Annotated in this window: 55 protein-coding genes, 1 tRNA gene and 2 riboswitches (2 of these 58 running past the window's edge); of the genes, 21 read left to right on the forward strand and 35 right to left on the reverse strand. The window is 63.9% G+C overall.

Annotated features, from left to right (window positions below):
- The 4 genes from WHT83_RS19005 to WHT83_RS19020 all read left to right on the forward strand — a co-directional run.
- Window positions 1-1,440: the end of a sarcosine oxidase subunit alpha family protein gene (locus tag WHT83_RS19005; protein ID WP_406872060.1), read on the forward strand. The gene continues 1,557 nt to the left of window position 1, outside the view; only the last 1,440 of its 2,997 coding nucleotides appear in the window; its start codon lies beyond the left edge, outside the window; its stop codon occupies window positions 1,438-1,440.
- Window positions 1,433-2,020, forward strand: coding sequence for a sarcosine oxidase subunit gamma family protein (gene soxG, locus WHT83_RS19010; protein WP_406872061.1), 588 nt, complete (start codon window positions 1,433-1,435; stop codon window positions 2,018-2,020). Before WHT83_RS19005 ends, soxG begins: the two co-directional genes overlap by 8 nt.
- Window positions 2,021-2,107: 87 nt before the next feature.
- A complete protein-coding gene (locus WHT83_RS19015; protein ID WP_406872062.1) occupies window positions 2,108-2,593 on the forward strand; it encodes an SRPBCC family protein in 486 nt (161 codons plus the stop codon).
- 48 nt (window positions 2,594-2,641) lie between these two features.
- Entirely contained in the window at window positions 2,642-3,037 is a 396-nt protein-coding gene (locus WHT83_RS19020) for a RidA family protein (RefSeq protein WP_406872063.1), read from the forward strand.
- Window position 3,038: 1 nt separating this feature from the next.
- On the opposite strand, the gene WHT83_RS19025 is transcribed toward WHT83_RS19020, so the two are convergent.
- Window positions 3,039-3,749: a nitroreductase gene (locus WHT83_RS19025; RefSeq protein ID WP_183260554.1), complete on the reverse strand. Its 711-nt coding sequence runs from the start codon at window positions 3,747-3,749 to the stop codon at window positions 3,039-3,041.
- A gap of 180 nt (window positions 3,750-3,929) precedes the next feature.
- Here WHT83_RS19025 and WHT83_RS19030 point away from each other — a divergent pair, with 180 nt between their 5' ends.
- The 6 genes from WHT83_RS19030 to WHT83_RS19055 all read left to right on the forward strand — a co-directional run bounded on the left by WHT83_RS19030 (window position 3,930) and on the right by WHT83_RS19055 (window position 12,184).
- On the forward strand, window positions 3,930-4,526 hold the full coding sequence (locus WHT83_RS19030; protein ID WP_406872064.1) for a helix-turn-helix domain-containing protein: 597 nt from the start codon (window positions 3,930-3,932) through the stop codon (window positions 4,524-4,526).
- Window positions 4,527-4,547: 21 nt separating this feature from the next.
- On the forward strand, window positions 4,548-7,001 hold the full coding sequence (locus tag WHT83_RS19035) for an FAD-dependent oxidoreductase (RefSeq protein ID WP_406872065.1): 2,454 nt from the start codon (window positions 4,548-4,550) through the stop codon (window positions 6,999-7,001).
- A complete protein-coding gene (locus WHT83_RS19040; protein WP_406872066.1) occupies window positions 7,001-7,687 on the forward strand; it encodes an HAD-IA family hydrolase in 687 nt (228 codons plus the stop codon). The genes WHT83_RS19035 and WHT83_RS19040 overlap by 1 nt, the downstream gene beginning before the upstream one ends.
- A 1-nt stretch (window position 7,688) precedes the next feature.
- On the forward strand, window positions 7,689-8,870 hold the full coding sequence (locus WHT83_RS19045; RefSeq protein WP_406872067.1) for a pyridoxal phosphate-dependent aminotransferase: 1,182 nt from the start codon (window positions 7,689-7,691) through the stop codon (window positions 8,868-8,870).
- Window positions 8,867-11,311, forward strand: coding sequence for an FAD-dependent oxidoreductase (locus tag WHT83_RS19050; RefSeq protein WP_406872068.1), 2,445 nt, complete (start codon window positions 8,867-8,869; stop codon window positions 11,309-11,311). The genes WHT83_RS19045 and WHT83_RS19050 overlap by 4 nt, the downstream gene beginning before the upstream one ends.
- A 69-nt stretch (window positions 11,312-11,380) precedes the next feature.
- Entirely contained in the window at window positions 11,381-12,184 is an 804-nt protein-coding gene (locus tag WHT83_RS19055) for a creatininase family protein (RefSeq protein ID WP_406874014.1), read from the forward strand.
- A gap of 148 nt (window positions 12,185-12,332) precedes the next feature.
- On the opposite strand, the gene WHT83_RS19060 is transcribed toward WHT83_RS19055, so the two are convergent.
- On the reverse strand, window positions 12,333-12,836 hold the full coding sequence (locus WHT83_RS19060) for a tyrosine phosphatase family protein (RefSeq protein ID WP_406872069.1): 504 nt from the start codon (window positions 12,834-12,836) through the stop codon (window positions 12,333-12,335).
- Entirely contained in the window at window positions 12,833-13,891 is a 1,059-nt protein-coding gene (cobD, locus tag WHT83_RS19065; RefSeq protein ID WP_406872070.1) for a threonine-phosphate decarboxylase CobD, read from the reverse strand. The genes WHT83_RS19060 and cobD overlap by 4 nt, the downstream gene beginning before the upstream one ends.
- On the opposite strand from cobD, the gene cbiB reads away from it, so the two are divergent.
- Window positions 13,890-14,855: an adenosylcobinamide-phosphate synthase CbiB gene (gene cbiB, locus WHT83_RS19070; RefSeq protein ID WP_406872071.1), complete on the forward strand. Its 966-nt coding sequence runs from the start codon at window positions 13,890-13,892 to the stop codon at window positions 14,853-14,855. The genes cobD and cbiB overlap by 2 nt on opposite strands.
- 13 nt (window positions 14,856-14,868) lie before the next feature.
- Here cbiB and cobO read toward each other — a convergent pair whose 3' ends face one another.
- From cobO to WHT83_RS19095, 5 genes are all read right to left on the reverse strand, one after another.
- A complete protein-coding gene (gene cobO / locus WHT83_RS19075; RefSeq protein WP_183262337.1) occupies window positions 14,869-15,486 on the reverse strand; it encodes a cob(I)yrinic acid a,c-diamide adenosyltransferase in 618 nt (205 codons plus the stop codon).
- Entirely contained in the window at window positions 15,486-15,995 is a 510-nt protein-coding gene (cobU, locus tag WHT83_RS19080) for a bifunctional adenosylcobinamide kinase/adenosylcobinamide-phosphate guanylyltransferase (protein WP_406872072.1), read from the reverse strand. Before cobU ends, cobO begins: the two co-directional genes overlap by 1 nt.
- Window positions 15,988-16,773 (reverse strand): CbtA family protein, encoded by a 786-nt coding sequence (locus WHT83_RS19085; RefSeq protein ID WP_406872073.1) that lies wholly within the window; start codon window positions 16,771-16,773, stop codon window positions 15,988-15,990. The genes cobU and WHT83_RS19085 overlap by 8 nt, the downstream gene beginning before the upstream one ends.
- Window positions 16,774-16,789: 16 nt before the next feature.
- Window positions 16,790-16,966 (reverse strand): CbtB-domain containing protein, encoded by a 177-nt coding sequence (locus WHT83_RS19090; protein WP_108607759.1) that lies wholly within the window; start codon window positions 16,964-16,966, stop codon window positions 16,790-16,792.
- A gap of 35 nt (window positions 16,967-17,001) precedes the next feature.
- Window positions 17,002-17,199: riboswitch (cobalamin riboswitch) on the reverse strand.
- Window positions 17,200-17,254: 55 nt separating this feature from the next.
- Window positions 17,255-17,944: a gamma-glutamylcyclotransferase gene (locus WHT83_RS19095; RefSeq protein WP_406872074.1), complete on the reverse strand. Its 690-nt coding sequence runs from the start codon at window positions 17,942-17,944 to the stop codon at window positions 17,255-17,257.
- Window positions 17,945-18,057: 113 nt separating this feature from the next.
- Here WHT83_RS19095 and WHT83_RS19100 point away from each other — a divergent pair, with 113 nt between their 5' ends.
- Both WHT83_RS19100 and WHT83_RS19105 read left to right on the forward strand, forming a co-directional pair.
- On the forward strand, window positions 18,058-19,056 hold the full coding sequence (locus WHT83_RS19100; RefSeq protein WP_406872075.1) for a DUF1624 domain-containing protein: 999 nt from the start codon (window positions 18,058-18,060) through the stop codon (window positions 19,054-19,056).
- A complete protein-coding gene (locus WHT83_RS19105) occupies window positions 19,053-19,529 on the forward strand; it encodes an isoprenylcysteine carboxylmethyltransferase family protein (protein ID WP_108607756.1) in 477 nt (158 codons plus the stop codon). Before WHT83_RS19100 ends, WHT83_RS19105 begins: the two co-directional genes overlap by 4 nt.
- Here the strand turns inward: WHT83_RS19105 and WHT83_RS19110 are convergent.
- From WHT83_RS19110 to WHT83_RS19125, 4 genes are all read right to left on the reverse strand, one after another.
- Complete coding sequence (locus WHT83_RS19110) at window positions 19,526-20,320, reverse strand: CPBP family intramembrane glutamic endopeptidase (protein WP_406872076.1); 795 nt, start codon at window positions 20,318-20,320, stop codon at window positions 19,526-19,528. The two genes, WHT83_RS19105 and WHT83_RS19110, sit on opposite strands and share 4 nt — an antisense overlap.
- Window positions 20,321-20,414: 94 nt before the next feature.
- On the reverse strand, window positions 20,415-20,801 hold the full coding sequence (locus tag WHT83_RS19115) for a MerR family DNA-binding transcriptional regulator (RefSeq protein WP_108607754.1): 387 nt from the start codon (window positions 20,799-20,801) through the stop codon (window positions 20,415-20,417).
- 260 nt (window positions 20,802-21,061) lie between these two features.
- On the reverse strand, window positions 21,062-22,486 hold the full coding sequence (gene mgtE / locus WHT83_RS19120) for a magnesium transporter (protein WP_108607753.1): 1,425 nt from the start codon (window positions 22,484-22,486) through the stop codon (window positions 21,062-21,064).
- 127 nt (window positions 22,487-22,613) lie between these two features.
- The gene (locus WHT83_RS19125; protein ID WP_108607752.1) at window positions 22,614-23,036 is read right to left on the reverse strand and encodes a helix-turn-helix domain-containing protein; all 423 of its coding nucleotides are present in this window, start codon (window positions 23,034-23,036) and stop codon (window positions 22,614-22,616) included.
- A 72-nt stretch (window positions 23,037-23,108) separates the two neighbouring features.
- On the opposite strand from WHT83_RS19125, the gene WHT83_RS19130 reads away from it, so the two are divergent.
- From WHT83_RS19130 to WHT83_RS19140, 3 genes are all read left to right on the forward strand, one after another.
- Entirely contained in the window at window positions 23,109-25,382 is a 2,274-nt protein-coding gene (locus tag WHT83_RS19130) for a heavy metal translocating P-type ATPase (protein ID WP_406872077.1), read from the forward strand.
- 299 nt (window positions 25,383-25,681) lie between these two features.
- Window positions 25,682-25,888 (forward strand): hypothetical protein, encoded by a 207-nt coding sequence (locus WHT83_RS19135; protein WP_183260528.1) that lies wholly within the window; start codon window positions 25,682-25,684, stop codon window positions 25,886-25,888.
- 252 nt (window positions 25,889-26,140) lie between these two features.
- On the forward strand, window positions 26,141-26,641 hold the full coding sequence (locus tag WHT83_RS19140) for a hypothetical protein (protein ID WP_406872078.1): 501 nt from the start codon (window positions 26,141-26,143) through the stop codon (window positions 26,639-26,641).
- A 134-nt stretch (window positions 26,642-26,775) separates the two neighbouring features.
- On the opposite strand, the gene WHT83_RS19145 is transcribed toward WHT83_RS19140, so the two are convergent.
- Window positions 26,776-26,860 (reverse strand) — tRNA-Leu (locus WHT83_RS19145).
- A 208-nt stretch (window positions 26,861-27,068) separates the two neighbouring features.
- Between WHT83_RS19145 and lipB the strand changes: the two genes are divergently transcribed.
- Entirely contained in the window at window positions 27,069-27,809 is a 741-nt protein-coding gene (lipB, locus tag WHT83_RS19150) for a lipoyl(octanoyl) transferase LipB (protein WP_406872079.1), read from the forward strand.
- Between the two features lie 493 nt (window positions 27,810-28,302).
- Here the strand turns inward: lipB and WHT83_RS19155 are convergent, their stop codons facing one another.
- From WHT83_RS19155 to WHT83_RS19260, 22 genes are all read right to left on the reverse strand, one after another.
- Window positions 28,303-28,989: an ABC transporter ATP-binding protein gene (locus WHT83_RS19155; RefSeq protein WP_108607747.1), complete on the reverse strand. Its 687-nt coding sequence runs from the start codon at window positions 28,987-28,989 to the stop codon at window positions 28,303-28,305.
- A complete protein-coding gene (locus WHT83_RS19160) occupies window positions 28,989-30,275 on the reverse strand; it encodes a lipoprotein-releasing ABC transporter permease subunit (RefSeq protein ID WP_108607746.1) in 1,287 nt (428 codons plus the stop codon). The genes WHT83_RS19155 and WHT83_RS19160 overlap by 1 nt, the downstream gene beginning before the upstream one ends.
- Entirely contained in the window at window positions 30,272-31,600 is a 1,329-nt protein-coding gene (proS, locus tag WHT83_RS19165; protein ID WP_406874015.1) for a proline--tRNA ligase, read from the reverse strand. Before proS ends, WHT83_RS19160 begins: the two co-directional genes overlap by 4 nt.
- 523 nt (window positions 31,601-32,123) lie before the next feature.
- Window positions 32,124-32,393, reverse strand: a complete 270-nt coding sequence (locus WHT83_RS19170) for a DUF1467 family protein (RefSeq protein ID WP_108607745.1) — start codon at window positions 32,391-32,393, stop codon at window positions 32,124-32,126.
- Window positions 32,390-32,794 carry a methylmalonyl-CoA epimerase gene (gene mce / locus WHT83_RS19175; RefSeq protein WP_406872080.1) on the reverse strand — a complete coding sequence of 135 codons (405 nt, stop codon included), beginning with the start codon at window positions 32,792-32,794 and terminating at the stop codon, window positions 32,390-32,392. Before mce ends, WHT83_RS19170 begins: the two co-directional genes overlap by 4 nt.
- A 14-nt stretch (window positions 32,795-32,808) precedes the next feature.
- On the reverse strand, window positions 32,809-34,479 hold the full coding sequence (locus tag WHT83_RS19180; RefSeq protein ID WP_406872081.1) for a ribonuclease J: 1,671 nt from the start codon (window positions 34,477-34,479) through the stop codon (window positions 32,809-32,811).
- A gap of 22 nt (window positions 34,480-34,501) precedes the next feature.
- A complete protein-coding gene (locus WHT83_RS19185) occupies window positions 34,502-35,329 on the reverse strand; it encodes a biotin--[acetyl-CoA-carboxylase] ligase (protein WP_318761322.1) in 828 nt (275 codons plus the stop codon).
- 4 nt (window positions 35,330-35,333) lie between these two features.
- The gene (gene nuoN / locus WHT83_RS19190; protein WP_318761321.1) at window positions 35,334-36,770 is read right to left on the reverse strand and encodes an NADH-quinone oxidoreductase subunit NuoN; all 1,437 of its coding nucleotides are present in this window, start codon (window positions 36,768-36,770) and stop codon (window positions 35,334-35,336) included.
- A 17-nt stretch (window positions 36,771-36,787) separates the two neighbouring features.
- Window positions 36,788-38,293, reverse strand: coding sequence for an NADH-quinone oxidoreductase subunit M (locus WHT83_RS19195; RefSeq protein WP_406872082.1), 1,506 nt, complete (start codon window positions 38,291-38,293; stop codon window positions 36,788-36,790).
- On the reverse strand, window positions 38,293-40,281 hold the full coding sequence (gene nuoL, locus WHT83_RS19200) for an NADH-quinone oxidoreductase subunit L (RefSeq protein ID WP_406872083.1): 1,989 nt from the start codon (window positions 40,279-40,281) through the stop codon (window positions 38,293-38,295). The genes WHT83_RS19195 and nuoL overlap by 1 nt, the downstream gene beginning before the upstream one ends.
- 10 nt (window positions 40,282-40,291) lie before the next feature.
- On the reverse strand, window positions 40,292-40,600 hold the full coding sequence (nuoK, locus tag WHT83_RS19205; RefSeq protein ID WP_108607738.1) for an NADH-quinone oxidoreductase subunit NuoK: 309 nt from the start codon (window positions 40,598-40,600) through the stop codon (window positions 40,292-40,294).
- A gap of 2 nt (window positions 40,601-40,602) precedes the next feature.
- Window positions 40,603-41,223, reverse strand: a complete 621-nt coding sequence (locus WHT83_RS19210) for an NADH-quinone oxidoreductase subunit J (protein WP_108607737.1) — start codon at window positions 41,221-41,223, stop codon at window positions 40,603-40,605.
- A 128-nt stretch (window positions 41,224-41,351) separates the two neighbouring features.
- On the reverse strand, window positions 41,352-41,843 hold the full coding sequence (nuoI, locus tag WHT83_RS19215) for an NADH-quinone oxidoreductase subunit NuoI (protein ID WP_108609847.1): 492 nt from the start codon (window positions 41,841-41,843) through the stop codon (window positions 41,352-41,354).
- On the reverse strand, window positions 41,843-42,886 hold the full coding sequence (nuoH, locus tag WHT83_RS19220) for an NADH-quinone oxidoreductase subunit NuoH (RefSeq protein ID WP_108607736.1): 1,044 nt from the start codon (window positions 42,884-42,886) through the stop codon (window positions 41,843-41,845). Before nuoH ends, nuoI begins: the two co-directional genes overlap by 1 nt.
- 8 nt (window positions 42,887-42,894) lie before the next feature.
- Window positions 42,895-44,976, reverse strand: coding sequence for an NADH-quinone oxidoreductase subunit NuoG (gene nuoG, locus WHT83_RS19225; RefSeq protein ID WP_406872084.1), 2,082 nt, complete (start codon window positions 44,974-44,976; stop codon window positions 42,895-42,897).
- Window positions 44,977-45,054: 78 nt separating this feature from the next.
- The gene (locus tag WHT83_RS19230; RefSeq protein ID WP_406872085.1) at window positions 45,055-45,762 is read right to left on the reverse strand and encodes an NADH-ubiquinone dehydrogenase; all 708 of its coding nucleotides are present in this window, start codon (window positions 45,760-45,762) and stop codon (window positions 45,055-45,057) included.
- Between the two features lie 86 nt (window positions 45,763-45,848).
- On the reverse strand, window positions 45,849-47,156 hold the full coding sequence (gene nuoF / locus WHT83_RS19235) for an NADH-quinone oxidoreductase subunit NuoF (protein ID WP_406872086.1): 1,308 nt from the start codon (window positions 47,154-47,156) through the stop codon (window positions 45,849-45,851).
- 11 nt (window positions 47,157-47,167) lie between these two features.
- Window positions 47,168-48,292 (reverse strand): NADH-quinone oxidoreductase subunit E, encoded by a 1,125-nt coding sequence (locus WHT83_RS19240; RefSeq protein WP_406872087.1) that lies wholly within the window; start codon window positions 48,290-48,292, stop codon window positions 47,168-47,170.
- The gene (locus tag WHT83_RS19245) at window positions 48,293-49,483 is read right to left on the reverse strand and encodes an NADH-quinone oxidoreductase subunit D (RefSeq protein ID WP_183260512.1); all 1,191 of its coding nucleotides are present in this window, start codon (window positions 49,481-49,483) and stop codon (window positions 48,293-48,295) included. It abuts the gene before it with no gap.
- A 9-nt stretch (window positions 49,484-49,492) separates the two neighbouring features.
- Window positions 49,493-50,098 (reverse strand): NADH-quinone oxidoreductase subunit C, encoded by a 606-nt coding sequence (locus WHT83_RS19250; RefSeq protein WP_108607730.1) that lies wholly within the window; start codon window positions 50,096-50,098, stop codon window positions 49,493-49,495.
- Between the two features lie 6 nt (window positions 50,099-50,104).
- Window positions 50,105-50,686, reverse strand: coding sequence for an NADH-quinone oxidoreductase subunit B family protein (locus WHT83_RS19255; protein WP_108607729.1), 582 nt, complete (start codon window positions 50,684-50,686; stop codon window positions 50,105-50,107).
- On the reverse strand, window positions 50,677-51,042 hold the full coding sequence (locus WHT83_RS19260) for an NADH-quinone oxidoreductase subunit A (protein ID WP_108607728.1): 366 nt from the start codon (window positions 51,040-51,042) through the stop codon (window positions 50,677-50,679). Before WHT83_RS19260 ends, WHT83_RS19255 begins: the two co-directional genes overlap by 10 nt.
- Window positions 51,043-51,384: 342 nt before the next feature.
- Between WHT83_RS19260 and WHT83_RS19265 the strand changes: the two genes are divergently transcribed.
- The 4 genes from WHT83_RS19265 to WHT83_RS19280 form a co-directional block, all read left to right on the forward strand.
- Entirely contained in the window at window positions 51,385-52,611 is a 1,227-nt protein-coding gene (locus WHT83_RS19265; RefSeq protein WP_406872088.1) for a winged helix-turn-helix domain-containing protein, read from the forward strand.
- Window positions 52,607-52,813, forward strand: a riboswitch (cobalamin riboswitch). Its footprint overlaps the gene before it by 5 nt.
- 68 nt (window positions 52,814-52,881) lie before the next feature.
- Entirely contained in the window at window positions 52,882-53,292 is a 411-nt protein-coding gene (locus WHT83_RS19270) for a DUF1636 family protein (protein ID WP_406874016.1), read from the forward strand.
- Complete coding sequence (gene cobW / locus WHT83_RS19275) at window positions 53,289-54,326, forward strand: cobalamin biosynthesis protein CobW (protein WP_406872089.1); 1,038 nt, start codon at window positions 53,289-53,291, stop codon at window positions 54,324-54,326. The genes WHT83_RS19270 and cobW overlap by 4 nt, the downstream gene beginning before the upstream one ends.
- A gap of 14 nt (window positions 54,327-54,340) precedes the next feature.
- Window positions 54,341-56,049: the start of a cobaltochelatase subunit CobN gene (locus tag WHT83_RS19280; protein ID WP_406872090.1), read on the forward strand. Its footprint extends 2,059 nt past the window's final position; 1,709 of the gene's 3,768 nt are visible here — the first part of the coding sequence; it begins with the start codon at window positions 54,341-54,343; the stop codon falls past the right edge of the window.

Raw genomic sequence — 56,049 nt, forward strand, 5'->3', positions numbered from 1 at the left:
TCCTTCGTCGACTTCCAGCACGACGTGACATCGGACGACGTGCGCCTTGCCCATCTCGAAGGCTTCGTCTCGGTCGAGCACCTCAAGCGCTACACCACACTCGGCATGGCAACCGACCAGGGCAAGGGCTCGAACGTTCCCGGACTGGCCATCATGGCCGAAGCCTTGGGCAAGCCGATCCCTGAGGTTGGCACCACGCGATTCCGGCCACCCTACACGCCGGTTTCGGTCGGAGCACTTGCCGCCGAGCGCTTCGGGGACCTCAAGCCCGAACGGCTGACGCCGATGCACGACTGGCACCTCGACAACGACGCCACCATGTATTCGGCCGGCCTTTGGTTTCGCCCGATGATCTATGGCGGGCCAGGCGAAACGATCGAGCAGGCCTATGTCAGGGAAGCGCAGGCGACCCGCGAAACAGCCGGCATCGTCGACGTCTCGACTTTGGGCAAGATCGCCGTGCAGGGTCCGGACGCAGCGGAACTTCTCGACCGCGTCTATTCCAACGTCTTTTCGACCCTGCCGGTCGGCAAGGCACGCTACGGCCTGATGCTGCGCGAGGATGGGCTCGTCTTCGACGACGGCACCACCTGGAGGCTTGGCGACAACGATTTCCTGATGACGACGACCACGGCCAATGCCGGCAAGGTCATGCAGCACCTCGAATACTTCCTCGATGTCGTCTGGCCGGACCTCAAGGTGCACCTGACATCGGTCACCGACCAGTGGGCGGGAGCGGCGATCGGCGGACCGAAGGCCAGGGAAATCCTGGCGGCCTGCGTCACAGGCACCAGGGTCGACAACGAGGCCCTGCCCTTCATGGGCATCGTCCACGGCGAAATCGCGGGCGCGCCCGTGATGATCTGCCGGCTGTCCTTCTCCGGCGAAATGGCCTTCGAGGTCTATAGCGGCGCCGGCCACGGCACGCATGTCTGGGAAGCGCTGATCGAGGCCGGAAGGCCTTTCGGCATGGTGCCGTACGGGCTTGAGGCGCTGGGCACGATGCGCATCGAAAAGGGCCATGTCACCGGCGCCGAAATCGATGGCCGCACCTCGGCCCGCGACCTGCATCTCGGCTGGATGCTGTCCAAGAAAAAGCCCTTCATCGGCTCGGCCATGATGGACCGCGAAGGCTTGGTCGCCTCGGGCAGGCTCGAACTTGTCGGCCTGGTTTCGCTCGACAATCGCCCGCTCAGTGGCGGCGCTCACATCGTCGAGGAAGTCGACACAGACAACCCGCATGGCTCGCTCGGCCACATCACCGCCGCCTGCTTCTCGCCGGCGCTGGAAAAGTACATCGCCTTGGCGCTCGTCGCGGACGGCAAGTCCCGGCACGGCACGCGCGCCCATGTTTCCGACCCGCTGCGCGACCGGTTCGGCCCGGTCGAGATCGTAAGCCACCACTTCTTCGATCCCGAAGGGAAGCGCATGCATGGTTGAGCAGCTTTCACCGCTTGCAGCAGTATTCCGGCCCGGATCGCACGGCAACTTCGTCGACGGCGTCGGTGTGACCCTTTCCGAGGTGGCACTTGGCTCCATCGTCCAGGTTGCCGCGTGGCCGGGCGAGGAGAAGAAGCTGATCGCTGCCATCTCCTCCATCACCGGCCTCAAGCTTGCCGATGGCGCCGGTACCGGTGCCGTCTCCGAACGCCACACCGTTTTCGGCTTCGCGCCCGGCAAATTCCTCGTCACCGACACGGCGGAAGGACTTGCTTCCACGCTGGCCAGCGCCGTCACCCCAGCCACGGGCAGCGTCACCGACCTGTCCCATGGCCGCACCGCCATTCGCGTTGCAGGCCAGAAGTCCGAATGGGTGTTGGCAAAACTGTTCGCTGTCGATTTCTCGCTCGTCGCCTTCCCGCAAGGCTCCGGCATCTCGACCGCCCATCACGACATCTTCGCCCAGATCCAGCGCAGCAGCCCCGACCGCTTCGACCTCTACGTCTTCCGCTCGTTCGCCCGATCGTTCTGGAAGATGCTGTGCCACGCCTCCGATGAGGTCGGCTACGAAGTGAGGTAGCGGTGGCCACCCGCCCTTCAAAGGACTAAAATCGCTGTCGCCCGCCGCTCATTGGCGAGGCCATCTCGGTGTCCGAAGGTTCGCGCCATGGCGAGCAATTCGTTCCGCTTCGATGAGGTTTGGGAAATTCCCGATGCCACCCCGCAGGAGGTGTGGGAGGTGCTGGCCGACCCGGACCTGCTGCCGCTCTGGTGGGGTGACGTCTACAAGGAGGTGGAAAAGCTGACCTCTTATGACCGGCCGACCGTTGGCGCGAAGGCACGCGCCCGCGCCCGCGGCTTCCTGCCTTACGAACTGAATTTCATTCTCGAAGCTGTCGAACTCGAGCCGGGCAAGTTCGTTGCGGTGAAAACGTCAGGCGATTTCGACGGCCACTGGCGCGCCGTGCTGACGCCTTCAGGCAGAGGCACACATGTGGCCTTGACCTGGCAGGTGCTGGTCGAGCGGCCCATCCTGCGCCTGCTTTCGCCCCTGCTCCGCCCGGTCTTCGCCTGGAACCATCGCTGGACCACGCCGCGCGGTGAAGCCGGCCTGTGCCGCCTCCTTGCCGAGCAACGCAAGGCTGCCGGCTAGCAAGCCAATCCCGTTGCGGGCAATATGCCTCCTTTGAGGGGGACGACCATGGAATTCATCAATTCTGCCGAAGCCAAGGCGCTCAGGCTGCCGTTCAGCCAGGCGGTGCGCGTTGGCGACGTGCTTTATCTTTCCGGCGCCCTGGGCAATCGCCCCGGAACGCTGGAACTCGTTCCCGGCGGCATGGAGGCCGAAGCGCGTCAGACGATGGAAAACATCAAGGCGGTGCTCGAAGAGAATGGCCTCGGCATGGCCGACATCTTCAAATGCACCGTCATGCTGGCCGACATGTCGAAATGGGCCGAGTTCAACAAGGTTTATGTCGGCTATTTCGACGCCGACCGCCTGCCGGCGCGATCCGCATTCGGTGCCAACGGCCTGGCGCTCGGGGCGCTGGTCGAACTGGAGTGCTGCGCCTACATACGCAACCGGCCCGCGGCCTGACCTATTTCAGGAACTGCACCCACTCGTCGAGCGGCGCGCGGTCAGTGCGGAAGGTGCTTTCCGGCTTCGACGTGTCCTCGTGACCGAGCGCCATGCCGCAGACCACCACCTCTTCTTCCGGAATGCCGAGCACCGGCCTGATCTGGCGGTGATAGGGCGCGAATGCCGCCTGCGGGCAGGTGTGCAGGCCTCTCGCCCGTGCCGCGATCATGATGTTCTGCAGGAACATGCCGTAGTCGATCCACGAGCCCTGGTTGAGCCGGCGGTCGATGGTGAAGATCATGCCGACCGGGGCGTCGAAGAAGACGAAGTTGCGGTCATGCTGGGCCCGCATGCGGTCGACGTCGCGGCGGCCTATGCCGAGCGTGCTGTAGAGCCCGAAGCCGTTGGCGCGGCGGCGGCCGAGATAGGGCTCGAAAAACTGGTCGGGATAATACTTGTACTCGTCCCAGACCGCCTTTTCGGCGCGCACTCCCGAATTGAGGATGGCGTCGCTCAGCCGCTGCTTGATCTCGCCAGCAGTGACGTAAACCTTCCAAGGCTGCATGTTGGTGCCCGAAGGCGCTCGCGCCGACACATCGAGGATGTCGCGGATCACCGCCTCGTCGACGGGCGTCGGTAGAAAGGAGCGCACCGAGCGCCGCGAAACGATCGCTTCGTCGACGATTTCGGTGTCATCCAGTTCCAGCGGTTTTTGGTCCGGTGCCAGCATCGGCTGTCCCTATGGCATCGATATTGTCGGATCGCCCCTCACCGCCCGTCCGAAATCGAGCCTTTGCACTCTCTCCCGGAGTCTCGCAAGAGAAACTTGCTGGACCATGAAAATGAGCTTGAATTTTTCACAGAGATGCCATCTCATGAAATTCTGCAGTAAATTTTCACGAGGCCCGATTTGAGTCCCACCGCAACAGCCTCGCTTCGCAAGGAAAGCGACATCGCAGGCGACCTGCTCGCCAACGATCTGCGCGCGCTGCGCAAGTCACGCGGACTGACGCTGAGTGAGATCGCGCTGAAACTCGGACGCTCGGTGGGCTGGGTCAGCCAGGTCGAGCGCGGATTGTCGACGCCTTCGATCGGTGACCTCCGGGAATTTGCCGAGTTGTTCGGCGTCCCCATCAGCCTGTTCTTCGCTCATGAAGCCCCAGTGGAGGCTGAGCGCGGCGTCGTTGTCCGCTCTGGCCGGCGGCGCACGCTCGGCAGCAGCGAATCCGGCCTGGTGGAAGAGTTGCTGTCGCCCGACCTCGGCGGCAGCTTCGAAATGCTGCGCTCGATCTTCGCACCGGGTGCCGGCATGGCCAAACCGGTGACGCGCCCCACCGAAGAGGCCGGCTACGTCGTCTCGGGTGGGTTCGACATCGAGATCGACGGCACCTGGCACAGCCTGGGCGAAGGCGACAGTTTCCGCTTCGACCACAAGCCGTTCCGGTGGAGGAACACGGGAACGGTGCCGGCGGTGGTTATCTGGGTCGTATCGCCACCTGTCTACTGATCGCACGCTGAGGAGGAAATCATGGCCGAATTGCCGAGCACGGCGCGCGTGGTGATCATCGGCGGAGGCGCGGTCGGCGTTTCCTCGCTCTATCATCTCGCCAAGGCGGGCTGGACCGACTGCGTGCTGCTCGAAAAGAACGAGCTGACCTCGGGCTCGACCTGGCATGCCGCCGGCAATGTGCCGACCTTCTCGTCGTCCTGGTCGCTCATGAACATGCAGCGCTATTCGACCGAGCTCTATCGCGGGCTGGCGGCCGAGGTCGACTACCCGATGAACTATCACGTCACCGGCTCGATCCGGCTGGCCCACACCAGGGAGCGCATGCAGGAGTTCCAGCGTGCCAAGGGCATGGGCCGCTACCAGGGCATGGATATAGACGTCATCGGCCTCGACGAGATCAGGCGCCGCTATCCCTTCGTCGAGACACACGACCTCAAGGGCGCGCTCTACGATCCCAACGACGGCGACATCGACCCGGCCCAGCTGACCCAGGCACTGGCCAAGGGCGCGCGCGACATGGGCGCGAAGATCGTCCGCTTCTGCCCGGTGATTTCGGTCCGCCGCGACAAGGGCGAATGGGTGGTCTCGACCGAAAAGGGCGAAATCCGCTGCGAGAAGGTGGTGAACGCATCAGGCTATCGCGCGGCCGAGGTCGGAAAAATGTTCGGCCGCGACGTGCCGATGATGGTCATCAGCCACCAGTACATCCTGTTCGACGAAATCCCCGAGCTCGCCGCCTGGTCGCGTGAGGCCGGCCACAAGCTGCCGCTGCTGCGCGACGTCGACACCTCCTACTACCTCCGCCAGGAGAAGAACGGCATGAATCTCGGCCCCTATGAGCGCAACTGCCGCGCCCATTGGGCAACGCCCGACGACCAGATGCCTGCGGATTTCTCCTTCCAGCTCTATCCCGACGACCTCGAGCGGCTGGAATGGTATCTCGACGACGCCGTCCGCCGCGTGCCGATCCTCGGCACCGCCGGCCTGTCCAAGATCATCAACGGCCCCATCCCCTATGCGCCCGACGGCAACCCGCTGATCGGCCCGATGCCCGGCGTGCCCGACGCCTTCGAGGCCTGCGTCTTCACCTTCGGCATCGCCCAGGCGGGCGGCGCGGGCAAGGTGCTGGCCGAATGGGTAACCCGGGGCGAGACCGAATGGGACATGTGGTCCTGCGACCCGCGCCGCTTCACCTCCTTTGCGTCCGCTCCCGACTATGCGGTTGCCAAGGGCATGGAGGTCTACGGCCACGAATATGCCATTCATTTCCCCAGGCATGCCTGGCCGGCGGCGCGCAACCGCAAGCTTTCGCCGATCCACGACCGGATCGCGGCCCTTGGCGCGCAGTTCAACGCCTACAATGGCTGGGAACGCGCCACCTGGTATGCCCAGCCGGGCGACGACGTCTCGGAGGAGTCGACGCAGACCTTCGCCCGCTCCGGCCCCTGGGAGAACCGAATCCGTGAGGAGTGCCTCGCCGTGCGCGATGCGGCCGGCATCCTCGACTTGCCCGGCTTCAGCCGCTTCAATCTCGACGGCCCGGGCGCTGCCGCATGGCTTGAGACCCAGGTCACCGGCGCCGTTCCCAAGGTCGGCCGTATCGGGCTCTGCTATTTCGCCGACGATCACGGCCGCATCGTCACCGAGATGTCGGTGGTGCGCCATTCCGAAAACCTGATGACGCTGATCACCGCCGCCGTCGCCCAGTGGCACGATTTCGAATGGCTGAAGTCGCACATGCCTGAAGATGCGGATTTCAAGCTCATCGACCGCACCGAGGAATACTCGACGCAAATCCTCGCCGGACCCAATTCGCGGAAAATCCTGGCCGAAATCTGCGGGGCTGACCTCTCGGCACCTTGGCTGACGCATCAGGAAACCATCATCGCAGGACGCTGGGCCAAGCTGGTTCGCGTCTCCTTCGCCGGTGAACTTGGCTGGGAGATCCACACCAAGGTCGCAGACACAACAGCGGTGTTCGGCGCCGTCTGGGCCGCCGGCCAGAAGCATGGCCTGAAACCCTTCGGCATGTTCGCGCTCGACGCGCTCCGGCTGGAGAAGGGCTACCGCGCCTGGAAAGGCGACCTTTCGACCGACTACACCATCCTTCAGTGCGGGCTCGAACGCTTCGTCAAATGGGACAAGCCCGACTTCCGCGGCAAGGCTGCCTTGCTCAGCGAAAAGCAGCAGGGCGTGAAGAAGCGCTTCGTCACGCTTGTCATCGACAAGCCCGGCGACTGCGACGCGCCCTATATGTCGACACTCTGGCACAATGGCGCAATTGTCGGTGAGACCACGTCAGGAGGCTGGGGCCACAGGGTGGACAAATCGATTGCGCTGGGCATGCTGCGAGCCGATCTGGCCGTGCCGGGCGTTACCATCGAAGTCGAGATTTTCGGGGAGCGCTTCAGCGCCACGGTCCAGCAGGACAAACCCTTGTGGGATCCCGAAAACGAAAGGTTACGCTCCTAATGTCCCTTCCCTTCCCCGATCGCGCCTTTGGCGCCTTCATGTTCGACATGGACGGCACCATCCTGAGCTCGATCGCCTCCACCGAAAGAGTCTGGACCGCCTGGGCGATCAAGCATGGGCTCGACGTGGAAACCTTCCTGCCAACCATCCACGGCGTTCGCGCGTTCGAGACCATCTCCCGGCTGAACCTTCCCGGCATCGATCTTATGGCCGAAATCGAGGAGCTGACCCAGGCCGAATTCGACGACGTCGAGGGCATCGAAGCTATCCATGGCGCGGCAAGCTTCCTCAACGCCCTGCCTGTCGAGCGCTGGGCGATCGTGACCTCGGCGCCGCGCAGGCTGGCGCTCCGCAGGCTCGAGGCCGCCAGCTTGCCTGTCCCTCCGATCATGGTCACCGGCGAGGACGTCGCCCACGGCAAGCCTGCCCCCGACTGCTTCCTGCTCGGCGCCCAGCGGCTTGGCCACAAAGCGGAGGATTGCCTGGTGTTCGAGGACGCACCGGCCGGCATCCGCGCAGCCGAGGCGGCGGGCGCGCGGGTGCTCGTCATCACCGCCACCCACAATCATGCCGGCGGCACCCCGCATCCTTCGGTTCCTGGCTATGGCGCGCTGACACCCCGGCTGGACATCGCCAGCAGGTTGACGCTTGCCCGCTTTGCGGCCCTGCAAGATGCGGAGGCCTGAGATGCCGAAACCTTCCTCCCGCATCTCGGGCATCGTTCCCTCCGGCAAGGACGGCTGGGAAGTGCATTTCGCCGCCATGACGCGCAAGCAGGCCGGCGAAGACATCATCATGCTGTCGGTCGGCGACCACGACTTCGACACGCCGTCGGAGACGGTCGAGGCCTGCGTGGCTGCCGTCCGCGCCGGCTACCATCACTACACGCAGCTGCCCGGCCTGCCGCGCCTGCGCGCCGCCATGGCCAAGATCTCGACACGCTGCACCGGCGTCGACACAGCGCTCGCCGAGATCATCGCCACACCCGGCGGCCAGGCCGCTCTCTACGCCGCCGTGCAGGCAACGCATGACCCAGGCGACCACGCCGTGGTTGTGGCACCCTATTACGCCACCTACCCCGGCACGTTCCGCGCAGCCGGCGCCAGCTACACCGTGGTCGAAGCCCACGCCGCAGACGGCTTCCAACCGCGTGCGGCGGAGATCGAGAAGGCTCTGAAGCCGAACACGCGCTCCATCCTCATCAACACGCCGAACAACCCGACCGGTGCGGTCTATTCCCGGAAGTGCCTGGAAGACATCGCCGAACTCTGCGTCCGGCGCGATCTCTGGCTGCTGTCGGACGAGGTCTACTGGACGCTCGGTGGCGGCGAACACGTGTCGCCACGGACCCTGCCCGGCATGGCTGAACGCACTCTGGTCATCAATTCGATGTCGAAGAGCCACGGCATGACCGGCTGGCGCATCGGCTGGCTCACCGCCCCCACCGACCTCGTCTCGCTAGTCATCAACCTCAACCTCGTCACCACCTACGGCTTGACCGATTTCGTCAGCCGCGCGGCGATCGAGGCGCTGGAGAACGATTTCGGCGTCGAGCAGATCGCGGCAACCTATGCCGGGCGCCGCAAGCTGTTCATCGACCAGATGCGCGGGCTGAACAACGTCACCGTGCGCGGCTCCGAGGGCGGCATGTATGTGATGCTCGACGTCAGCGCCATCGAGCGCGATTGCGAGAAATTCGCCTGGGACCTGCTCGAAGCCGAGAAGGTCGCGGTCATGCCGGGCGTCAGCTTCGGCGATGCCGCGGCCGGTCACATCCGTATCAGTCTGTGCCAGCCCGACGACGTTCTCCAGGAGGCCGCCGGCCGCCTGAGGCGCTTCGCCACCAGTTACGCGAGAACAGCCGCATGACAGAAATCCCCGCCCGTGCCCGCGCCGTCATCATCGGTGGCGGCGTGTCCGGCTGCTCCGTCGCCTATCACCTGGCGAAGCTTGGCTGGACCGACATCGTGCTTCTGGAGCGCAAGCAGCTCACATCAGGCACGACATGGCATGCGGCGGGGTTGATCGGGCAGCTGCGCGCCTCGCAGAACATGACCCGGCTGGCGAAATATTCGGCCGACCTCTACGTCAGGCTCGAGGAAGAGACCGGCGTCGCCACCGGCATGCGCCAGGTCGGCTCCATCACCGTGGCGCTGACCGAAGAGCGCAAGCACGAGATCTATCGCCAGGCCTCGCTCGCCCGTGCCTTCAATGTCGACGTACGCGAGATTTCTCCCAGCGAAGTGAAGGAGATGTACCCCCATCTCAATGTCGCCGACGTGGTCGGCGCGGTGCACCTGCCGCTCGACGGCCAGTGCGATCCCGCCAACATCGCCATGGCCCTGGCCAAGGGTGCCAGGCAGCGTGGCGCGAAGATCGTCGAGAACGTCAAGGTCACCAAGATCCATTCGAAGAACGGACGCGTCTCGGGTGTGTCGTGGGCACAAGGCGGCGAACAGGGAACCATCGAGACGGACGTCGTTGTCAACTGCGCCGGCATGTGGGCGCGCGAGCTGGGCGCGCAGAACGGTGTCACCATCCCACTGCATGCCTGCGAGCACTTCTATCTCGTCACCGAGGCCATCCCGGGCCTCGGCCGCCTGCCGGTGCTGCGCGTGCCGGACGAATGTGCCTACTACAAGGAAGACGCCGGCAAGATGATGCTCGGCGCCTTCGAGCCGGTCGCAAAACCCTGGGGCATGGACGGCATCCGCGAGGATTTCTGCTTCGACCAACTGCCCGAGGACATGGACCACTTCGCGCCGATCCTCGAAATGGGCGTGAACCGCATGCCGATGCTGGAAACGGCCGGCATCCACACCTTCTTCAACGGTCCCGAGAGTTTCACCCCCGACGACCGCTACTATCTCGGCGAAGCGCCGGAGCTTGGCGGCTACTGGGTCGCCGCCGGCTACAACTCGATTGGCATTGTCTCCTCGGGCGGTGCCGGCATGGCGCTGGCGCAGTGGATCCACGACGGCGAGGCGCCGTTCGATCTTTGGGAAGTCGACATCCGCCGCGCCCAGCCGTTCCAGAAGAACCGGCGCTATCTCAAGGAGCGCGTCTCGGAGACGCTCGGCCTGCTCTATGCCGACCATTTCCCTTATCGCCAGATGGCAACTTCGCGAGACGTCCGCCGCTCGCCCCTGCACGAGCATCTGAAATCGCGCGGTGCCGTGTTCGGCGAAGTCGCCGGCTGGGAACGTGCCAACTGGTTTGCCCGCGAGGGCCAGGAGCGCGAATACCGCTACTCCTGGAAGCGTCAGAACTGGTTCGACAATCAACGCGAGGAGCATCTGGCGGTCCGCAACGGCGTCGGGCTGTTCGACATGACCTCCTTCGGCAAGATCCGCATCGAGGGCCGCGACGCTCTGGCCTATCTGCAGCGCCTCTGCGCCAACGACATGGACGTCGAACCCGGTCGGATCGTCTACACGCAGATGCTCAACCAGCGCGGCGGCATCGAGAGCGACCTGACGGTGACGCGCCTTTCGCCAACAGCCTTCCTGGCAGTTGTGCCGGGCGCAACGCTGCAGCGCGATCTCGCCTGGTTCCGCAAGCATTTGGCCGACGAGTTCGTCATCATCACCGACGTAACCGCGGCTGAATCGGTGCTCTGCCTGATGGGGCCGAGCGCGCGGAAACTGATCGAGAAAGTCAGCCCCAACGATTTCTCCAATGAAAAGAACCCCTTCGGCAGCTGGCAGGGAATCGAGATCGGCATGGGTCTCGCCCGCGCCCATCGCGTCACCTATGTCGGCGAGCTCGGCTGGGAGCTTTATGTGTCGACCGACCAGGCGGCGCATGTGTTCGAGGCAGTCGAGGAAGCCGGGGCCGATCTCGGGCTGAAACTCTGCGGCCTGCACACGCTCGATTCCTGCCGCATCGAAAAGGCGTTCCGCCATTTCGGCCACGACATTACCGACGAGGACCATGTGCTGGAAGCCGGCCTCGGTTTTGCCGTGAAATCCGGCAAGGGCGAGTTCATCGGCCGCGACGCGGTGCTGCGCAAGCGTGACGCCGGCCTCACCCGCCGGCTGGTCCAGTTCCGGCTGGCGAACCCGGAACCGCTGCTCTTCCACAACGAGGCCATCGTCCGCAACGGCAAGATTGTCGGAACAATCACGAGCGGAAACTACGGCCACCACCTCGGCGGCGCCGTTGGCCTCGGCTATGTGCCCTGCGCCAACGAAACAGAGGCCGATGTGCTCGGCTCGCGCTACGAGATCGAAATCGCCGGCGAGCGTTTCGCTGCCGAAGCCTCGCTCAAGCCGATGTACGATCCGAAGGCCGAGCGCGTGCGCATGTAGCCGCCCCTTACAAAATCGCCCGCGCTGACATATTCAGTCGGATGAGAATTGAGCGCAGTGAGGCCGGTGGTGACGAACAAGCAGCGACGCGTGTGGTGGGGTGACTTCAAGGCAGCCGATTTCGCGTCGATCGACCCCGAGGCGACGATCGCCATCATGCCCGTTGCCGCCATTGAGCAGCACGGCCCGCATCTGCCGGTGTCGACCGATCTGACCATCATGGAAGGCTTGCTGGCCGAGGTCTTCGCCCACCTGCCCGAAAATCTCGACGCCCGCTTCCTGCCCATCCAGGCCGTCGGCAAATCCGACGAGCACATCCATGCACCGGGCACGCTCAGCCTGCCTGCCAACATGCTGGTCGACGCCTGGACTGAGCTTGGCGCTTCGATTGCGCGCGCGGGCATCCGCAAGTTCGTCTTCGTCACCTCGCATGGCGGCAACGAGGAGGTGATGGGAATCGTCTCGCGCGAGCTGCGCGTGCGCTTCGGCGCGATGTCTGTGCGTTCGAGCTGGGGCCGTTTCGGCACGCCCGACGACCTCTACCCTGCCCGCGAAATCCAGCTGGGCATCCATGGCGGCGATGTCGAGACCTCGCTGATGCTGCATTTCCGGCCCGAGCTGGTCGACATGGCCAAGGCACAGGATTTCACGTCCAGCTTCGAGCGCGCCGAAAGTGCGTTCGACCTGCTGCGCTCGCACGGGCCGCACGGCTTTTCATGGATTGCCAGCGATCTCAACCCGCATGGTGTCGTCGGCAATGCCGCTGTGGCGACCGCTGAAAAAGGCCGGCTCACGGCTGCGCATCAGGCTGACGGTTTCATCCGGTTGCTGCAGGATATCCGCAAGGCCAGGCTCGGCGACTGGATCGCCTGAAGGCTTTCACACGGCTACGCCACTTCAGTAGCCCTCATGGTGAGCCTGTCGAACCACGAGGGCGCTAGGCACGCCAAGTTCTGCACGTCCCAAAACCTGTGGTTCGACAGGCTCACCATGAGGTTTTGGGATGCCCGTCATCGACGGGCTAGACGTCCAGCCCGAACGGCACTCCCTCGAAGCAATCGGCACCGCGTCCGATCGCGGCGATCGCCGTCACCATGCGGCCATTCCGGTCCAGGATCTGGTCCGCCACTGCGATCAGGCGCGGATTGGGCGTCGCCGTCGGCGAGAGTTTCCGCAATAGATCCGCCAATTCCGCCTCGTCTCGGGAGGGGTCGAGAGCTGCCGCAATGATGTAGGCGGAAGCGGTCGAGCGGCTGACACCCGCCCAGCAGTTGATCGCCAATGGACGCGACCGGTCCCAGGCGCGAGCAAAATCCAGCAGACGGCGCACATGTACCTCGCCGGGCATCGTCATGCCGTCCTGCTCGGCGGCGATATCGTGCATGTTCATCAACAGGTGGTTTTCGGCGCGAATGACTGCCGGCCGCGACATCTCCGTGCCGGCGGAGAGCAGCGAGATCAGCCGCTCGGCGCCGACGCGCACAACCGTCTCTTCGATCCTGGAAAGCGGGCTGACATAGATCACAAAACAGCTCCCTCGCCGATGGGCTGCCGGTCCTGCGCCCAGTCGCCCAATGCAACGTCAAGCCGCCGCCATTCAACCTCGTGCCCGGGCAAGCCGCAGCGTAGCTGCGTCGGCCGGTCGGCAAAACTGCGCACCAATATTCCCTCCCGCCCCAGCGCCTTGAACAGCCCGGCCGTGTCGGGGATATCGACGTGGCGGAACAGCGACGTGCCACCGGTAACAATCACGCCGGCACGGGCAAAGGTCTGGTCGAGCCGGTGGGCGGCGTGCGCCAGCGTGGTCCGCATCTCGCGCTGCCAGTCGGTGTCCGATAACGCCTTGATGCCATATTCGAGCGAAGGCACCGCCACCGACCACGGGCCCAGTTCCTCCTCCAGCCGCGCGGCGATATCGGGGTGCGCCAGCGCAAATCCGAGCCGGATACCTGCAAGGCCATAAAACTTGCCGAACGAGCGCAGGACGACGATTCCGCCCTGCTCGACATCGCCGACTAGGCTCTGCGCCTGCGGGCCGACGTCCATGAACGCCTCGTCGACGACCAAAAGCCCACCGCGGGCGCGCAGGCTGGCTGCGAGTTCGAGCAAGTCCGAGCGCAGGACGACGCGGCCATCGGGATTGTTCGGATTGACGACGACGGCAAGGTCGGCCACGAAAAGCTCCTCGAACGTGCGTGTCTCGGCAACATGGTGTCCGGCAATCGCCGCGGCTCGCGCGTGCTCCTGATAAGTCGGCCCAAGCACGAAGGCGCGGCCCGGGCGCACCAGCGAGGCGATGCGCGGCAAGAGGATCTGCGTGCCCGGAGCCGGCACCACATTAGCCGCCGACGTCGCGCCATAGGCGGTCGCGGCGACAGCGGCGAGATCACGGGCCCTGCCCGGCTCCGGCAGGCGCGACAAGGCTGTGGCAGGCAGCTCGAAAAGCGGATAGGAGTTCGGATTGATCCCGGTCGAAAGGTCGACGAACGGCTCGGGCGCTCCCGGAAACAGCGCCCTCGCCCGCTCCAGGCTGCCGCCGTGGTCCACAGTCCCGGTCCTACGTCCTGCAAGAAGCGTCATGTTTGTTCCGCTTGCCTTCCTGTCGCTTCTGTTCGAACTCGGTCTGGGTTACCCGGACCGGCTGGTGCACGCCATCGGCCACCCGGTGATCTGGATCGGCAAGCTGATATCCTTTCTCGACACCAGCCTCAACCGCGCCACCGATACCGACGCCAGACGCCGTTTTCTGGGCGTGGTTGCCCTCGTCGTCATCGTCGCCGTACCGGCCGCATGCGCATTTGCCGTCGAGCGCCTGTTCGGGCTTGTCCCCTTCGGCATCCTTCTCACGGCAATCGCCGCTTCCAGCCTCGTCGCCCAGCACAGCCTCGGCAGCCATGTGAAGGCAGTCGCCGATGCGCTCGACAGCGGCGGCATCGTCGCCGGCCGCAAGGCAGTGTCGCAAATCGTCGGCCGTGACCCCGAACGCCTCGACGAGGCCGGCGTCAGCCGCGCGGCCATCGAAAGCCTGGCCGAGAATTTTTCCGACGGCATCACCGCTCCGGCATTCTGGCTCGCTGTTTTCGGCTTTGCCGGCGGAGCCGGCTACAAGGCCGCCAACACCGCCGATTCGATGATCGGCCACCGCACCAGCCGCCACGAAGCCTTCGGCTGGGCCGCTGCCCGTTTCGACGACCTGATCAACCTGCCGGCGTCGCGGCTGACTGCCCTTTTGATCGTGCTCGCCGCATTCCTGGTGCCCGGCACCGACCCAAGGGGCGCCTGGCAGGCGGTGTGGCGCGACGCCCAAAAACATCGCTCGCCCAACGCCGGCTGGCCTGAATCCGCCATGGCCGGCGCTCTCGGCCTCGCGCTTGCCGGTCCGCGTGCTTATGGCGGCGTCATGGTCGACGATTCCTTGATGGGCGATGGCGGCCGGCGCGAGGCCAATGCCCAGGACATCCGCGCCGCACTCCGGCTCTACTGGACGGCCGATGCGTTGATGGTCGGCGCTCTGGGGCTGATCGCCGCGATCTTCTGGCTCTGACCGCCTCGGGCGCTCAGAACTCGATGCCCTTCTGCGCCTTCACGCCAGCCGAGAAATGGTGCTTGGTGGCGCCCATCTCAGTCACAAGGTCGGCAGCCTCGACCAAAGCCGGCTTGGCGTTGCGGCCCGTGACCACGACATGCAGCCCCTCGCGCCTGCCTTTGAGCGCGGCGACCACCGCGTCGAGGTCGAGATAGTCATAGCGCAGCGCGATGTTGAGTTCGTCGAGCACGACGAGAGCAATGCTCGGATCGGCCAGCAATTCCTGCGCCTTGGCCCAAGCGGCCTCGGCCGCCGCGATGTCGCGCTTGATGTCCTGCGTCTCCCAGGTGAAGCCTTCGCCCATCGTGTGCCAGACGACGCGGTCGCCGAAGGCAGCAAACGCGTCCTGCTCGCCCGAATGCCAGGCGCCCTTGATGAACTGCACGACGCCAACGCGCTGGCCGTAGCCGAGCATGCGCAGCGCCAGCCCGAAGGCCGCCGTCGACTTGCCCTTGCCGGGGCCGGTGTTGACGATCAGCAGGCCCTTCTCGACAATAGTCTTTCCCGCCACTTCGGCATCCTGCACCGCCTTGCGCTTGGCCATCTTGCTACGGTGCCGTTCGGCTTCCTGTTCGTCGATCGTCTTCATCATTTCACCTTCATCGGCAGGCCGGAAACCATGAACAGCACTTCGTCGGCTGCCGCCGCCACTTTCTGATTGAGCCTGCCGGCATCGTCGCGGAAGCGGCGGGCGAGCGCATTGTCGGGCACGATGCCGAGCCCGACCTCGTTGGAAACCACGAACCAAGGTCCGCGCGGCCGCGACAGCACGTCGGCAAGCCGGGCACTTTCCGCCTCGACGTCATGATCCGCCAGCATGTGATTGGTGAGCCAGAGCGTCAGGCAATCGACCAGCACCGGCGTGCCATCGAGCACGCTGCCGAGCGCACCCACAAGATCGAGCGGTGCGTCGAGGGTCAGCCAGCCATCGCCACGGCGGCCGCGGTGAAGCGAGATGCGCTCGCGCATCTCGTCGTCATAGGCCTGCGCCGTGGCGATGTAGGTCCACGGCGCAGGAAACTGCGTGATCAGCCGCTCAGCATGCGCGCTCTTGCCGGAGCGCGCACCGCCGAGCAGGAAGGTCAGCTTCTCAGGCAAGGCGGCCGTGCAGCGCCGGGGCCTGTCCGCCCATGAAGCGGTTGCGCACGAAGCCGGCAATCGCACCCAGCACGACCCAGAACACCAGGTTGGTGATGGTGACGGCGACGACGAAGTTGTGATGCAAGTCGGCCGCGATCGGCGAGTCGTGGCTTTCGGGCTGCGGCGCGCCGATGATGTGCGGCGCGACGATCAGCGCCACGCCGAGGATCGCCAACGGCAGCGACTGGCGGAAAGCGATGAGCGCGAGGCCGGCGGCGGTGGCAACAACCGTGAAGGTCCACCAGACCTGGCGCGCGCCGAGATCGGCGGCGGGCATGGCCGGCAACTCGGGCGGCAGGCCAAGACCAGGCGCCAGTGTGAAGACGGCGAAGCCGGCAAAACCCCAGAACACGCCCTGGCGCCAGTTGGCGATACCGCCGGCGAATTCGGAAGCTGCGACCAGGATCAGCGCGAAAGCAACGCCGCTGACGATGTTGGCGAGTGCCGAATAGGCGAAGCGTTCGAACCCGTCGGCGGGCGCCCAGGCTTCGACCTCTTCTTCGGCAGGAGCCGCAACCTGCGCCGCAGGAGCGGTCGCTTCGGTGCCGGCCGTCGGTGCGGTGGCTTCAGTGCCTGCGGCTGGTGCCGCGGCATGCTCGTGACCGCCCGCATTTTCATAGGTCTCCGCTTTGAGAATCAGCGGAACGGTTGCATAGGTCTGGAGCGCGGCAAGGATCACGCCGGCCAATAGGCCGCTGATCGCCGCGATGAACACGACGTTGCGAAAAACAGACATGGCTAGAGTGCTTTCGTTAGTGGCAGGGGAAAGCCATCGAGTGGCGATAGTCGTGGGCAGCGTTGTGCACCACTTCCATATGCGAGAACCCGAGGAAGCCAACAACGAAAAGGCCGAGCAGCGCCGCAAGCGCGAGCTGCATGGTGCGCGACTGCGAGGAAACGTCAGCGCCGATTGCAGAAACAGTATTCATCTTGAAGTCCTTTCGCCCTCCACCCGAGGGCACCGAGATAAGTGCCTGTCGCCGGCAGGTCTCCTGGCTTGCGGATCGACACCCTTCCCCGCCTTCCCGAAGCAAGCTTCAGTGGCATTTGGGGAGAGCTAACCGCATACAGTTGCGGGGGCAGCCACGGCTTCGGACCCTCAAAGGGCCCTTACCGCATTCCCTCTTGATTCCGTAACGGAACCGACGACCCGGCAACTATAGAAACAAATGGCTTGGGCGGCAAACCAAATTCCGACGCCGCAGCGCTCGAATGCGTCAGCAGCGTGCAGCTATTTGCTCGGCCACCAGGTGCTGGAGCCGCCACAGATGCCGGTCGTGGATGGCTCGATCCTCGAGATTCTTGACCACATTGTAGAGATAATCGGCGGCCGAGCCCCAATGGCCGCAGGTCGTGGCCAGCCGCTTCACGACCTCGTCCTCGCCCAGCGCCCCGGCATAGGCATGGCCTTCGCGGTTGATGACGAAGGCGAGCGCGGTCAATGGGCCCTCATCGGTGGCAAGGCTCAGCCAGCGCGGCTTGTAGGTCGAAGGCTTGAGTGTCATTTCGCGGCGAAACAGCTTGTCGAGTTGCTCGCGCCGGTCGCCATCCATCAGCCGCAGCGCCACACCCTTGCACTGGCCGCCGCGATCCATGCCCATCATCAGCCCCGGCTCGGCCTTGGTGGCGCGCCAGCGGGTCATGTTGATGCAGAACGAGCGATGCCAGCCGCGTGCCACCGCCACCTTCTCCTCCGTATGGTCGACCTCCGGCTTCCAGATCAGCGAGCCATAGGCAAACAGCCACAGCGGCCCCTCATCGGCATTGTCCGCCAGCGTCTCGTCGATCATGCGCTCATAGTCGGCATCGTCGAGATGCTGCGCGTCCGGGTCGGGGCCGGCGTCGGCCACTTCGCGATGGCAGCGCGCCACCAGATCTTCGGTCAACGACATCACGCGACCGTTCATTGCTGACATCCCCGAACCCTGTGCATGACGTTGGCTAGTCCCTCTCTTGCCCCGGTTCAACCATGATAGTGCTGCAGGAGCGGCGAAACACCCGAAAGCCGAAGCGAATGGCCATGACGATGCAACCGACCACCGACCAAGTTCAAGCCCGAACCCCACGCGTCCAGGTCATCGACATCGCCCGCGGCACAGCACTCGTCGCCATGGCCATCTATCATTTCGCCTGGGATCTCGAGTTCTTCGGCTATGCCGACCCGGGCATGACCGCCTTCGGCGGCTGGAAACTGTTCGCCCGCTCGATCGCGTCGAGCTTCCTGTTTCTTGTCGGCGTAAGCCTCGTCCTTGCCCACGCCAAGGGCATTCGCTGGCGCGGCTTTCGGAAACGGCTGGCAATGGTCGTTGCCGCCGCCGCGGCAATCTCCGTGGCGACATGGTTCGCCATGCCCGACACCTTCATCTTCTTCGGCATCCTCCACCAGATCGCCTTTGCCAGCGTCGTCGGCCTTGCCTTCCTGCGCCTGCCGCCGCTGCTGACGCTCGTCGTGGCTGCCCTCGTAATCGTGGCTCCCAGTTACCTGCGCAACGAGGCCTTCAACCATCCGGCGCTGCTTTGGGTCGGCCTCAACACCGTTGCCCCGCGCTCCAACGATTTCGTGCCCGTCTTCCCCTTCTTCGGGGCGGTGCTGGCAGGCATGGGACTTGCCGGGCTGGCGCTTAAATCCGGCCTGTTCGACGCCCTGGCGCGCTTGAAACCCGGCGCCTGGTCGAAACCGCTCGACTTCTTCGGCCGCCACAGCCTGGCCTTCTACCTCATCCACCAGCCGGTGCTGATCTCGCTGGTCTGGGCCTGGGCGCAGTTCTTCCCCGCGCCGGTCGAAACCCGCGAAGTCGGCTTCCTGAAGTCCTGCCAGATCTCCTGCGAGCAAAGCCGCGACACCGATTTCTGCGCGCGCTACTGTGTCTGCATGCTCGACGAGCTGCAGAAAGACGATTCACTCGACCGCCTCTATGCCAGCGACAAGAGCCCTGAACTCAAGGCACGGATCAGCGACACCGCCGCGATGTGCACGGCCAGGACGGACAGCGAAATACCAACTGGAGGAGCGCAATGACCGACATCAAGGCAGCCCCCAACCGGGTGCCGTGGCCGCCGATCATCTACCTCGCGGCCATTGCCATCGCCATCGTGCTCGGCCTGCTCTATCCATTGCCCTGGATCACCGAACCGATATCCGATCTATTGTTTGCCGCCGGCTGGCTGGCGATAGCAGGTTTTGCCGCCATCGAAATTTCGGCAATGCGCGCCCTGAAGCGCGGCAACACCACCATCAGGCCTGACAAGGCCGCGGATCATCTGGTGACGAACGGCCCCTTTTCCTTCACCCGCAACCCGATCTACTTCGGCAATACGCTGCTGATGATCGGCATCGGCTTGGTCAGCGGCAGCCTCTGGTTCATCATCCTGGCGCTGGTCGCAGTCTTCGCCACGAACAAGCTCGCCATCGAACGTGAGGAAAAGCACTTGCAGGCGCGTTTCGGCAAGAAATACATCGACTATGCGAAGAAGGTCAGGCGCTGGATCTAGCTGACGGCGGCGGTCGCGCCACCGTTTCGGAAGCTGTGGGTTCCGTAGATGGCCACGATCGCCAAGGCAATCGCCAGCCATAGCATCAGGCCGATCCACTGGTGCTGGGTCGCATCGCCACCTTCGAACACGCGGCCGAGGTAACGCACGCTGTTCTGGTGCGATACGTGCATGAGAATCGCCGGCAGCACGCTGCCCGCCGAATTCTGGTACAGCCACGTGAACACCACCGCCGCAACCATGACGTTGATGGCGCTGGATATGCTGTAGTCGTTCAGAAGCACCAGCGGCAGGTGCCAGGCGGCCCAGATCACCCCGAGCAGCAGGCTTGCATTCAGCGCTCCGTGCTCGCGCAGAAACGCCGGCAGCGCGAATCCCCGCCAGCCGGGCTCCTCGCCAAGCGGACCGCTGAAGACCAGAAACAGCGGGACCATGCCCGCGATTTCCGGAATGGCCGGCACGTTCCCCCAGTTGGGCGCAGCGGAACCCAACAATGGGTTGAGCCAGATTGCCAGCAGTTGCGCTGCCACCGGTAGGCCGATCGCCACCAGGTACCAACCTGGAGGCACGCGCCATTTCACCACTGAAGCCAGCAGCGCACGGACTTTCGGCCAGCCACCCAGGAGTGCGGAGATGACGACGGCCGAGACGAATGGACCAAAGGTAAACCAGGCGATGTCTTCGCCACCTGCCCGGTAGAACGGAATGAAGACAATCCAGGTGATGGCGAATGCCAGCACCACGAAGCTCGTGACCGGCCAGTTGCGAACCGTCCTGATGAGCATCGACATGGGAGCTACTCCCGAGGGGTAGCCAAACTTAGCACAATGCTGTGGGTGAGTCCGAGCCGTCGCAGCGCCGGATGACCCGGCCGGCTTTCGGCTGTCAGGTGTTGACGCCGAGCTCGACCAGCCGTTCGACGCAGGATTCCTCTGCCTGATCCAGTTCGGCGAGCGTCTCCTCCAGATCGCGGCGCTTCTGGCGCAGATCCTCGCGCTTCTCTTCGATGCGCTTGATCATCAGCTTGAGCTGGCCGACCTCGCCGGGCGGCGCGCGATACATCTGGATGATCTCGCGGATCTCGTTGATCGAAAAGCCGAGGCGCTTGCCACGCATGATCTGGCGAATGAGATGCCGGTCCGATGGCCGGAACAGCCGTGTCCGGCCGCGACGCACCGGCTGCACCAGGCCTTCATCTTCATAGAAGCGCAGTGTCCGCGTCGAAATGTCGAATTCGCGGGTCAGTTCGGTAATCGAATAATATTCCCGCATCGTTCCTCCACCCCGCGAGCGAAACCGCCCCGCCTCAAAATCATGCCGGGCACTAGCCGAGGCGAATAGGCCGGGCGACGGCAAGCATCGCGCGGCAAGGACCATAGTGATCCGCCTGGAGTCTCGCACGCGATTTACGTAAAAGTCAATTGAACTCGCCGTCTATGCAACCAACTGTTCCGCGCCCAATCTGACGCGCAGAAATACGGTGGCGTTGATCCCGGGGGGGCCTTTGCGGAACTCGAAACCGAGCTTCCGCGTCATCCGCCGCCGAGATGCAACCACCATGTCGCGAGGCTGAGGAAGGCAAGGAAGCCGATCACGTCGGTGATCATCGTCGTGAAGATCGACGACGAGATCGCCGGGTCGGCGCCGACCTTGTCGAGCAGGAGTGGAATCAGGATTCCGCCGAGCGCTGCCGCCAGCATGTTGAGCACCATCGCAGCGGCAATGACGAAACCCAGGTCGGGATTGTGGAACCACAGACCGGCGACCAGGCCGAGGATGGCCGCAATGATCGCACCGTTCAGCAGCCCGACCATCACCTCGCGGCGGATGACGCGGCCGGCATTGTAGATATCGAGGTCGCGCGTGGCGAGCGCCCGCACCGTCACCGTCATCGTCTGGGTGCCGGCATTGCCGCCAAGCGAGGCGACGATCGGCATCAGGGCTGCCAGCGCCACCATCTCCTCGATGGTCGCGCCGAACTGGCTAATGACAGATGCCGAGATGAAGGCGGTTCCGAGATTGACCAGGAGCCATGGCACGCGCGAGCGCGAGGTGGCGGCCACCGTGTCCGACAGCTCTTCGTCGCCGACGCCGCCCATGCGCAGGAGATCTTCCTCGGCCTCCTGCTGGATGACGTCGACCACGTCGTCAATGGTCAGCACGCCGACCAGACGCTCGTTCTCGTCGACGACGGCGGCCGACAAAAGATCGTATTGCTCGAACTCGCGCGCCGCCTCTTCCTGGTCCATCGTCGCGGGAATGGCGTGACGCGTCTCGTGCATCACCTCTTCGATCTTGACCGCACGCTTGGTGCGCAGGATCTGGTCGAGGTCGACCGCGCCGAGCAGCTTGAAGGTCGGGTCGATGACGAAAACCTGGCTGAAGCGGTCGGGCAGGTCCTTGTCGTCGCGCAGATAGTCGATGGTCTGGCCAATGGTCCAGAACGGTGGCACCGCGACGAACTCCGTCTGCATGCGCCGGCCGGCCGATTCTTCCGGATAGTCGAGCGAACGGCGCAGCCTGATGCGCTCGGTGAACGGCAGCTGGGCCAGGATCTCGTTCTGGTCTTCGGCGTCGAGATCCTCGAGGATGTAGACCGCGTCGTCGGAATCGAGCTCCTGGACGGCCTGGGCAATCTGCTCGTTGGGCAGGTTGTCGACGATGTCCAGGCGGATCGCCTCGTCGACCTCGGTCAGCGCCGAAAAGTCGAAGTCCGAGCCCATCAGCTCGACCAGTGCAAGCCGCTGTTCGGGCAGCAATGCCTCCAGCAGGTCGCCGAGTTCGGATTGGTGCAGCCCCGATACGTCGCGCTTCAGCGATAGCGTATCGCGATCGGCGATCGCCGCGCCGATATGGGCGAGGAACGAGGCAAGGATCGCCCCGTCCTCGCCGTAGATTTCGGCGCGGACAGCGTCAGCGGCGTCGGCGCCGTGCGTATGGTCGTGTCGGGCTTCCATCGGCGCTTCCCGTTTGCGGATTTTCGGGATTCGAGGTGGGTTATCCCTAGCCCGCCAAGGGTCGGAATATCAAATGAAATACCGCCTCAGGCGGTCCTGCGGATCAGCCAATTCCGCGCTGTTTCAATCAGGCCACATGCTCGCTTGAGCATTGGCGGTGATCTGCCAGCACCTCGATGATGCGGCAGTCGCAGATGCGGCCATGGCCGCACTCGTCGATCATCCGCGACAGCTCTCCGCGCAGCGCCTGGAGCCGCTCGATTCGCCTGTCGACTTCGCGAAGATGCGACTTGGCGATGCTGTCGGCCTGGTGACACGAGGCCTGCGGTTCCTGCGACATCACCAGCAATTCCCTGATATGGTCGACCTCGAAGCCGAGTTCGCGGGCGTGGCGGATGAAGTTGAGCCGGTCGATCTCCGCCTTGCCGTAGCGGCGCTGGTTGCCTTCCGTGCGCGGTGGCGCCGCAATCAGCCCGATCTGCTCATAAAAACGGATCGTCGGCACTTTTACGCCCGTTCGCCGCGCCAGTTCGCCAATCGGCAGATTCATCTAAAAACCCTCTTGATCCTCTAGTGGCTAGAGATTCTAGCATTGCTTCATATAGGATTGAAAGGACCCATCATGAATGACGCCAGCCACGGCAAGACGCGCTTCCGCGTCGGCGGTATGGATTGCGCCTCCTGCGCGACCAAGATCGAGAACGCCGTCAGCCGCCTGCCCGGCATCACCGAGGTCGGCATTTCCGTTTCGGCCGGCACAATGACGGTTTCGCATCAGGGGCCAGCGCCATCGGCTGCGATTTCGAAGCAGGTGAAGGCGCTCGGCTACTCCGTCGCCGAGCTTGGCGTGGCGCGCGCGACCGAGGTCCAGCAGCACAAGCGCGGCCCATCCTGCAGCCATGACCACGACCACAGCGGACACGACCATAGCCATGGTGACCATGCCGGGCACGACCATGGTGATCATGCCGGACACGGCTCCCCGGCTGCGGCCTCTGCCGATGCCGGCCATGCCCATTTCGATCTCGACGACGGCCCGTGGTGGACATCCCGCAAAGCCAAGCTGACCATAGCCTGCGGTGCTGCCCTTGTCGCAGCCTATGCCATCGGTCAGTTCATGCCGCAGGTGGGGCACTGGGCCTTCCTGGCTGCATTGGCGGTTGGACTGGTGCCCGTGGCGCGACGCGCCTTCGCCGCCGCGATGACAGGCACGCCGTTCTCGATCGAGACGCTGATGACCATCGCGGCTGTCGGCGCGGTCTTCATCGGCGCCACCGAGGAAGCGACGATGGTCGTCTTCCTCTTCCTCATCGGCGAATTGCTGGAAGGCGTTGCCGCTCGCCGCGCCCGCGCCAGCATTCGCGGACTTGCCGACCTGGTTCCCAAGACCGCTTTGGTCGAGGAAGGCGGCTCGACCCGCGAGATGCCGGCCGAGGCGCTGCAGGTCGGTGCGCTCATGCTGGTCCGGCCCGGCGACCGCGTTGCCGCCGACGGTGTCATCGTCGAGGGTTCGAGCACGCTCGATGAAGCTCCTGTCACCGGCGAAAGCGTTCCCAAGTTGAAGATCGCTGGCGACGACGTGTTCGCCGGCACCATCAACACCGATGCGGTGATCAAGGTCCGCGTCACCGCTGCGGCCGCCGACAACACCATTGCCCGCGTCATCAAGCTGGTCGAGGAGGCGCAGGAGAGCAAGGCGCCGACCGAGCGCTTCATCGACCGCTTCTCGCGCTACTACACGCCGGCCGTCCTTGTCGTCGGAGCGCTCGTCGCCATCCTGCCGCCGCTGGTCGCCGGCGGTTCGTGGTCGGAGTGGGTCTACAAGGGCCTCGCCATCCTGCTGATCGGCTGCCCCTGCGCGCTTGTCATCTCGACGCCCGCTGCAATTGCAGCCGGTCTGTCCGCCGGTGCCCGCCGCGGCCTGCTGCTCAAGGGAGGTGCTGTGCTGGAAGGCATGCGCCGCGTCACCACGGTCGCGCTCGACAAGACCGGAACCCTCACCGAAGGCAAGCCGAAGGTCACCGACATCGTCGGCGTCGGGCACCCCGAAGCCAAGGTCCTGTCGCTGGCTGCCGCCCTGGAGACGGGCTCGAGCCATCCGCTGGCGCTCGCCATTCTCGGCCGCGCCAAGACAGATGGCGTACCTGTGCCCCCAGCAAGTCTCGCCAAGGCGGTGGCAGGCAAGGGTGTTTCGGCCAAGGTCGGCGGCCAGGACGTGTTCCTGGCGTCGCCCAGCGCCGCCGAAGAGATGGCCGGATTGCCAGCCGAATTGAAAGCGCAGATCGCCGCCTTCAATGGCGACGGCAAGACAGTTTCCGTGCTGGTGGTCGACAACAAGGTCGCGGGCCTGCTTGCCATGCGCGACGAACCGCGTGCCGACGCCATAGCGGCACTGGCCACGCTCAAGGCCGACGGCATCGCCACCCTCATGCTGACCGGCGACAACGAGGCGACTGCAAAAGCCATCGGCAAGGGGCTTGGTATCAATGTTCGCGCCGGCCTGATGCCCGACGACAAGCAGCGCATCGTCCGTGAACTCCAACAGCAGGGACAGGTCGTCGCCAAGGTCGGCGACGGCATCAACGACGCCCCTGCCCTTGCCGCTGCCGATTTCGGCATCGCCATGGGCGGCGGCACCGATGTCGCGCTGGAAACCGCCGACGCTGCCATCCTGCATGGCCGCGTCACCGACATTCCTGACATGATCGCCCTGTCGAAGACGGTGATGGGCAACATCACCCAGAACATCACCATCGCCCTTGGCCTCAAGGCGGTGTTCCTGGTGACGACGATTGCCGGCATTACTGGTCTGTGGCCCGCCATCCTCGCCGACACCGGCGCCACGGTGCTGGTCACCGCCAACGCCATGCGGCTGCTCGCCTGGCGCGGCCGCTGAGGCAATCCAGGAACTGATCGTCTATGGGCCGCCCGGGCAGACCTTGGGCGGCCCGTTTGACAATCGTGATCATTTGGCCGAGATACCGGCCATGCAAAAAGTTTCCTTTGCCATCCTCGTCATCTGCAAAGGCGGCCTTCAAATAGGCTGATAGCCTGGTGCCACTACCTGCGAGAGCAAGAGCGGCACCAGGACACTGACACTCACGACATCAGAAATCTGCCTGTACTGGCCGAGCGATCTGCTGCGCTGTTGCGCGCGCCGCTTGCTGCCGGCGGCACTCCGTTTGGAATGTTCAAATGACCTTCAAATACAGTTTCACGTTCCCGATCAGCGGCGCCAATAAGCTGCCTCGTTTCAAGAACTGGGCCGCAGAACACGCGGCCGGCATCGAAGTCAGCCTTCCGCCCCAGGTTCCGGTCAAGAGCGAGAGCTTGACCATCCGCCTCAGGTCCGCTGACGACCGGCAAGCGCTGATGACCAAGCTTGCAGGCATCGACTTGTAGCACTGAGCGACGGTGACGGGCCTGGCTCGTCACCGTCCACTTGCGGCAACTCACGCGCCATGCCCGCACTGCAGTGCCGGCTCGGAAGTCCGGCATCCTTCCTGCGCCCATCCCCACGATCAGCCGCAAGTAGCAACTTGGACGGCTACTCCCGGGCCTTTTGACAACTTTGCCCGCACCCCATAAGTTCGCCAGAACCAGTAGTCGTCCGCTCCCAGATGGAGCAGGCCCTTCGAAAAGATCGGCAACAAGATGACCTCGGCAATCATGGCACTGATTCTGGCAATGTTCACGGTCTCCGCAGCGATTGCGGACGAGAAGGCCTTTTTGGAAACTCTTTCCGGCAGCTGGCATGGCGGGGGACAGGTCCGACTGAAACCCGGTGCAGTGCCGCTTGCCGTCTCCTGCAGCCTCGACTCCCGGGCAGATGGCGCAGCCCTCAACCTTGACGGCGCCTGCCGCGCAAAAGTCGTGTTCTCCCGCCGCATAGGAGTTGATCTGCAGGCCAACGGCGGACGCTATACCGGTTCCTATGTCGGTTCGAGACGTGGCGCCGCGCGACTTGTCGGTACACGCACCGGCGATACGCTCAACCTCCAGATCCTATGGCCAGACAAGGGCTCCGGTTCGCGCGTCGCAAGCATGCGGCTGGCAAGCGTCGGTACAGGGCATATGCGGATCGTCACGATCGAGCCGCATCCCCAAACCGGAGAGAAGGTCGTGACGGCGACAATCGAGCTCACCCGCAACTAGGTGATCAACGGCAGCAAGACCGCGCAACTCTCTGTAATTCTTGAAAAACACCGGTTAACCCCGGAAAGGCTCAAGCTGTTTTATCCCTGATGGAACGGCTTGCTCAGATGATTTGGTACTCACCTGAAAAGTGATGGTGCGGTCGAGAAGACTCGAACTTCCACGGGTTGCCCCACAGCGACCTCAACGCTGCGCGTCTACCAATTCCGCCACGACCGCACTGTCACGAAGGGCCGGTCTGAACCGGCTCGCGGCATGTAGCAAATCGTTTCCGGGGAAACAAGCGCCCTGTGCGATATTCGTCGATCATTCTTGCTTGCCGCAGGGGAAGCCGCCATCACTTTCGACAATAGCCGGCTTTCAAGGCACGGGGACTGGACGTTTTGGCCGCCAGCGGCCATATCAGGCCGAAGAACGGACCGTCCAAATGACCGAACGCAGCCTGATCGCCACGTCGTTTCTCGCCCTTCCGGGCTCAGCCCCGGTCGAATGGCGAATCGAATCCGGCCTCACCCCTTACGATCAGGCACTCGCCTTCATGGAAGAGCGCGCCGACGCGATTCGCCAAGGTAGCGCCGGCGAGATGGTCTGGCTGGTCGAGCACCCGCCAATCTACACCGCAGGCACCAGCGCTCAGGAGCAGGACCTGGTCGAGCCCGACCGTTTCCCCGTCTTCAAGACCGGCCGCGGCGGCGAATACACCTATCATGGCCCCGGCCAGCGCGTGGCCTACGTCATGCTCGACCTCAAGCGTCGGCGCGAAGACGTGCGTGCCTTCGTGGCATCGCTCGAGGCCTGGATCATATCGGCGCTCGCCGCCTTCAACGTGAAGGGCGAACGCCGCGAGGACAGGGTGGGCGTCTGGGTGGTCAGACCCGACCGCCCGGCCCTGCCGGACGGTTCACCGGCGGAAGACAAGATTGCCGCCATCGGCATACGCCTGCGTCGTTGGGTGAGTTTCCACGGCATCGCCATCAATGTCGAACCTGAGCTCGGCCATTTCTCGGGCATCGTGCCTTGCGGCGTCACCGACCATGGCGTCACCAGCCTTGTCGACCTTGGCCTGCCGGTGACGATGAACGACCTCGACGTTGCGCTCAAAGCCGCGTTCGAAGAGATATTCGGGCCAGCCAGCACAGTCTCCGAGACCGTACGAAAAACCGCCTAGGAACTTTCGCTGGTCTGCCTGTTTGCAGCCCCGAACGTGGCGGGTCCTTCGACGTCGGCGCCCGCAATTCCCGCGTCATTCAGGCATCGGGATCTGTCCCGGTGCCGCAGCCTTCATCGGTTCAGAACCCCATCGAGAAGAGGCCGAACCGGCATTCAATCACAGTGCGCCGATCCACATCGCCATGGTGACGAGGAAGGTGCTCATGCAGACCATCGAAAGGACATCCTGTAGCAGCTCGGTCATCTGTTGCTCCTGTTTTTAATATGTTCTCAATTTGTTCTATTTTTGTTCAAATGTCAACGCACGCCATTGCTTTCGGGCGCAGGCGCTCGTTGCAAGCGATTCGACAGTAAATGAAGGGTTTATGCGCGCGACCGGTCACCGCCGCGCGTTAACAATCGCGCGTCAGCCGTCCCGGCATCAAGATAACAGTCAACTTGAGCGCGGCCCGCCGAAAGCGCGAACAGGCGTCTGGAGCGATCGCCCGCTGCTAGCGCAGCGGAACGATCTTGCCCTCGGCGAGCGTCACGCGGCGGTCCATGCGCGCGGCAAGCTCGTGGTTGTGCGTGGCAATAAGTGCGGCCAGGCCAGATTGCCTGACGAGCGCCGAAAGCGCGTCGAAGACATAACCTGCCGTCACCGGATCGAGATTGCCGGTCGGCTCGTCGGCCAGAAGCACCAGCGGCGCGTTGGCAACCGCGCGTGCGATCGCCACGCGCTGCTGCTCGCCGCCGGAAAGCTCTGACGGCCTGTGTTCGGCGCGCTTGCCTATTTTCATGTAGTCGAGCAGTTGCTCGGCGCGCTCGCTCGCCTTGGCCGGGCTGAGACCCTTCACCAGCTGCGGCATCATCACATTCTCCAGCGCCGAGAATTCGGGCAGCAGGTGATGGAACTGATAGACAAAACCAACGTCGTTGCGGCGGATCGCGGTACGCTCGTCGTCCGAAAGCCGCCCGCAGGCGCGCCCGTTCAGGAAGACGTCGCCGGCGTCGGGGCGTTCGAGCAGGCCCGCGGTATGCAGCAGCGTCGACTTGCCGGCGCCTGACGGCGCCACCAGCGCCACCATCTCGCCCGGCTTGAGCGAGAAATTGGCATCGTTCAGGATCGTCAACTTGCGCGAGCCCTGCTCGTAATGGCGTTCGACGCTCTTGAGTTCGATAACGGCTTCGATGGCCATCACTCGTACCTCAGCGCTTCGACCGGATCGAGCGTTGCCGCCCGCCATGCCGGAAACAGTGTCGCCAGGAATGACAGCACCAGGGCCATCAGCACCACCGAGACAGTCTCGCCGACGTCCATCTTGGCCGGCAGCTGGCTGAGGAAATAGAGCTCGGGATTGAACAGCACCGTGCCGGAAAGCCACGAGAAGAACTGCCGGATGCGCTCGACATTGAGGCAGATGACGACGCCGAGCAGCACGCCGGCAATGGTGCCGGTCATGCCGATGGCGGCGCCCGTCATCAGGAAGATGCGCATGACGGCGCCACGCGTCGCACCCATCGTGCGCAGGATGGCGATGTCGTGGCCCTTGTCCTTCACCAGCATGATCAGGCCGGAGATAATGTTCAATGCTGCCACAAGCACGATCAGCGTCAGGATCATGAACATGACGTTGCGCTCGACCTGCAGCGCCGAGAAGAACGTCTGGTTGCGCTGGCGCCAGTCGGTCAGGAAGATCGGCCGCTGGGCCGCCTCCTCGACCTTGGTCTTCAGCGCATCGACGTCATCGGGATTGTCGACATAGATCTCGATCGAGCCGACCTTGCCTTCGGAATTGAAGTAGAGCTGCGCCTCGTTGAGCGGCATGAAGACGATCGAGCTGTCATATTCCGACATGCCGACTTCGAAGATGCCGGAGATCGGATAGGCTTTCGCCCGCGGCGTCGTGCCCATGGGCGTGACGTCTCCGTCGGGCGAAATCAGCCGGATGGAATCGCCCAGCACTAGGCCCATGTTCTCGGCCATGCGCTTGCCGATGACTACGCCTTCGCCTTCGTCGAAGCCGACGATGGAGCCCTGCTTGATGTTGTTGGCGACCAGCGTCACCTTGCCGAGGTCGCTGCCCCTGATGCCGCGCACCAGAGCGCCGGCGCCAGCACCGACATTGCCCTGCGCCAGCACCTGTCCCTCGACCAGCGGAATGGCATATTTGACGCCTGAAACACCGTTGATGCGGTCGGCGACTGCCGAATAGTCCTCAAGTGGCGTGTCCACTGCGGTGACGACCAGATGGCCGTTGACGCCGAGAATGCGTGTCAGGAGTTCGGCGCGAAACCCGTTCATCACCGCCATCACCACGATCAGCGTGGCAACGCCTAGCATGATGCCGAGAAACGAGATCGAAGCGATGACCGAGATCACCGTCTCCTTGCGCTTCGAACGAAGGTAGCGCCAGGCCACCATGCGCTCGAACACCGAGAACGGCCCGGCCCCGGCCGGCTTCGCCGCCGCCACTTGGTTCATGCCTTGGCGCCCAGCTTGGCGAGTGCGGCAGCCACCTGCAGCGTTTCGCGCTCGCCGGTCTTGCGGTTCTTGATTTCGACCTCACCCGCTGCGGCACCGCGCGGACCGACGATCACCTGCCACGGCAGCCCGATCAGGTCGGCAGTGGCGAACTTGCCGCCGGCGCGCTGGTCGGTGTCGTCGTAGAGCACGTCCTTGCCCGCGGCCTCGAAGGCCTTGTAGAACTCGTCGCAGATGCGGTCGCACTCGGCGTCGCCGACCTTCATGTTGATCAGGCCGATGTCGAACGGTGCCACCGCCTCCGGCCAGATGATGCCGTTCTCGTCATGGCTCGCCTCGATGATCGCCGCGATCAGGCGCGACGGGCCGATGCCGTAGGAACCCATCGACACGAAATGCTCCTTGCCGTCGGGCCCGGTCACTTTGGCGCCCATCGGCTTCGAATACTTCTCGCCGAAGTGGAAGATGTGGCCGACCTCGATGCCGCGCGCCGAAACCTTGTCGGCCTCGGGCACCGCATCCCACGCCGCCTCGTCATGCATTTCTTCGGTCGCCGCATACGGCGTCGTCCACTGCTTGACGATGCCGTCGATCTCGCCGTCATTGCCGAAGTCGGTTTCGGCGCCCGGCACGGGCAGGCCGAGATAGTCGCGATGGCAGAACACCTGGCTTTCGCCGGTTTCGGCCAAAATGATGAACTCGTGGCTCAGGTCGCCGCCGATCGGGCCGGTGTCGGCGCGCATCGGGATCGCCTGCAGGCCCATCCGCGTGAAGGTACGGAGATAAGAGACGAACATCCTGTTGTAGGCCGCCTTGGCGCCCTCGAAGTCGAGGTCGAAGGAATAAGCATCCTTCATCAGGAATTCACGGCTGCGCATGACGCCGAAGCGCGGGCGCACTTCGTCGCGGAACTTCCACTGGATATGGTAGAGGTTGAGCGGCAGGTCCTTGTACGACTTGACGTAGGACCGGAAGATTTCCGTCACCATCTCTTCGTTGGTCGGTCCGAACAGCATGTCGCGCTCGTGCCGGTCCTTGATGCGCAGCATCTCCTTGCCGTAGTCGTCGTAACGGCCGCTTTCGCGCCACAGGTCGGCCGACTGGATCGTCGGCATCAGGATTTCCAATGCCCCTGCCCGGTCCTGTTCTTCGCGCACGATGCGGCAGATCTTGTCCAGCACGCGCTTGCCCAGTGGCAGCCACGAGAAGCTGCCGGCCGCCTGTTGCCTGATCATGCCCGCGCGCAGCATCAGCCGGTGGGAAATGATGTCCGCCTCGCGGGGATTTTCTTTCAGGATAGGCAGGAAATAGCGCGACAGACGCATCGAAGATTCCATGAAAACGATGATGCCGGAATCGGCACGGGAAAGGCTTGCTTGAACGCGCTTCATAGCCATTTCATGGCCGATTGGAAACCCGCGCACGCCGTTTCGACGCAGCGTCAGAATGCCCTGTCTGGTTGCCAGGCAAATTCTGCCAAACAATTGTGCATTGCAGCACAGGATTGCCCCTGCCGAAGCAAAATTCTGCGTGACATTTCATTTCGGCTTGGTCTAATGTGCCCCGATAACCGAGAGGGCGGAGAAAAATCCGCTCTCCTACGCGGTCAAAGTCTTGGGAGGATGCGATCTAGGCGCGATAACTCGCTGCCGCCGGTAACGGAAAGCAGATCGGACGCGTTTAAATTGCAAGGCTTCGCGCCTTGCATTTTTTTTGGGCAATCATCAGCTTACGATGCGTCGTTGACAAACGACATGACCGGGCATGGCGCCCGGCAAGCCCCCAGCATGACACCAGATCATCCCGCCCCAGCCGACACGTCGGCGGTAGTCGGCTGGGCGCTGTCGCTCAGTTGATCTCGGGGATGAACTGGGGGAAATCGTCGAAGCTGTAGCCGAGACCGAGGGTCACGCCATAGAACGCGCCCATCAGCACCGCCGTGACCACCGTTGTCCACAGCATGGCGCGCAGCATGTGGGGGCCGCGCGGCGCGCTCGCCTCCGTGCCGTGCGTGACATTGTTGTCGTCATCCTGGGTCTTCACGCCGAACGGCAGGATGGCAAACAGGGTCAGCCACCAGAAGACGAAATACATCGCGATGATGGAAATCCAGGTCATGCCTGTTCGAGCTCCACGAGCGTACCCTGGAAATCCTTGGGGTGCAGGAAGAGCACCGGCTTGCCATGCGCGCCGATCCTCGGACTGCCGTCGCCGAGCACGCGGGCGCCGCTCGCCTTGAGGTGGTCGCGCGCAGCCAGGATATCGTCAACCTCGTAGCAGACATGGTGCATGCCGCCTGAAGGGCTCTTGGCCAGGAATGCCGCGATCGGCGACCCCTCGCCCAGCGGCTCGAGGAGTTCGATCTTGGTATTGCCGACATCTATGAAGACGACCGTCACGCCATGCTCAGGCAGGGCCTGTGGATCGGTCACCCTGGCGCCCAGCGTGTCGCGGTAGACAGCGCTCGCCGCTGCCAGGTCCGGCACGGCGATGGCGACGTGGTTGAGGCGTCCGAGCATATCAAGTCCTGCCTTCAGCGGGTGACGAACACCGTCACCAGCGGTTTCTTGCCCCAGGCTTCGTTGGCCGCACCGCGCACCGCGCGACGCACCGCTTCCTGCACCAGGTCGAGGTCTTTTCGGCGCGCGCGGGGTATGGAGTCCACGGCGCCTATTGCCGCATCGAGCATCAATTCCTCGAGAGCCTCGCCGCCGGCATCGACTTCGGCGACGCCGATGGCCACCAGATCCGGGTCGCCTGACAGCTCATACTTGTCGTCGAGCACGACGTTGACCGCGACATGGCCGGCAAAGGACAGCTTGCGCCGGTCGCGGATGCCCATCGCCTCGTCCGAACCGATTAGCTTGCCGTCCTTATAGACGCGGCCGAACGGCACCTGGTCGATGATTTCTGCAGCGCCCGGCCACAGCCGGAGCATGTCGCCGTCGCGGATCTGCGCCACTTCGGGAATTCCGGACATCGCCATCAGCGAGCCCTGCCCGACAAGATGAGCCGCCTCGCCATGCACCGGCACGCCGATGCGCGGACGCACCCATTCATACATGCGCTTGAGTTCGCTGCGGCGCGGGTGGCCGGAGACGTGGACCAGCGCGTCACCGTCCTCGATGATCTTCATGCCCTGGTCGATGAGTTGGTTCTTGATCTCGAGGATCGCCTTTTCGTTGCCGGGAATGGTCCGCGAGGAAAACACCACCGTGTCGCCTGGCGACAGGGCGACCGACTTCATTTCGTCGCGTGCCAGCTTGGCGAGCGCCGCCCGCGGCTCACCCTGGCTGCCAGTACAGATGACGACGAGGTTTTCGCGCGGAATGTAACCGTAATCCTCTTCGGAAACGAATTCCGGCAGCCCGTCCATGTAGCCGAGTTCGCTCGACACATCGATGACCCGCTTCAGCGAGCGTCCCATGACCAGAACTTGCCGACCGGCGTCGCGCGCCGCCTCGGCGATCGAGCGGATACGGCCGACATTCGACGAGAAGGTCGTCACCGCGACACGGCCCTTGGCCTCTTCGATCACCTTGCGCAGCCCCTGTCCGACCTGCTGCTCGGACGGCGAATCGCCCTCGCGCAGCGCATTGGTCGAATCGCAGACCAGCGCCAGCACGCCCTTGTCGCCATAGGCGCGGAACCGAGCCTCGTCGGTCATGGGGCCGATTTCCGGCGCCGGGTCGATCTTCCAGTCGCCAGTGTGGATCACCGTGCCGGCAGGACTGGTGATCGCCAGCGAAACCGGCTCGGGGATCGAATGGCTGACAGCGATTGCTTCGATCTCGAACGGGCCCACCGTGAACTTCTCGCCGGCGCGATAGACAGTTACCGGGATTTTCGGCGCGCCCTGCTCCGACTGGCGCTTGGCTTCCAGCAGCCCGGCAGCAAAAGGCGTCATCCAGACCGGCGCCTTGAGCTTCGGCCAGGTATCGTGCAGCGCGCCGTAGTGATCCTCGTGCGCATGCGTGATGATGATGCCTCGAAGGTTCTTGAGCTCTTCTTCGATGAAGCGCGTATCGGGCAGCACCAGATCGACACCCGGCAGCGTCGCATCGGGGAAAGTCACGCCGACATCGATGATGATCCACTCGCGCGCATTCGCCGGGCCGAAGCCGTAGAGCGCGAAGTTCATGCCGATCTCGCCGACGCCACCAAGCGGCACGAATACGAGCTCGGCGTTTTCCGCTTTCGCCATACCAGAAATCCTTTCAGGCCTGTCAGGCCGCGCCGGCCGAAGCGACCGCGCCAAAATGCACGTCGCCAGCGGCGATCTTTACCGTTTCACCTTTAGCGTCACGGATGACGAAGCGGCAATCCTCGTCGATGGTCTCGAAGATGCCGCGCACCACATTTCCCTCGACCCGCACGGCCACTTCGCTGCCCAGGCCAGCAGCGCGCGCCAGCCAGCGCTTGCGGATCTCGGCCAGGCCCCTGCCTTCGGCCCAGATGCGTTCGTTCTCGCTCCAGGCATCGGAAAGAGCCAGGAACAGCGTTTCGGCGTCGACGCCCGCTCCGAGACTGGCAAGCGACGTCGCGGGATAAGGCACGTCGGTCGGATGGGCCACGACATTGACACCGATGCCGATGGCGATGCCGAGCCGCCCATGCCCAAGCAGGGTCGATTCAAGCAGGATGCCGGCAAGCTTGGCCCCCGACGCCAGCACGTCGTTCGGCCATTTCAGCTCGAAACGCTTGACGCCTTGCCCGCTGCCGCCATCGACGCCGACCGAAAACCGGGCATTGGGCGCCACCGCATCCAGCGCATCGGCAAGGGCGAGCCCAGCGACGAAGCCGAGCGTCGCGGCATATTGCAGATCGTGATCGAGGACCTTGAGCAGGGTCGCCGCCAGGTTGCCCTCCGGCGTCGCCCAGACGCGGCCGCGCCGGCCGCGACCGCTGTCCTGTTTCTTGGAGACGATCCAGAGCTTGCCCGGATCGCCTGCCATCGCGTGCTCCAACGCCAGTGCGTTGGTCGACCCTACCGCATCGTGGGCTTCCAGGCGGAAACCGTCGGCACTTGCAGTCGGTGCGAGTTGGAACCCCATACCGTCAGAAGAAGGTCTTGGCAGCAGCTTCCGCCATCTGCCCGACAGGGCCGCCGATCAGCACGTAGAACAGCACGAACGCGCCGGACAGGCCGAGCACGAGGCGAAGCTCGCCCGCCATCGGCTGGAAACCGCCGACCGGCTCGTCGAACCACATGATCTTGATGATGCGCAGGTAATAATAGGCGCCGACCACCGAAGCCAGCATGCCGATCACCGCAAGGGCGTAGAGATTGGCATCGATTGCGGCGAGGAAGACGTACCACTTCCCCCAGAAACCCGCGAGCGGCGGAATGCCGGCCAGCGAGAACATAAGGATGGTCAGGATCGTCGCCATCATCGGATTGGTCGAGGACAGGCCTGCCAGATCGCTGATCTGTTCGACATTGCCGTCCTTGCGGCGCATGGCGAGGATGAAGGCGAAGGTGCCCAGCGTCATCACCAGGTAGATCAGCATGTAGATGACCACGCCGCGTACGCCGGCTTCGCTGTTGGCAGCAAGGCCGACAAGCGCGTAGCCCATATGTCCGATCGACGAATAGGCCATCAGGCGCTTGATGTTCTTCTGTCCGATCGCCGCGAAGGCACCCAGAACCATCGAGGCGATCGAGACGAAGACGATGATCTGCTGCCAGTCGAGGCCGATCGGCTCGAATGCCCCCATGGTGACGCGCACGATCAGCGCCATCGCCGCCATCTTGGGGGCCGCGGCGAAGAATGCCGTCACCGGGGTCGGCGCGCCTTCATAGACGTCAGGCGTCCACATGTGGAACGGCACTGCCGAGATCTTGAAGCACAGGCCGGCAAGCACGAACACCAGGCCGAAGACCAGTCCGAGCTGGCGCTCGCCGCCGGTCAGCGCCGCGGCGATCGCTTCGAACGAGGTGTGGCCGGTGTAGCCGTAGACGAGGCTGATGCCGTAGAGCAGCATGCCCGACGACAGCGCGCCGAGAACGAAATACTTGAGGCCCGCTTCGGTCGAACGCACATTGTCACGGTTGATCGCGGCAATGACATAGAGCGCCAGCGACTGCAGCTCGAGCCCGAGATAGAGTGCCAGCATGTCGTTGGCCGAGATCATCAGCAACATGCCGAGGGTCGCCAGCATGGCCAGCACCGGGAACTCGAACTTGTCGAACTTCTCAGCCTTGGCAAAGCCGACCGACATGATCAGCGTCACAACCGCGCCAACTAGCGTCAGAAGCTTCATGAAGCGGGCGAACGGATCGGAGATGAAGGCCGTGCCGTAGCCCTGCCCGTCATGGCCGAACACCAGCATCCACGCACCGGCCGCAATCAGCAGCGCGACGGCCAGGCCGGTCACGGTCGAGTTGGCGCGCTCGCCGGAGAACACACCCACCATCAGCAGCACCAGCGCGCCGACAGCAATGATCAGCTCCGGCATGGAGAGCGAGAGGCTCGAAAGGAGTTCGGGCGTCATGGTTCGCAAAACCCCTGTCAGTTCGCCGCCGCGGTCTGCGCGGCGTCGATCGATACGGTTACGTTATTGACCAACGCCTTCACGGAAGCCGCCGTGGCGTCGAACACCGGTGCCGGGTAGACACCGTAGAAGATGACCAGGATGACGAGCGGGTAGAGCACCACCTTCTCGCGGCCCGACAGGTCGAACAGACCCTTGAGGCTTTCCTTGGTCAGCGCGCCGAAGACGACGCGGCGATACAGCCACAGCGCATAGGCCGCCGACAGGACCACGCCGGTTGCGGCGAGCAGCGCCACCCAGGTGTTGACCTGGAAGATGCCGAACAGCGTCAGGAACTCGCCGACGAAGCCGCTGGTGCCGGGCAATCCGACATTGGCCATGGTGAAGATCAGGAACGCCACTGCATATTTCGGCATGTTGTTGACCAGGCCGCCATAGGCCGCGATGTCACGCGTATGCATGCGGTCGTAGACGACGCCGACGCAGAGGAACAGCGCACCGGAGACGAGGCCATGGCTCAGCATCTGGAAGATCGCGCCCTGCACGCCTTCCTGGTTCATCGAGAAGATGCCCATGGTGACGTAGCCCATGTGGGCGACCGATGAATAGGCGATCAGCTTCTTCATGTCCTCCTGCATCAGCGCCACCAGCGAGGTGTAGATGATGGCGACGACCGACAGTGCGAAAACCAGCGGGGCGAAGAACTCGGAAGCCAGCGGGAACATCGGCAGCGAGAAACGCAGGAAGCCGTAGCCGCCCATCTTCAGCAGGATGCCGGCCAGGATGACCGAACCTGCCGTCGGCGCCTCGACGTGTGCATCCGGCAACCAGGTGTGGACCGGCCACATCGGCATCTTCACCGCAAACGAGGCGAAGAAGGCGAGCCACAGCCACGTCTGCATGTTGGCTGGGAAGCCATGCGAAAGCAGCGTCGGAATGTCGGTCGTGCCGGCCTGCCAGAACATCGCCATCACCGCCAGCAGCATCAGCACCGAGCCGAGCAGCGTGAACAGGAAGAACTTGAAGCTGGCATAGACGCGACGCTTGCCGCCCCAGACGCCGATGATGATGAACATCGGGATCAGCACGGCTTCGAAGAAGACGTAGAACAGCACGATGTCGAGCGCGCAGAACACGCCGATCATCAGCGTTTCCAGGACCAGGAACGAGATCATGTATTCCTTGACGCGCTTTTCCACCGACTCCCAGCTGGCCAGGATGCAGAGCGGCATCAGGAAAGTCGTCAGAATGACGAACAGCATCGAGATGCCGTCCACGCCCATGTGGTAGGAAATGCCGGAATCAAGCCACGCGGCCTTTTCGACGAACTGGAAGCCGGTCTCGGCGTTGTCGAAATAGATCCAGATCAGCAGCGACACCGCGAAGGTGAAGACCGTGGTCAGGAGCGCGACATTGCGGATATTGCGGCGCGCAGCATCACCGTCGTCCCTGATCAGAAGGATCAGGAACGCGCCGACCAGCGGCAGGAAGGTGACTAGCGACAGAATGGGAACGCCGGACATCAGAAGGAGCTCCCGAGCATCATCCAGGTAACGAGGGCCGCCACGCCGATCAGCATGGCGAAGGCGTAGTGATAGAGGTAACCGGTCTGCAGCTTGACGACACGGTTGGTCACGTCGACGACGCGGGCCGAGATGCCGTCGGCGCCGAACCCGTCGATCAGCCAGCCGTCACCCTTCTTCCACAGGAACCGGCCGAGCCACTTGGCCGGGCGCACGAACAGGAAGTCGTACAGTTCGTCGAAGTACCACTTGTTGAGCAGGAAGGCGTAGAGCCCGCGATGGCGTTCAGCCAGCACCTTCGGCATCTCCGGCGAGCGGATGTAGAACAGGTATGCCACCAGGAAGCCGCTGATCATCGCCGCGAACGGCGCGAGCTTTACCCACATCGGCACGCCGTGGAAGTCGTGCAGGATGTGATTGGTCTCAAGCGTGAAGATCGCACCCTTCCAGAACTCGTTGTAGGCCTCGCCGATGAACTGGTCGTGGAACACGACGCCCGCAAACAGCGCGCCGACAGCCAGCACGAACAGCGGCACCAGCATCACCGGCGGCGATTCATGCACATGGTGCATGACGTCGGCGGTGGCGCGCGGCTTGCCGTGGAAGGTCATGAAAATCAAGCGCCAGGAATAGAAGCTGGTGAAGCAGGCAGCGACCACGAGCATCGCAAAGGCAAGGCCGGCGACCGCGTTGTGGCCGACGAACGCGCCTTCGATGATGGCGTCCTTGGAGAAGAAGCCGGCCGTGCCGATGATCGTCGCCGGGATACCGACGCCGGTCAGCGCCAGCGTGCCGATGACCATCATCCAGTAGGTGGTCGGGATCAGCCTCCTGAGACCACCCATCTTGCGCATGTCCTGCTCGTCGGAAACGGCATGGATCACCGAGCCCGAGCCCAGGAACAGCAGCGCCTTGAAGAAGGCGTGCGTGAACAGGTGGAAGATGGCCGCCGAATAGAAGCCCATGCCGAGCGCCACGAACATGTAGCCGAGCTGCGAGCAGGTCGAATAGGCGATGACGCGCTTGATGTCGTTCTGCACCAGGCCGACGGTCGCTGCGAAGAAGGCAGTGAAGGCGCCGATGAAGGTCACGACGGTAAGCGCGGAGGCGGACAGTTCGAATACCGGCGACATGCGCGCCAGCATGAACACGCCGGCGGTGACCATGGTGGCCGCGTGGATCAGCGCCGACACCGGCGTCGGGCCTTCCATGGCGTCCGGCAGCCAGGTGTGCAGGGGCACCTGCGCCGACTTGCCCATGGCACCCATGAACAGCAGCAGGCAGACGATGGTCAGCGCGCCCTGCTTGTCGAGCGCATAGCCGAGGAAGGTCAGGACGGTTTCACTGCTTGCGGCAGCGCCTTCGACCGGCAGATAGGAAGCGGCGCCGGCAAAGATCGTGCTGAATTCGACCGAGCCGAACAGAACGAACAGGCCGAAGATGCCGAGCAGGAAGCCAAAGTCGCCGACACGATTGACCACGAACGCCTTGATGGCGGCGGCATTCGCCGACGGCTTCTTGTACCAGAAGCCGATCAGCAGGTAGGACGCGAGTCCCACCCCTTCCCAGCCGAAGAACATCTGGACGAGGTTGTCCGACGTCACCAGCATCAGCATGGCGAAGGTGAACAGCGACAGGTAGGCGAAGAAGCGCGGCCGATGCGGATCGTGGTGCATATAGCCGATCGAGTAGATGTGGACGAGCGCCGACACCGTGTTGACCACGACCAGCATGACCACCGTCAGCGTGTCGATGCGCAGCGCCCAGTTGGCCTGCAGCCCGCCGGAGTCGATGAAGCGCAGCACCGGCACGGTGAACACTTCGACGTCGCCGAGCCCCACGGTGATGAAGGCGACCCAAGACAGGACAGCCGACACGACCAGCAGGCCGGAGGTGATGTATTCGGACGCCTTGGCGCCGATCGAACGGCCGAACAGGCCGGCGATCAGGAAGCCGAGAAGCGGAAGGAAGACGATTAGCTGATACATTTTTGTCCCGTCAGCCCTTCATCATGTTCACGTCTTCGACCGCGATGGAGCCGCGGTTGCGGAAGAATACGACCAGAATGGCAAGCCCGATTGCCGCTTCAGCGGCGGCGACCGTCAGAACGAAAATCGCAAAAACCTGACCGACGAGATCGCCGAGATGGGCAGAGAAAGCCACGAAATTGATGTTGACGGCGAGCAGGATCAGCTCGACCGACATCAGGATGACGATGACGTTCTTGCGGTTCAGGAAAATGCCGAACACGCCGAGTGTGAACATCACCGCCGAAAGGGTGAGATAGTGTCCGATACCGACAACCATGGTCAGATTCCCTTGCCCGTCTCGACCTTCTTGACCTCGATCGCGGTGGCCGGCGTGCGGGCGACCTGAGCGGGGATGCTCTGGCGCTTGACGTTCGGCTTGTGGCGCAGCGTGAGCACGATGGCGCCGATCATGGCGACCAAAAGCACAAGGCCGGCGATCTGGAAGAAGTAGATGTAATCCGTGTAGAGGATGTCGCCGAGCGCTGCCGTGTTGTGGCGCACCGCGATGTCAGGCGTTGGCTGGGCAACCGCCGTCGCGAGCTTCGGCGAGAACGCGTAGCCACCGGTCACCACGATCAGCTCGGCAGCCAGGATCAGGCCGACCAGCGCGCCGATCGGCGCATATTGCAGCGCGCCTGACTTGAGCTCGGCGAAATCGACGTCGAGCATCATGACGACGAACAGGAACAGCACCGCGACCGCGCCGACATAGACGACGAGCAGGATCATCGCCAGGAACTCGGCGCCGGTCAGAAGGAACAGACCCGCCGCGTTGAAGAACGTCAGGATCAGGTAGAGCACCGAGTGAACCGGGTTGCGCGCCGAAATGACCATGAAGGCCGACGCCACCGCGATGAAGGCGAAGAGGTAGAAAAATACCGCTTCAAGTCCGTTGAGCATGGGTTCCCCCGGTTTTCCTTTCGGGCCGAACGCGCCTGCGCCCTGCCCTGTTCACGTCCTTGCTCCGCCTCCGGTGCAGGTCGCGCGTTCCTTAGACGAGCCGACTTGGCCCGTCCATTGTTCAAGCCTCAGCGATACGGCGAATCCATCGCGATGTTGCGCGCGATCTCGCGCTCCCACCGGTCGCCATTCGCAAGCAGCTTGTCCTTGTCGTAGTAAAGCTCCTCGCGCGTTTCCGTCGCGAATTCGAAATTCGGCCCCTCGACGATGGCGTCGACCGGGCAGGCTTCCTGGCAGAAGCCGCAATAGATGCACTTCACCATGTCGATGTCGTAGCGCACCGTACGACGCGTACCGTCGTTGCGGCGCGGGCCGGCCTCGATAGTGATGGCCTGCGCCGGGCAGATCGCCTCGCACAGCTTGCAGGCGATGCAGCGCTCTTCGCCGTTGGGATAGCGGCGCAGCGCATGCTCGCCGCGGAAGCGCGGGCTAACCGGTCCCTTTTCATGCGGATAGTTCAGCGTCGCCTTGGGCGCGAAGAACTGGCGCATCGACAGGAAGAACGCGCCGACGAAGTCCTGCAGCAGCAGCGATTTGGCGGCTTGGGTTAGCGCGGACATCATGCGGCTCCCGAAAGCTTGAGGACAGCAGCGGTGATGACGACCATTGCCAGCGAGATCGGCAGGAAGACCTTCCAGCCCAGGCGCATCAGCTGGTCGTAGCGGTAGCGCGGCACGAAGGACTTCACCATGGCGAACATGAAGAACACCATGCAGACCTTGAGCACGAACCAGATCACGCCGGGCACCCAGGTGAAGGGTGCGAAGTCGAACGGCGGCAGCCATCCGCCAAGGAACAGGATCGTCGTCAGCGCGCACATCAGCACGATGGCGACGTACTCGCCGAGGAAGAACAGCAGGAACGGCGTCGACGAATATTCGATCATGTGGCCCGCAACGAGTTCCGACTCGGCTTCGACAAGGTCGAATGGCGGGCGGTTGGTCTCTGCGAGTGCCGAGATGAAGAAGATCACGAACATCGGGAACAGCACGAGCCAGTTCCAGTCGAGGAACGTGTTCGGCAGGCCCAGGCGCGTGCCGATGCCGTCGCCCTGCGACAGCACGATGTCGGTGAGGTTTAGCGAACCGACGGTGAGCAGCACGCAGACGATGACGAAGCCGATCGAGACTTCATAGGACACCATCTGGGCCGCCGAACGCAGCGCGCCGAGGAAGGGATACTTGGAGTTCGAGGCCCAGCCGCCCATGATCACGCCATAGACCTCGAGCGAGGAGATGGCGAAGACATAGAGGATGCCGACATTGACGTTGGCGATCGCCCAGCCTTCGCTGACCGGGATCACCGCCCATGCCGAGATCGCCAGCACCGCCGAGACCACTGGGGCAAGCAGGAACACGCCCTTGTTGGCGCCTGACGGGATCACCGGCTCCTTGAAGACAAACTTCAGGAGATCGGCGAAGGCCTGCAGCAGGCCCCAGGGACCGACGACGTTCGGACCGCGGCGCAGCTGCACCGCCGCCCAGATCTTGCGGTCGGCATAAAGGATGTAGGCGACGAAGATCAGCAGGACGACGATCAGCACGACCGACTTCAGGAGGATGATCAACGCCGGCAGGACGTAGAAGGAGAAAAAGGTATCCATGACAGCCTTTACTCCGCCGCCTGCTTGAAGCCGTTTTTGGCCAGTGCCGAACACTCGGCCATCACCGCCGACGCGCGTGCGATCGGGTTGGTGAGATAGAAGTCCTTCACGACGGAGGTGAAGGCTGCCTTATTCAGGCGGCCGCCGAGCTTGGCGACCTTGGCGATGTCGTCATTGTCGCCGGCATCGATCTCGTCGATGCGCGCCAAATGCGGAAGCTCCGCATAGAGCTTGGCGCGCAGCTGCTGCAGCGAGTCGAAAGGCAGCTTATGGCCGAGCACATCGGACAGCGCCCTGAGGATCGCCCAGTCTTCCTTGGCCTCGCCCGGTGCGAATCCGGCGCGGCCGGTCACCTGGACGCGGCCTTCGGTGTTCACATAGGTGCCCGACTTCTCGGTGTAGGCAGCGCCAGGCAGGATGACGTTGGCGCGGTGCGCGCCGGCGTCGCCATGGGTGCCGACATAGACCACGAACGCGTCGCCGGCCTTGCTCAGGTCGAGCTCGTCGGCACCGAGCAGGAACAGCACGTCGCTGTCGCCGAGCATGCCGGCAACGTTCTTGCCACCCTCGCCCGGCACGAAGCCGACATCGAGACCACCGACGCGGGCCGCTGCGGTGTGCAGCACGGCAAAGCCGTTCCAGTCCGGGCGGCTCGCCTTGACCGCGGTCGCGAGCTTGGCGGCCTGGCCGAGCACGGCGGCACCATCGGACCGGGCGACTGCGCCCTGGCCGACGATGATCAGCGGATGCGAAGCCTTCTTGAGCACCGAGAAGAACTTGCCATTGCCTTCGGCCAGGTCCTTGAGCGTATCCGGGCCCGAGCCGAGCTGCTCGTAGTCATAGCGCGTGTCGCCGACCTCGCCGATGACGGCAACCGGCACATTGGCTGCGCGCCAATGCTTGCGGATGCGGGCATTGAGCACCGAAGCCTCGAAGCGCGGGTTGGCGCCGATGATCAGGATGGCGTCGGCCTGCTCGATGCCTTCGATGGTCGGATTGAAGATGTAGCTGGCGCGGCCAAGCGACGGATCAAGTGCGGCACCGTCCTGGCGGCAATCGATGTTCTTCGAGCCGAGCGAGGAGACCAGCTGCTTGAGCGCGTACATTTCCTCGACGGTCGCGAGATCGCCGGCAATCGCGCCGATACGGTCAGCCGAAGTCTTGGCGACAGCGTCCTTGATCGCCGAGAACGCCTCGGGCCAGGTCGCCGGAGCGAGCTTGCCATTCTTGCGGACGTAAGGACGGTCGAGACGCTGCGTGCGCAGGCCGTCCCAGATGAAGCGGGTCTTGTCGGAGATCCACTCCTCGTTCACCTGCTCGTTGATGCGCGGCATGATGCGCATCACTTCGCGGCCGCGCGTGTCAACGCGGATGGCCGAGCCGACAGCATCCATCACGTCGATGGATTCGGTCTTGGTCAATTCCCACGGACGCGCCTGGAAGGCGTAGGGCTTCGAGGTCAGCGCGCCGACCGGGCACAGGTCGATGACGTTGCCTTGCAGCTCGGAGGTCATCGCCTGCTCGAGATAGGTGGTGATCTCGGCGTCCTCGCCACGGCCGATCAGGCCGAGCTCTGAGATGCCGGCCACCTCGGTGGTGAAGCGGACGCAGCGCGTGCAGTGGATGCAGCGCGTCATGATCGTCTTGACCAGCGGGCCGATGTACTTGTCTTCGACAGCGCGCTTGTTTTCGTTGTAGCGCGAACCGTCGAGGCCGAAGGCCATCGCCTGGTCCTGCAGGTCGCACTCGCCGCCCTGGTCGCAGATCGGGCAGTCGAGCGGATGGTTGATGAGCAAAAACTCCATCACGCCTTCGCGGGCCTTCTTGACCATCGGCGTGTTGGTGAAGATCTCGGGCGTTTCGCCGTTCGGGCCTGGGCGCAGGTCGCGCACGCCCATGGCGCAGGAAGCCGCCGGCTTGGGCGGTCCGCCCTTTACCTCGACAAGGCACATGCGGCAGTTGCCGGCAATCGACAGCCGCTCATGGAAGCAGAAGCGCGGCACTTCCGCGCCCGCCTCTTCCGCAGCCTGCAGCAGCGTATAGTGGTCGGGTACCGAAATCTCTTTCCCGTCGACCTTAAGCTTTGCCATAGCGCCTCAAATCCCGCGGATGATCCGCATTCCGTCCTGCAAGGGGCGCGGCCTGCGCTGCGCCCCGAAATCCTCAATTCACGCGGCGGTCTTGCCGCCGGCAAGCGTCGCCGCCTGCCCTATCCACCCATCACGGCCGATCCGGCCCTTGAAGCCGAGATAGTCGTCCGCCCAGGCCACCTCTTCCGCCGTCCAGCCGGCGATCTGGCCGTAGGTCCAGATGCCGAGGCCGTTCAGCACCTGCTCCAGCTTCGGACCGATGCCCGAAATGGCCTTCAGATCGTCAGGCGCTTCCGGCCTTTCGATCGATGCAGGCTGCCTGAAATCCTCAGGCTGAAGCCCCACCGGCGCTTCTTCGACGACAGCAGCCTCGACAACCACCGGATCGGTCGCAGCAGCAGCCACCGGCTTGGCCTCGGCTTTCTCCAGCTTGCGCGCCAGGGTTTTCACCTCGGCGATCAACGAAGCAGTCTCGGCTTCCGCCCGCTTGGCCGCCACACCAGCCGGTTTGGCCCGCGTCGCACCGGTGAAATCGCCGAAGTCGGGCGAAAACAGCCGCTGCGCAGCCTCTGACGCACCAGTCACGGCCCCGATCCAGACGCCCATGGCGTGACTGGCGAGGCCTACACTCAGCGCCGAAGCAGCAGCGATTCCAGCGGCGGGGTGCACCATGAGGTTTGCCTTACCGGCAAACTCCTTGGGCAGCATCGCCACGAAGTCCCTGTTCATCTGCTCCAAACGTTCCATCTCAGGCACTGCACTTTCGGGAATGGGAAATGTCGACATTGGTAGCTCCTTGTCGCCTTCGCCGTTCGCCTCTGCCTCGTCGTTTCCTATTTCGGACCTTTGGCCCGCACTTTCTGACTTAACCTCTACTCAGCCGCCACCAGCACCGGCTCGGCGCGATGCGCGTTACGCGAGAACTCGTCGATGCGGCGCTCGATCTCCGGGCGGAAGTTGCGGATCAGGCCCTGGATCGGCCATGCGGCCGCGTCGCCCAGCGCGCAGATCGTGTGGCCTTCCACCTGCTTGGTGACGTCGAGCAGCATGTCGATCTCGCGCTTGTGCGCTTCGCCCCGCACCAGGCGTTCCATGACGCGCCACATCCAGCCGGTGCCTTCACGGCACGGCGTGCACTGGCCGCAGCTCTCGTGCTTGAAGAAGTAGCTCAGCCGCGCGATCGCCTTCACGATGTCGGTCGACTTGTCCATCACGATCACGGCAGCCGTGCCGAACGACGACTTGCGCTCGCGCAGTCCGTCGAAATCCATCGGGCAGTCGATGATATCCTCGGCCTTGACCAACGGGCACGACGCACCGCCGGGGATGACGGCCAGCAGATTGTCCCAGCCGCCGCGAATACCGCCACCGTGCTTTTCGACCAGTTCGCGGAAGCTGATGCCCATGGCCTCTTCGACCGTGCAGGGCGTGTTGACGTGGCCGACGAGCATGAACAGCTTGGTGCCTACGTTGTTCGGACGACCGATGCCGGAGAACCAGGCAGCGCCACGGCGCAGGATTGTCGGCGCGACAGCGATCGACTCGACGTTGTTGACCGTCGTCGGGCAACCGTAGAGGCCGACATTGGCCGGGAACGGCGGCTTCAGACGCGGCTGGCCCTTCTTGCCTTCGAGGCTTTCGAGCAGCGCGGTTTCTTCGCCGCAGATATACGCACCTGCGCCGTGATGGACGTAGATGTCGAAATCGTAGCCGTTCTTGTTGTTCTTGCCGATCAGCTTGGCGTCATAGGCCTCGTCGATGGCGCGCTGCAGCGCTTCGCGCTCGCGGATGAATTCGCCACGCACATAGATGTAGGCAGCAACAGCACCCATGGCGAAACCGGCGAGCAGGCAACCTTCGACCAGCGTATGCGGGTCATGGCGCAGGATGTCGCGGTCCTTGCAGGTGCCCGGCTCGGATTCGTCGGCATTGATGACGAGATAGGACGGACGGCCGTCAGGGTTGCTCTTGGGCATGAACGACCACTTGAGACCCGTCGGGAATCCGGCGCCGCCGCGACCGCGCAGGCCCGACGCCTTCATCTCGTTGATGATCCACTCGCGGCCCTTTTCGATGATGCCGGCGGTGCCATCCCAATGGCCGCGCGACATCGCCCCGGCCAGCGACTGGTCGAAGCGGCCGTAGATGTTGGTAAAGATGCGATCCTTGTCTTCAAGCATGTTCTTGCTCCTCAGACCGGCTTCTTGCCGAAGACGCGGATGTATTCGGCCACGCCACCCTTGGCGAGCGCCTTGGCCTGTTTGACCCAGTCGTCACGCTCGATGCGGCCCTTGAAATTCAGATAGCCGTCGACCCACTCGCGCTCGGCCTTTTTCCACGATGCCACCTGGGCAAAGGTGAAGATGCCGAGCTCGTGCAGGGTGCCCTCGATCTTCGGGCCGACGCCCGAGATCAGCTTGAGGTCGTCGACAGCAGCAGGCTTGGCGATTCCGGCCGGGCGGTTCTTGTCTTCCAGCGACGGCTTGGCCACGACAGCAGCCGTCGGCGCAGCGACGCTTGCAGCCTTCTCGGCGGCAGGTGCTGCCTTGACCTTCGACGGCGATTTCACCGCCGGGCTGGTTTCGATCGCGTCGGTCTTGGGCTTGGCCGCATTGGACGGCGGAACGACGGCCTCGACGGCAGCTGCCTTGTTGGCCTTGGAAGCGGCCTTGGCTTCCTTGTCGCGGGTCGTCTTGAGCACGCCCTTCTCATCCCTGAGCGAGGTGAACCCGGTCAACGGCGCGGAGAAAACGCGGCCGGTCTGCGGGCCGGTCTTGACCTGGTCGCCCTTGCCGGCTTCGAACAGGTCGATGATCTCGGCCAGACGCTCCGGCGTCAGGTCCTCGTAGGTATCCTTGAACACCATGACCATCGGTGCATTGACGCAGGCGCCAAGGCACTCGACCTCTTCCCACGACAGCGTGCCCGCCTCGTTGGTGTGGAACTGGTCGTGATGGATCTTCGAACGGCACACATCCATCAGCTCTTCCGAGCCGCGCAGCATGCACGGCGTGGTGCCGCAGACCTGGATATGGGCGCGCGTGCCGACCGGCTTGAGCTGGAACTGCGTATAGAAGGTCGCGACTTCCAGCGCGCGGATGTATGGCATATCGAGCATGTCAGCGACATGCTCGATGGCAGCCTTCGTCACCCAGCCGTCCTGCTCCTGCGCCAGCATGAGCAGCGGGATGACGGCCGACTGTTCGCGGCCCTTTGGGTACTTCTTGATCCAGGTCTTGGCCTGCGCCGTAAACGCCTTGTTGAAGGCGAAGGACGCTGGCTGGACGCTGGCTTCTGCGAGACGGCGGACTGACATTTAGCGGTCGACCTCACCAAACACGATGTCGAGGGAGCCGAGAACGGCCGAGATATCCGCAAGCATGTGGCCGCGGCACAGGAAATCCATCGCCTGGAGATGGGCGAAGCCCGGCGCGCGCAGCTTGCAGCGGTATGGTTTGTTGGTGCCGTCGGCGACGAGGAACACACCGAACTCGCCCTTCGGCGCCTCGACGGCCGCATAGACCTCGCCGGCCGGCACGCGGTAGCCTTCGGTGTAGAGCTTGAAGTGATGGATCAAGGATTCCATCGAGCGCTTCATCGCCTGGCGCTTCGGCGGGACCACCTTGCCGTCCATGTTCGAAACAGGACCGACGCTTTCCTTGCCAAGCAGCAGATCGACACACTGGCGCATGATGCTTGCCGACTGGCGCATCTCTTCCATGCGGATGAGATAACGGTCGTAGCAGTCGCCGTTCTTGCCGATCGGAATGTCGAATTCCATCTCCGAATAGCACTCGTAGGGCTGGCTCTTGCGCAGGTCCCAGGCAGCGCCCGAACCGCGCACCATCACGCCCGAAAAACCCCAGGCCCAGGCGTCATCGAGCGACACCACGCCGATGTCGACGTTGCGCTGCTTGAAGATGCGGTTCGGCGTGAGCAGATCGTCGAGGTTCTTCACCGTCTGCAGGAACGGATCGATCCACTTGCCGATGTCTTCGACCAGTTTTTGCGGCAGGTCCTGGTGGACGCCGCCCGGCCGGAAGTAGGCTGCGTGCATGCGCGCGCCGCAGGCCCGCTCGTAAAACACCATCAGCTTTTCGCGCTCTTCGAAGCCCCACAGCGGCGGGGTCAGCGCGCCGACGTCCATCGCCTGCGTGGTGACGTTGAGCAGGTGCGACAGGATGCGGCCGATCTCGGAATAGAGCACGCGGATGATCTGGCCACGCTTCGGCACATCGATGCCGAGCAGGCGCTCGACGGCCAGCGAGAACGCATGTTCCTGGTTCATCGGCGCGACATAATCGAGCCGGTCGAAATAAGGGATCGCCTGCAGATAGGTCTTCTGCTCGATCAGCTTTTCGGTGCCGCGATGCAGCAGGCCGATATGCGGATCGACGCGGTCGACGACTTCGCCGTCGAGCTCGAGCACCAGGCGCAGCACGCCGTGCGCCGCCGGATGCTGCGGACCGAAGTTGATGTTGAAATTGCGGACGGAGGTTTCAGCCATTTCGGCGCCTCAATTCGTCTTGGCTTTTTCGTCGCCCGGCAGCACGTATTCGGTGCCTTCCCAGGGAGACAAAAAGTCGAAATTGCGGAATTCCTGCTTGAGCTCGACCGGCTCATAGACGACGCGCTTCTGCTCGTCGTCGTAGCGAACCTCGACAAAGCCGGTGAGCGGGAAGTCCTTGCGCAGCGGATGTCCCTCGAAACCGTAGTCGGTCAGGAGGCGGCGCAGGTCGGGGTGGCCCGAAAACAGGATGCCGTACATGTCGTAGGCTTCGCGCTCGAACCAGTCCGCGCCGGGAAACACCGACGTGATCGATGGCACCGGCGTGTCCTCGTCCGTGCTGATCTTGACGCGGATGCGCAGGTTCTGGCGCGGCGACAGCAGGTGGTAGACGACGTCGAAACGCTTGCGGCGCTGCGGATAGTCGACACCTGCGGCATCGATGAAGGAGACGAACTGGCACTGCACGTCGCTGCGCAGGAAGGTCATCACGTCGACGATGTCGGCGGCCTTCACCGTCAGCGTCAGCTCGCCATAGGCGACAACGCTTTCTTCGATGTCCGCATCGAGCTTTTCCGCGATGTAAGCGGCAAGGTCGTTCAGGGCTTCACTCATCTGGGATCACCGCTCGATCGTGCCGGTGCGGCGAATCTTCTTCTGGAGAAGAAGGATGCCGTAGAGAAGTGCTTCGGCGGTCGGAGGACAACCGGGCACGTAGATGTCGACGGGCACGACGCGATCGCAGCCGCGCACCACCGAATAGGAATAGTGATAGTAGCCGCCGCCATTGGCGCACGAGCCCATCGAGATGACGTAGCGCGGCTCTGGCATCTGGTCGTAGACCTTGCGCAAGGCGGGCGCCATCTTGTTGGTCAGCGTGCCGGCGACGATCATCACGTCCGACTGGCGCGGCGAGGCGCGCGGCGCGATGCCGAAGCGCTCGGCATCATAGCGCGGCATCGAGATGTGCATCATCTCGACCGCGCAGCACGCCAGACCGAAGGTCATCCACATCAGCGAGCCGGTGCGCGCCCAGGTGATCAGCGCTTCGGACGACGTGACGATGAAACCCTTGTCCGAAAGCTCATTGTTCAGGTCGCCGAAGAAGGCGTCGTCGGAACCGATGAGCTTGCCGGTGTTGGGATCGATGATGCCTTTCGGCTTCGGCGCGATCAGGGTGCCGGAGGCTTCGTTCAATCCCATTCCAGCGCTCCCTTTTTCCACTCATAGACAAAGCCGATGGTCAGCACGGCCAGGAAGATCATCATCGACCAGAAGCCCAGCATGCCGATCTCGCCGAAGGACACCGCCCACGGGAACAGGAACGCCACTTCGAGATCGAAGATGATGAACAGGATGGAGACCAGGTAGAAGCGAATGTCGAACTTCATGCGCGCATCGTCGAACGAGTTGAAGCCGCACTCGTAGGCAGAAAGCTTCTCCGGGTCCGGATTTCGGTAGGCGACAAGGAAGGGCGCCACGATAAGGGCGATGCCGACGAGTAGCGCCACACCGATGAAGATGACGATGGGCAGATACGAACTCAAGAGAGCGTTCATGCTGCGAATTCCGTTGGTGGCCTATCCACCAGATTTACAGCACGGTGTCCGTTTCCGGAAGCGCGACGAATTCTCGCCTGCCCTGACGAAACGGTCGTGCTGCAATGCGGCGACGGTTAGCGCAGCCGGTCGGGCGAAGCAAGCCCAACCTTGTCCAAAACGGGGCAAAGCCCACCACTGGACCAAAATCCTGCGCGTGTGGCTCCTGTTTGATTTCCTTCGTCTTTTACTCAAGTTTACACTCCTGACAAGACCGGAACCGCGGTTCTGCTAGCATTTGCAGCAAAGACCGATTCTGATGCCCTTGCGTCACTCATCCGGAGACTGCGATAGCTTGCCGCAATGAAGGAAAAACTCTCGCTTCCCACCGCCCGCCGCATTGCACTCGCGGCCCAGGGATTTGCCGATCCGCGCCCCACCGGCGCGATCACCCGCCGCCACCTGCAACGCGTGCTCGGGCGCATCGGCCTGCTGCAGATCGACTCGGTCAGCGCCGTCGTGCGCGCCCACTACATGCCGCTCTATTCGCGCCTCGGCCCCTACCCCATGGCGCTGCTCGACGATGCCATGCAGCCAAAGAAGCGCATGCTCTTCGAGTACTGGGCGCATGAAGCTTCCCTGCTGCCGTTGGAGACCTTTCCGCTTTTGCGCTGGCGCATGGCGCGGGCCGAGGACGGGATGTATGGCGGGCTTTCCAAGTTCGGCCGTGCGAACAGGCCCTACATAGAAGAGATCTTTCGCCAGGTTGTCGACCGCGGTCCGATCGCCGCGTCCGACATCGAAGGCGCCAAGGGTTCCGGCGGCTGGTGGGGCTGGAGCCAGGAGAAACATGCATTCGAATGGCTGTTCTGGGCCGGCCGCATCACCACCCATTCGCGCCGTGGCTTCGAGCGCCTTTACGATCTGCCCGAACGCGTCCTGCCTTCGGACATCCACGCACTTCCGATCCCGGCTCCGACTGATGCGCATCGCGAACTGCTGCGCATCTCGGCACGCGCCCATGGCGTGGCGACCGCGATCTGCCTGCGCGACTATTTCCGCCTGTCGCCTGCCGACATGAAGGGCCGCCTCGAAGAACTGGTCGAGATGGGCGAACTGATTCCCGTGCGTGTCGAGGGCTGGGATCGACAGGCCTATCTCCATGCCGAGGCCCGCATCCCGCGCAAGGTCCACGCACGCGCCCTCCTCGCCCCCTTCGACCCGCTTGTGTTCGAGCGCACGCGCGCCGAGCAGCTTTTCGACTTCCGCTATCGCATCGAGATCTACACGCCGGCGGAGAAGCGCCAGTACGGCTACTACGTTCTGCCCTTCCTGCTTGGCGAGCGCATCGTCGCCCGCGTCGACCTCAAGGCCGACCGTCCGGCGGGCGTGTTGCGTGTCCATGCCGCCTATGCCGAGCCTTGCGCGCCGGCGGACACGGCAAGCGAACTCCACGAAGAACTGAAGCAGATGCGCGACTGGCTCGGCCTCGAACGCATCGAGGTGACACCTGCCGGCGACCTCGGACCTGATCTGAGCGACATTGTTGGTCGTTCCATTGCGTTGACTCCACCCCACGCGAAAGCCTAAATCGCCGACAGACGGTCCTTCGCCCGCAACGGCGGAGGCTAAGAGGGAATGCGGTGCGGCGCATATGCGCCTAATCCGCGGCTGTCCCCGCAACTGTAAGCGACGAGCCAAGGCCGGTAACCACTGGGATGTCCTCCCGGGAAGGCGGTGCGAAGGCGACGACTCGCGAGCCAGGAGACCTGCCGTCTCAAACATTGATCCGATCGCCTGGCGGGTGTCCCAGGCAAGGAGCCTGGTATTTTGGAACTCGACGGCAATCTCTCGGTCGAAATTCTGGACGCATCCTGCGATGCTGCCGACGACGCGCGCTCCGCTGAAGTGACCATCCTCGTCTGCTCCTCCTGCCGCGACGAAACCGGGTCGGACGCCCATCCGCGCGCAGGAGAAAGACTTGCCGAATCCGCCCGCCGAACTGCGGCCAGCGAAGGCATCAACGTCCTCACTGTCGAATGCCTCGGCAACTGCAAGCGACGCCTGAGCGCAGCACTGATCCGCGACGGCGCATGGAGTTACGTCTTCGGCGACCTCAGCACGACGTCGGGCGAAGACCTCGTCACCGGCGCAAAGCTTTTCGCCACCTCGACCGACGGCCTCATCCCCTGGCGCGGCCGGCCCGACAGCCTCAAGCGCGGCCTCGTCGCGCGCATTCCTCCCCTCGCCCTTATCAAGGAAGACAAATGACCGCCTCCGTCGAACGCGTTCCCTGCACCGTCGTCACCGGCTTTCTCGGCGCCGGCAAGACCACCCTGCTGCGCAACATCCTCGAGAACTCCAAGGGCAAGCGCCTCGCCATCATCGTCAACGAGTTCGGCGATGTCGGCATTGACGGCGAGATTCTGAAGGGCTGCGGCGTTGAGGCTTGTCCCGAAGAAAACATCGTCGAACTGGCCAATGGCTGCATCTGCTGCACCGTCGCCGACGACTTCGTGCCCGCCCTCGACCAGATCCTATCGCTTTCGCCGAAGGTCGACCACATCCTGATCGAAACCTCGGGCCTGGCGCTGCCCAAGCCGCTGGTCCAGGCCTTCCAGTGGCCGAGCGTGAAAAGCCGTGTCACCGTCGACGGCGTCATCGCCGTGGTCGACGGTCCGGCCCTCGCCGCCGGCAAGGTGGCCTCCGATATGGAGGCGCTCGCCGCCCAGCGCCGCGCCGATGATTCGCTCGACCACGACGACCCGGTCGAGGAGGTATTCGAGGATCAGGTCGCCTGCGCCGACCTCATCATCCTGTCCAAGAGCGACCTGCTCGACGAAGCCGGTCACGCTCGCGCCACCGCCATCGTCGGCGAGCACCTGGCACGCGCGGTCAAGATCGTGCCGTCGGCGCACGGCAAGGTCGACCCCTCGGTGCTGCTCGGCCTCGGCCTCGCCGTCGAGGACGACATCGAAAACCGCAAGACCCACCACGATGGCGCCTTCGACCACGAGCACGACGACTTCGACACCTTCGTCATCGAGATTCCCTCGATCGCCAATCCGGATGAGCTGGCGAAGCGCGTCGCCACCGCCGCCGAGGAAGAGAACGTGCTGCGCGTGAAGGGCTTCGTCGACGTTGGCGGCAAGCCGATGCGCCTGCTGGTCCAGGCCGTCGGCCCGCGCGTCAACCACTACTATGACCGCGCCTGGACCGCCGCCGACGACCGCCGTTCGCGCCTGGTCGTCATCGGCCTCAAGGGCCTCGACCGCCCGGCCATCGAGCGTATCCTGGTCGGCTGAACCGGACAGCCTGGATGCACATCCTCACCACCACATCCACCTCGCTCGACGATTTGATCGAGCCGGTCGACCTCGGGCAGAAGCCTGCGGATGTGGTGGCGCTGTCCTTCACCGACAGCGACCTGGCGGGCCTCGCCAACGCCTGGAAGGCGGATGCGGCAAACCTGCCGTCGATGCGGCTCGCCAGCCTGCGCGACCTCCGGCACCCGATGTCGGTCGACCTCTGGATCGACAGTGTCGCAAGCCACGCCAAGGTCATCCTCGTCCGCATCCTCGGCGGCCACGACTGGTGGCGATACGGCTGCGACCGGCTTGCGGCGGTGGCCCGTGAAAGGGGTATCGCGCTGGCACTGCTGCCGGGCGAAAGCCACGACGAGGATTTGCGGCTGATCGAGGCGTCGACGCTGCCCCGAACAGAACTCGACGCGCTGCTCGGCTACTTCCGCGAGGGCGGCCCTGAGAACATGAAGGCGCTCGTCGCCCGGTTGGCTGGGCTGGCGGGTGCCAAGAGCACTGCCGCGGCGCCGATTGCAGTGCCGAAGGCGGGATTCTACGATCCGGCGCGTGGCATCCTCAGTGATCTGGAAGCCTTTTTGGCCGGAAATGTTGGCGATCCTTCGCGCCCCCCTCTGTCCTGCCGGACATCTCCCCCGCTATGGGGGAGATCAGCTTTTACTGACCTCCGCACGAATTCTGCAACGCCGCCAACCGGCGACAAGGCTAAAGGTTGGCCAATCTCCCCCCTTAGGGGGGAGATGTCCGGCAGGTCAGAGGGGGGTGCGAAAGAGCAGGATACTTCCAGCACTCCCATCATCCCCATCCTCTTCTACCGCTCGATGCTTCTTGCCGCCGACGTCGCACCCATCGACGCGCTGGTCGAGGCGCTGCGCGCGCAAGGCGTCCGCCCCGCCCCGATCTTCGTGTCGAGCCTGAAGGACAGGGAATCGCTTGCCTTCGTCGAGACGGCTTTGGCGCAGCTGACCCCCGCAGCCATCGTCACCGCCACCGCTTTCGCCGCCGGCGCCGAGCCGGGCACGGAAACGCTGTTCGACCGCGCCGGCGTGCCGGTGTTCCAGGTCATCGTTGCCACCACACGCCGCGAAGCCTGGGCAGGCAGCCTGCGCGGGCTGGCGCCTGCCGATCTCGCCATGCATGTGGTGATGCCGGAATTGGACGGCCGCATCCTCGCCGGCGCCATCTCCTTCAAGGCAGAAAGCGAGGTCGACCCGGCACTCGGCTTCCGCGCCTTCGCCAACCGGCCCGAGCCCGACCGCGTCGAACAGGTCGCCCGCCGCATCTCAGCACACCTCAGGCTGCGCGAGACGCCGCGCGAAAAACGCAAGCTCGCGATCCTCGTCCCCGACTATCCCAGTGCGCCCGGCCGCACCGGCTATGCCGTCGGCCTCGACGTACCCAACAGCGTGCTCGCCATGCTGCACGACCTCAAGGACGCGGGCTACGGCGTTGAATCGATTCCGGAATCGCCACGCGCGCTGCTCGACCTGATCAAAAAAGGCGGCCAAGGCCTCTCGCTGACCGAGTATGTCGAACTGTCCGCCGGTTTGCCGGCCGAAGCGCGCGATGCTGTTACCGCCGCCTGGGGAACGCCGGACGACGAAGCGGCAGACGCAAGGCAACGTCAGCGGTCTACGTTGCCCCTCTCTGTCCTGCCAGACATCTGCCCCACAAGGGGGGAGATTGGCAGCTTCGTCGACCTCGCCCA

The sequence above is a fragment of the Aminobacter sp. P9b genome, from assembly GCF_045345995.1.
In the GTDB taxonomy this organism is placed as follows: domain Bacteria; phylum Pseudomonadota; class Alphaproteobacteria; order Rhizobiales; family Rhizobiaceae; genus Aminobacter; species Aminobacter niigataensis.

Bases quoted from the DNA above. Each gene is read 5' to 3' on its own strand.
- WHT83_RS19115 (WP_108607754.1), bottom strand. From the start codon at position 20,801: ATGCGGGAATATTATTCGATTACCGAACTGACCCGCGAATTCGACATT.
- cobD (WP_406872070.1), bottom strand. From the start codon at position 13,891: ATGACGCTTCTTGCAGGACGTAGGACCGGGACTGTGGACCACGGCGGC.
- nuoI (WP_108609847.1), bottom strand. From the start codon at position 41,843: ATGTCCGCGCTAACCCAAGCCGCCAAATCGCTGCTGCTGCAGGACTTC.
- WHT83_RS19040 (WP_406872066.1), top strand. From the start codon at position 7,001: ATGTCCCTTCCCTTCCCCGATCGCGCCTTTGGCGCCTTCATGTTCGAC.
- WHT83_RS19160 (WP_108607746.1), bottom strand. From the start codon at position 30,275: ATGAACCAAGTGGCGGCGGCGAAGCCGGCCGGGGCCGGGCCGTTCTCG.
- WHT83_RS19130 (WP_406872077.1), top strand. From the start codon at position 23,109: ATGAATGACGCCAGCCACGGCAAGACGCGCTTCCGCGTCGGCGGTATG.
- WHT83_RS19155 (WP_108607747.1), bottom strand. From the start codon at position 28,989: ATGGCCATCGAAGCCGTTATCGAACTCAAGAGCGTCGAACGCCATTAC.
- cobO (WP_183262337.1), bottom strand. From the start codon at position 15,486: ATGAAGACGATCGACGAACAGGAAGCCGAACGGCACCGTAGCAAGATG.
- WHT83_RS19125 (WP_108607752.1), bottom strand. From the start codon at position 23,036: ATGAATCTGCCGATTGGCGAACTGGCGCGGCGAACGGGCGTAAAAGTG.
- WHT83_RS19105 (WP_108607756.1), top strand. From the start codon at position 19,053: ATGACCGACATCAAGGCAGCCCCCAACCGGGTGCCGTGGCCGCCGATC.
- WHT83_RS19210 (WP_108607737.1), bottom strand. From the start codon at position 41,223: ATGCTCAACGGACTTGAAGCGGTATTTTTCTACCTCTTCGCCTTCATC.
- WHT83_RS19045 (WP_406872067.1), top strand. From the start codon at position 7,689: ATGCCGAAACCTTCCTCCCGCATCTCGGGCATCGTTCCCTCCGGCAAG.
- cbiB (WP_406872071.1), top strand. From the start codon at position 13,890: ATGTTTGTTCCGCTTGCCTTCCTGTCGCTTCTGTTCGAACTCGGTCTG.
- cobW (WP_406872089.1), top strand. From the start codon at position 53,289: ATGACCGCCTCCGTCGAACGCGTTCCCTGCACCGTCGTCACCGGCTTT.
- WHT83_RS19020 (WP_406872063.1), top strand. From the start codon at position 2,642: ATGGAATTCATCAATTCTGCCGAAGCCAAGGCGCTCAGGCTGCCGTTC.
- WHT83_RS19180 (WP_406872081.1), bottom strand. From the start codon at position 34,479: ATGGCGAAAGCGGAAAACGCCGAGCTCGTATTCGTGCCGCTTGGTGGC.
- WHT83_RS19140 (WP_406872078.1), top strand. From the start codon at position 26,141: ATGACCTCGGCAATCATGGCACTGATTCTGGCAATGTTCACGGTCTCC.
- mgtE (WP_108607753.1), bottom strand. From the start codon at position 22,486: ATGGAAGCCCGACACGACCATACGCACGGCGCCGACGCCGCTGACGCT.
- WHT83_RS19240 (WP_406872087.1), bottom strand. From the start codon at position 48,292: ATGTCAGTCCGCCGTCTCGCAGAAGCCAGCGTCCAGCCAGCGTCCTTC.
- WHT83_RS19035 (WP_406872065.1), top strand. From the start codon at position 4,548: ATGGCCGAATTGCCGAGCACGGCGCGCGTGGTGATCATCGGCGGAGGC.
- WHT83_RS19095 (WP_406872074.1), bottom strand. From the start codon at position 17,944: ATGAACGGTCGCGTGATGTCGTTGACCGAAGATCTGGTGGCGCGCTGC.
- nuoH (WP_108607736.1), bottom strand. From the start codon at position 42,886: ATGGATACCTTTTTCTCCTTCTACGTCCTGCCGGCGTTGATCATCCTC.
- soxG (WP_406872061.1), top strand. From the start codon at position 1,433: ATGGTTGAGCAGCTTTCACCGCTTGCAGCAGTATTCCGGCCCGGATCG.
- nuoG (WP_406872084.1), bottom strand. From the start codon at position 44,976: ATGGCAAAGCTTAAGGTCGACGGGAAAGAGATTTCGGTACCCGACCAC.
- WHT83_RS19245 (WP_183260512.1), bottom strand. From the start codon at position 49,483: ATGGCTGAAACCTCCGTCCGCAATTTCAACATCAACTTCGGTCCGCAG.
- WHT83_RS19025 (WP_183260554.1), bottom strand. From the start codon at position 3,749: ATGCTGGCACCGGACCAAAAACCGCTGGAACTGGATGACACCGAAATC.
- nuoL (WP_406872083.1), bottom strand. From the start codon at position 40,281: ATGTATCAGCTAATCGTCTTCCTTCCGCTTCTCGGCTTCCTGATCGCC.
- nuoK (WP_108607738.1), bottom strand. From the start codon at position 40,600: ATGGTTGTCGGTATCGGACACTATCTCACCCTTTCGGCGGTGATGTTC.
- WHT83_RS19135 (WP_183260528.1), top strand. From the start codon at position 25,682: ATGACCTTCAAATACAGTTTCACGTTCCCGATCAGCGGCGCCAATAAG.
- WHT83_RS19255 (WP_108607729.1), bottom strand. From the start codon at position 50,686: ATGGGATTGAACGAAGCCTCCGGCACCCTGATCGCGCCGAAGCCGAAA.
- WHT83_RS19260 (WP_108607728.1), bottom strand. From the start codon at position 51,042: ATGAACGCTCTCTTGAGTTCGTATCTGCCCATCGTCATCTTCATCGGT.
- mce (WP_406872080.1), bottom strand. From the start codon at position 32,794: ATGCTCGGACGCCTCAACCACGTCGCCATCGCCGTGCCGGACCTGGCA.
- nuoN (WP_318761321.1), bottom strand. From the start codon at position 36,770: ATGACGCCCGAACTCCTTTCGAGCCTCTCGCTCTCCATGCCGGAGCTG.
- WHT83_RS19185 (WP_318761322.1), bottom strand. From the start codon at position 35,329: ATGGGGTTCCAACTCGCACCGACTGCAAGTGCCGACGGTTTCCGCCTG.
- nuoF (WP_406872086.1), bottom strand. From the start codon at position 47,156: ATGCTTGAAGACAAGGATCGCATCTTTACCAACATCTACGGCCGCTTC.
- WHT83_RS19015 (WP_406872062.1), top strand. From the start codon at position 2,108: ATGGCGAGCAATTCGTTCCGCTTCGATGAGGTTTGGGAAATTCCCGAT.
- WHT83_RS19265 (WP_406872088.1), top strand. From the start codon at position 51,385: ATGAAGGAAAAACTCTCGCTTCCCACCGCCCGCCGCATTGCACTCGCG.
- WHT83_RS19110 (WP_406872076.1), bottom strand. From the start codon at position 20,320: ATGTCGATGCTCATCAGGACGGTTCGCAACTGGCCGGTCACGAGCTTC.
- WHT83_RS19085 (WP_406872073.1), bottom strand. From the start codon at position 16,773: ATGTCTGTTTTTCGCAACGTCGTGTTCATCGCGGCGATCAGCGGCCTA.
- WHT83_RS19100 (WP_406872075.1), top strand. From the start codon at position 18,058: ATGACGATGCAACCGACCACCGACCAAGTTCAAGCCCGAACCCCACGC.
- WHT83_RS19170 (WP_108607745.1), bottom strand. From the start codon at position 32,393: ATGACCTGGATTTCCATCATCGCGATGTATTTCGTCTTCTGGTGGCTG.
- lipB (WP_406872079.1), top strand. From the start codon at position 27,069: ATGACCGAACGCAGCCTGATCGCCACGTCGTTTCTCGCCCTTCCGGGC.
- WHT83_RS19050 (WP_406872068.1), top strand. From the start codon at position 8,867: ATGACAGAAATCCCCGCCCGTGCCCGCGCCGTCATCATCGGTGGCGGC.
- WHT83_RS19230 (WP_406872085.1), bottom strand. From the start codon at position 45,762: ATGTCGACATTTCCCATTCCCGAAAGTGCAGTGCCTGAGATGGAACGT.
- WHT83_RS19090 (WP_108607759.1), bottom strand. From the start codon at position 16,966: ATGAATACTGTTTCTGCAATCGGCGCTGACGTTTCCTCGCAGTCGCGC.
- WHT83_RS19250 (WP_108607730.1), bottom strand. From the start codon at position 50,098: ATGAGTGAAGCCCTGAACGACCTTGCCGCTTACATCGCGGAAAAGCTC.
- WHT83_RS19195 (WP_406872082.1), bottom strand. From the start codon at position 38,293: ATGTCCGGCGTTCCCATTCTGTCGCTAGTCACCTTCCTGCCGCTGGTC.
- proS (WP_406874015.1), bottom strand. From the start codon at position 31,600: ATGCGTCTGTCGCGCTATTTCCTGCCTATCCTGAAAGAAAATCCCCGC.